Origin of the sequence: Aporhodopirellula rubra (assembly GCF_014192335.1) — a bacterium.
Classification (GTDB): Bacteria; Planctomycetota; Planctomycetia; order Pirellulales; family Pirellulaceae; genus Rhodopirellula; species Rhodopirellula rubra.
Map to the genome: position 1 here is coordinate 288,357 of NZ_JACHXU010000001.1, position 57,671 is coordinate 346,027.

A 57,671-nucleotide genomic window follows, 5' to 3' on the forward strand; every position below is an offset into this window, starting at 1 on the left:
CACGAACCCGACTTTGACGTCATCGGTAAGGCTCACGTTGGCTCCGTCAAGCAGGACTTGATCGCCAAAGCGTTTGTGCGCGTCGCGGAGTTGAATCAGAACGGCCATGAATCAGAAAAATGTAAAGGAAATTGAAAGCGTCAGGAAAACGAACTTGGGCCCAACAACGTAGCGAGAAAGACGAAAAAGTTCACCCAGTCTTGCCTACCCACTCAGGCGTTCGGTGCGTAAAGTATCCAGCCAACAAGAATGCGACAAAATAAATCGCCGCAATTCGCTTTGTGAATAGCCCCACTGGTCGTAAATCGTCTCGCCAACGTTCTGCTCAACCGTTGTTCGTGTTTCGCTGGGGGCGATTTGTCGCCGCGGAGCAAGGCTGGCGTTTGGCAGGGGTTTGCGTTCGGCGGGATATTGCGTTCGGCTGGATATTGCGTTCGGCTGGGGGTTTGCACTCGGCGGGAGTGAATTGCACCGGTCATTATTGAAACGCACCTGACGTTTATCCATCCATCGCCTTCAAAGCCACCTCGTCTTTGGAAGCTCTACCTCTCCCCTTCGAAGCCAACTCGTCGGTCGCCGCCTTGCGGCGAAGCCGCCGCCCTCGCTCATGAATAGTTATTCGTTGGATTACATCGACGATTTGTACGTGCAGTATGTGCGTGACCCGTCGAGTGTGTCAGAAACATGGCGTCAGTATTTCGAGCAGTTTCTAGTCGGAGCGGGGGCTCAGGTGCAGGACACGCCTCCTCCCGCCGGGGCAGGAACTTCCCGCACGCGGTCGGCCGGCCCCATCGGTGGATCGGCGAGAGTTGCGGGAGTGACTCAGCCTCGTAGTTCCGAGGACCATTCCGGTGCGAATGGTGACACGCCTGCGGGATCGACGGGAAATCAGAACGTTGACCAGGCGTTGTGGCTCGCCCGCATTCAGGATCGGATCGATCAGTTGGTCCGGGAATATCGTGTTCGCGGGCACTTGGTCGCCAAACTCGATCCGCTCGGTCTGTTCGAAAACGGATGTCCCGAGTTGTCGCCACAGAGTCACGGATTGAGCGATCAGGATTTGGCTCGACCGTTCGACAGCAGCGTTCTCGAGAACGTTACCGGCAGCACGCTCGACGTGATTCTCAAGAAACTGCAGCAAACCTACTGCCGCAGCATCGGCGCCCAGTTCATGCACATCGACAATCGCAATATTCGCGATTGGTTGCAGCGACGCATGGAAACGACCGAAAACCGCCTCGATCTGTCGTACGAGAGGCAGCGGCGGATTTACACCCGGTTGGCGGATGCGAGCATTTTTGAGGAATTCGTTCGTCGGAAATTCGTCGGTGCCAAAACGTTCTCGCTCGAAGGAGCCGAGAGTCTGATCCCGCTGTTGGATTTGGCGTTGGAGAAGGCGGGCCAGCACAAGGTGCAGGAAGTCGTGATGGGGATGGCCCACCGCGGTCGTCTGAACGTGATGGCGAACATCCTCAAGAAGCGGGCCATGAATATCTTCTGGTCGTTCGATGACCCGACGCCCGAGCTCAGCCGGGGCGGCGGTGACGTGCGTTATCACTTGGGATACAGCAGCGATTGGCGGACCGCGTCAGGTGATTCGCTGCATATCTCGCTGTGTTTCAACCCGAGCCACTTGGAATTCGTCAATACGGTCGCGCAGGGACGTTGTCGCTGCAAACAAGACAATCGTGGCGATGCCTCTCGCAAAGAAGTGATGACAATCCTCGTCCACGGTGACGCGGCGTTCGCCGGCGAAGGTATCGTCCAGGAAACGCTTAACCTTAGCGAACTGCCCGGTTATCGCACCGGCGGGACGCTGCACGTCGTTATCAATAACCAGGTCGGGTTCACGACCGAGCCGAATGACGGACGCAGCACGACGTACGCGACCGATGTCGCGAAAATGCTGCAAATTCCGATCTTCCACGTCAACGGCGAAGACCCCGAGGCGGTCGCTCAGGTCGTTTCGCTCGCGATGGATTTCCGGAAAGAATTCCAGCGGGACGTCGTTATCGATTTGTACGCCTACCGACGTTGGGGGCACAACGAGGGCGACGAGCCGCGTTTCACTCAACCACGCATGTATGCCGAAATTGACCGGCGTGCGGGAGTTCGACAGCAATACCTCAACCGGTTGCTCAAACTCGGCAAAATCACCGAGGAGGAAGCGGAGGAGATCAGCAAGGAGCGAACCGAGAAGCTGGAGCGTGAATTCGAAGCCAGCAAGAACGAGACGTTCGTTCCGGACACGCAAACGCTCGCGGCCAATTGGAGTGAGTATTTCGGTGGTCCTGAGCCGGATGAAATCGTTGATACGACCATCGACGTCAAGGAACTCAGTCGTTTGCTCGATTCGTTGACACGGCTGCCTGAGGGATTTGCGTCGCACAAGAAACTCAAACGCCCGATGGCACAGCGCCGCGAAATGGCCGCTGGAGAACGACCGTTGGACTGGGCGGCGGCGGAATTGGCTGCGTTCGCCTCGTTGCTCGACCAAGGGCATCCGATTCGGATGACGGGCCAGGATTGCCAGCGGGGGACGTTCAGTCACCGGCACGCGGTCTTGCACGACGTTCGTGACGGCAACACGTACACGCCGCTGGAACATATCAGCAAGGGCCAGGCCCGGTTGGAGCTGTATAATAGCCCGCTCAGCGAAGCCGGTGTGCTCGGATTCGAATACGGCTACTCGCTCGATTGCCCGACCGGGCTATGCGTTTGGGAGGCCCAGTTCGGTGACTTCTGGAATGTCGCCCAGGTGATCGTCGACCAGTTCATCGCCAGTGCCGAAGACAAGTGGGATCGTTTGTCGGGCTTGGTGATGTTGCTGCCACACGGTTTCGAGGGCCAGGGCCCTGAACACTGTAGCGCGCGGATCGAACGATGGCTCGCAATGGCGGCGGAGCACAATATTCAGATTTGCCAGCCGACTACCCCGTCGCAGTACTTCCATTTGTTGCGTCGCCAAGTGATTCGCAAATGGCGGAAGCCGTTGATCGTGTTGACGCCGAAGAGCCTGCTGCGTCACTCCGAGGTGACCAGCCCGCTGAAGATTGTTGCCAACGGCAGCTTTCAAAAGATCCTGCCCGATCGCAAGGTTCCGCTCGCGGAAGCACGGCGATTGTTGTTGTGCACGGGTAAAATCTACTACGACCTGTTGCAGGAACGTAGCGATCGAGAAATCGAAGGCGTGCCGATCATGCGTGTCGAACAGCTCTACCCGTTGGCAATCGACGAGTTGATGGCGTCCCTCGAAGGGCTTCCCGATGGCACCGAGATCCGTTGGATCCAGGACGAGCCGGAAAACATGGGGGCGTGGCCTTACATGAAATTCAAGTTCGGCGACGAGCTGTCGAAACGGTTCCGTTTGTCCAAAGCCACGAGAACGGAATCGGCGAGCCCGAGTACCGGAAGCATGGCGGCCCACAAACTGGAACAGGCGGATCTGTTGAAGTCCGCGTTCGAGGGACTTCAGTAGCGTTCGTGTCCTGCCGTCTGCGGATGTGCCGCGGCGGCGTGGCTGTGGTTAACCGAAGGCAGCTGCGCTCCCTGCAGGATTAATCAGGGGCGAGCGGAATGCAAGCCGCTGAGGTAAAACGGCTGTCCGTCGATCAGCGGCCTTCGCGGAGGCGGTAGCCCAAGAAGTTATCGAGGTCGCTTTCGGCCTCAATTGCTCGCACCGTGGATTCGATGTCGTATTCAACGCGACGGAATTCGAGCACGCCCGGTTCCGCAATTACATAGCAACTGCGGGGATCGCCGTCGCGGGGTTGCCCAACGCTGCCGACGTTAATCATCAGTTTGGCGTTGGGGTCGCCGAGCGAGTAACCGGTTCCGGTTTCGGCCGGTCGGATAAAACGATGGTCGGCGGTGAAGACGCCCGGCACGTGGGTGTGCCCTTGGAAGCACAGGCGTGGCACGAGGGAAAACAGCTTTTCCATCTTCTTGAGATTCTGGGTGTCTTCGGGGAAGACGTACTCATTTGTCGGCCCACGCGGCGACCCGTGAACGAAGAGCCAATCGTTTTCGCGGACCGTGCGCGGCAATTGGCAGAGATAGTCGATCCGGCGGCGGCTCGCTTCGGGATCGTCGCCAATTTTCTCGAGTTGGCTACGCGTCCAGAAAATCGCCTGCTCGGCGGCCACATTGAAACCTTCGGGGTCGAACAGCGAGCTGCTGTCGTGATTGCCGAGAACGCAGAACGCGAACTCCATCACTTTGTCCAGGCAGGCACACGGTTCGGGGCCGTAGCCAACGACGTCTCCTAGGCACACGATGCGATCGACTCTTTGCGAGGCGATATCTTCCAACACGGAGTTCAGGGCAGAGAGGTTGCCGTGAATGTCGCTCAAGATTGCTGTACGCGTCACCCGATCAGTGTCCCCGTTTGAGTCGATCGCCGAGCGCATTGTCGAGATCGGGTTCGTTGTAAATCTTAGATGCAGTCGCTTCGATGTCGTATTCAACCCGTCGATAAGTGATCGTGTTCGAATCGGTGTCGAGGATCAGGTAGCAAGAACGGTTGTTCTCGTCACGCGGTTGGCCGACGCTGCCGACGTTGATCAGCAATTTGGTCGAACCGAGCGTGTAGGTGTTGTCGCACTCTTCGGGCGAAATGAATTCGCAGGATGTCGTGAACACGCCGGGCAGGTGCGTGTGTCCCATGAAGCAATACTGGTCAATCTTGCTGAACAAGATTTCCATTTTGCGGGTGTCGTACACGTATTCAGGGAAAACGTATTCGTTCGTCGGGTCACGAGGGGATCCGTGCACGAATCGGTATGGCTCATCATTGATGAACCGAGGCAGTTCACCGAGGAAATCCCAACGTGCGTTGACTTGCGATTGGCTGCCGTTGCCCGCGTCGAGTTGATCGCGGGTCCAGTAGATCGCTCGCAGGGCCATCGGGTTGAAGCCGTCTGGATCGAACAACGCCGCCTGATCGTGGTTTCCCAAAATCGTGTGCTTGCACCGGCGCATTACTAGGTCGAGGCACTCGCACGGATTGGGGCCATAGCCGATGATGTCGCCGAGACAGTAGATTTCATCGACGCCGATTGCATCGATATCTGCCATCACGGCCTGCAAGGCCTCGAGGTTACCGTGGATATCGCTTATCAACGCTCGCTTCACGAAATCTCTCGAAAACCTAGTAAAACTCGGACCTAAAAACGCTTCTCTCCCGTTGCCATCGTAGGCTTCGGACCGCAGTCGGTCGATTCATTATCGTCCGCGGTGGCGTCGGATTGTAGCGTGTATGAATTTTGTGCAACAACCTATGCAGCAGGAATTATCTGACTCACCGGATCGAGCGACCGTTCTGGATTCGCTCGCGATCGAAGTCATCGGGCGTGACGGGTCGATCGCGCTGATGCGAGGCGACCGGCTGATCGCGGCCCGTCCGCTCGATTCGGCAGCGAGGGCAGCCTCGAGTTTAGCTCTGGAGATTTCAAATCTCGTCGAGGAATTTTTCCCCGGGCGAGCATTCGAGACGCTCGGCGGTATTTCCGTGGCGGTGGGGCCTGGCTCATTCACGGGTTTGAGAATCGCTGTCACGACCGCGAAAACATTGAGTTATGCACTGCAAATCCCGGTCGTTGCGGTCAATTCGCTCGCCGCGATCGCCGAGTTAGCATGTCCGAATCAGGCGACGCCGGAGCAACCGAGCCCAACTCGAGGATCCGTGCTCGTCGGATTGTCCGCCTACCGCGGGCAGGTTTACCGCGGTTTGTTTTCAAACGATCGGGTTCCTGAAATCGATCTCATTTCCGCCGATCAGTGGGCGGCCGAACTGCAGCGGTCCGTTGGTGAGGATGCGATCGAGGGAAGCGGGTGCGACGAGGCACCGCATCTGAGCGACGAAAAAAAAATGTTTTTAATGGGCGATCGTGTCGTTTTTGACCGGGTTGGGATCTCGCTCTCACCCAAACAGTGGTTCGGTGACGACGAAATCCGAGCGGTCGGCGTCGGACGCATCGGGGCAGCGATGCTGCAACGCGGTGAAACGACGCCCGCGATGGATCTCGTTCCTGATTATCTGCGGCCCAGTGCAGCGGAAGAAAAGGCGAGCGGCGCGATCGAATAGCTGCTGCTAGGCAACTCAAGAACGCGTTGGTCTTAGGACGAAACCAGCCCGCCGAAGCGACGGGTGCGCTCACCGAAGTCCGCCAAGGCTTCATGGAAGTCGGCGTCCTCAAACTCGGGCCAGCATTTCTGCGTGAACCACAATTCCGCGTAACTGATTTGCCAAAGCAGGAAATTGCTGATCCGCATGTCGCCGCCGGTGCGGATCATCAGGTCGACTTCCGCGAGTCCCTCGGTGTCGAGTTTGCCTGCAATCGCCGATTCATCGATCGATTCCGGCGAAACGTTGCCGTCCAGTGCATCCTGGACCAGTTTGCGAGTGGCGCGAGCGAGTTCGTCTCGTCCGCCGTAATCAACGGCGAGAACGAGTTCGGTGCCGGTGTTGTCGCGGCAAAGCTTTTGAGTCCGTTCGACCTCTCGCAACACCTTCGCGTCGAGCCGGTCGACACGTCCGATGAACCGCAGACGAAGGTTCTGTTCCAACAAAGTGCGTCGTTCTTCGATCAAATATTGACGCAGCAAGTGCATCAGGAAGTCGAGTTCCGTCTTGGGGCGTTTCCAGTTTTCGCTCGACAGACAATAGAGAGTCAGTGCGTCGAGTTTCAGCCGCGATGCGAGTTCGGTGGTCCGGCGAACCGTTGCGACGCCCCGCCGGTGCCCTTCGATTCGCGGCAAACCTCGGCTCTGAGCCCACCGCCCGTTGCCGTCCATGATGATCGCGACGTGGCGAGGTGCGGAGCCAGAGGATGCGGACTCGGCTGAGGCGGGCGACGTTGAGGGCGTCTCCGGGTTCAAGGGTTCGTCCGGGGTCGAAGGGCGTGAGATTGACATTGAAACGATCGAAAAGTCAGTGTGCGGTTTGAGCGAGGTCAGTCCAACGGGGCTTCCCACAAACCGAGTGCGGGGTTCTGAACGAAGTAGAATTCCGTCCCGTCGATGTCCTCATGGAAGCCATCCTGCAACGTGTTGATATCATATCGTTGCATCAGAGCATTCAAATCGCCTGGGATGAACCCGACCGAGCGGATTTCCTCGTCGGTGAGTTTTCCTGCCGCGTAAACCACATCGAAACGGTTTTCCGGTGACCCGTGGACGAGGTGTGCGGCGGCTGACGGGTCGCCGGCGAGGTCCTTGTTTTCGGCGACCAACTGCATGACTTCGCTCTTGGTGCGATATCCGTATTTGCGGATCAGTTGATCGATCCGTTTGTCTTCGCCGAACTCTTCGACGGCCGGTCCGAGTACGGTGAGACGCCCGCCGGTCGCAATCGCTTTGCGGGTCCGGTAGATCGCTTTATTGCCCAACCACGTGCTCTTGAATTCACTCGGGTCGAGATACGCCACAACGTGTTTCGGTGCCCGTGGCAGGTGCCTGATGTTGACTTGGCGTGACAGTTCGGCGGCCGCGTAAAAGGTTTCGTGGTCGTCGCCGATATAAAGACCCCGCATTAACTTCGTACCGTCCTTGAGCAATTCGATCACCGTCAAGGCATAGAGCAGCGGCATGTCCTGGCAGAAGTGATCCTGAGCGTAGTTGAGAATTTGGCGGAGAGGAGTGTCGGCGATTCCCAATGTTTGGTCGATGCCGACCATCGCGCTGAGGTAATGGCTTTCGTTGATCCCCGAAACGCCGCCGGTGCCCACGAATACATTTTTGTTGTAGTTGGCCATGCCGATGACCTCGTGGGGGACGACTTGGCCGATCGAAAAGATCAGGTCGTGGTTACCGTCACGCAGTAATTTATTGACCTCCGCGGGCCAACTCTTCGTGTAGATGCCGTCGGTGGCATTGGAAACGAAATCGGCGGGAACCTCGCCCAATTGCACGACGTCATCTCGCCATCGGTGTGGACGAAACAGATCGTGAGGGATGCCCGGGAACATGTGATCGAGCTGCGCCGGCGTCATCGCGGAATGGGTTCCGAGGGCCGGCATGATGTCGGTCACGCGATCGCCCAACAGTTCGTGAGACAGGACCGTCAGTTCGCCTGCTCGGCTGAACAAACGCGTCTGGTCGGGTGGCAACAGCAGCACCTTCTTCGGCGCCGAGATCGCTGCAAATGTCGTTTCCAACGCCGAACGAAGATCGTCCGTTGTCAGAGAGGTCGTGGGTGAACCGTTGGCGTAATAAATGGTCACGGGGATGATCCAGAAGTGTCGTTGTGAGCGAAAACGTCGAAAATTGGCGGCCGGGGGAGGTGGTGGCAGTCTACTGGCCCGGCGTTCAGCAAAGAGTTATTATCTTACCTTAGAGGCGTTTTGCGAGCAGTTCAGCAAGCGTTGTCCGTTTTGAACTGAACAAATCGGCACGCGTGAAATCTGTGGATTTCGGCCTGTTCCGAATGACTCGACTTTGTTCCAACTTGCCTGTTCTCACCAAAGGACGAACATCATGGCCAAGATCTTACTGGTAGAAGACAGTCCAACCCAGGCCGCCCAGATTTCGATGTTGCTCGAGGCGGCCGAGCATGAAGTCGTCCATGCACTCAATGGGCAGTTGGGGCTCGATGAATTACGTCGTCAATCCTTGGATATTGTCGTCACCGACTTGGAAATGCCCGAGGTGAACGGGTTGCAATTGGTCGAAATGATGCGTGACGATTTTTCGCATATCCCCAGCATTCTAGTGACCGGTCACGGGAGCGAGGAGTTGGCCGCCGAAGCCCTGCAATTGGGGGCGGCCGGCTACGTTCCGAAGAACCGAATGAGCGAATTGCTCAACAACACCATCATCGATGTTCTCGGCGTGATCCGCACCGACGCGAGTTACGCGAAGCTGATCTCGACGTTACGGAAAAACGTATTCGTTTTCGATTTGCCTAACGATCCGCTGCTGATCAGTCCCCTGGTGGGGCTGTTGATGCAGGTCAGTTCCGGCATGGAGCTGTTGCCGAGCATCGACATGGTGCGACTCGGTGTGGCCGTGGAGCACGCTTTGGCCAACGCGATGTTGCATGGCAACTTGGAATTGTCGTCGGATGAGTGCCCGAGCCATCATGATTTAGCGAGAGACGGCCGATTCAGTGAGGCGATGCAAGAGCGAATCCAGCAGTCGCCGTATCGCGAACGAACGATTCGCGTCGAGGCGATTGCCGCGACGGAAGAAATTCGAATCATCATCACGGATGAAGGAAACGGTTTTGATACGTCGACGGTGCCCCGGAAAGGGCAATTGGATCCCAAGGCAATGTCCGAAGACGAAAACGCGCCGCGCGGGCAAGGGTTGGTGTTGATGGCCAGCTTCGTTGACGAATTGGTTTACAATGACAAAGGTAACCAGGTTACTTTGGTAAAACGTTGTCGAACCTGACTTACGATGACTGACATGTTCTCATGGCGGTCTGCGATTGCTCCGACGATCCCCAGCGGCGTGTAGAAAGATGTCCGAAACCGACTCACCGTCGAACGAACGTGACTTGCAGACCTCGGCAACGTACCGGGCGCTGGCCAACAGTCTTCCGCTCAGTGTGTTGATCAAGTCATGTGACGGGCGACGCATGTTCGCCAACGAGGCCTATCTGAGGTGGCGCAATCTTCGGTGGGAAGACGTCGCGGGCAAATTGGATTCGGATCTTTTCGACGAAGAAATCGCTCGTCGATACAGCGACGACGATCGGCACGTTATCCAAAGTGGTCAGGCCCAACATGCCGTCGAGCAGGCACCCATCTCCGATGGCAGTCTCGGGTGGATCGAGCGGGTCAAGAGTCCGATCTACGACTCCAGCGGCAAATTGTTGGGGATTCAAGTTCTCTTCTGGGACGTCACGGCGAGGATTCAAGCGGAGCAGAAAAGCCGGTTTGAGCAGTCGTTGTTGCATACGCTGCTGAAGAACATTCCCGATTCGATCTATTTCAAAGATCTGCAGAGTCGGTTCATCCGCGTCAGCCAGGCGATGGCGGAAAAGTTCGGGTATCAAAACGTTGACGAGATCATCGCCAAAACGGATGCCGACATCTTCACGCCCGAGCACGCGGAGCAGGCCCGCAAGGACGAGCTCGAAATTATCGAAACCCACGTTCCCCTGGTCGATCGGGTCGAACGTGAAACGTGGCCCGATCACGAAGACACGTGGTGCATGACCACCAAAATGCCGTTGGTCGATGAAGAGGGCAAACCGATCGGAACATTCGGGATTTCTCGCGACATCACGGCACTCAAACGCAGCGAAGCGGCGCTGCAGGAAGCCGTCCGGATGGCGGACGCGGCGAACCGAGCTAAGAGCGAATTCTTGGCCAATATGAGTCATGAAATTCGGACCCCGATGAACGCGCTCGTCGGCATGGCGGACTTGCTCGCGCAGACCGATCTCAATGAAGTCCAAAGTGAATACGTCGATACGATTCGTCGATCGTCTGATTCATTGCTTCGTCTCTTAAACGACATTCTCGATTTCTCGAAGATCGAAGCACGTAAACTCGAACTCGAGTCCGTGCCTTTCTCGCTCGTGTATGAAATCCAGGCGGCGATTTCCACGTTGCGATATCAAGGTGCCAAGAAGAATTTGCAACTGCGTCTTGAGTACGAGGACGAATTACCGCAACACTTCATTGGTGATCCCGGACGCATTCGGCAGATATTGATCAACTTGATCGGAAACGCGGTCAAATTTACCGATCGTGGTGGTGTGACGGTGAAGGTGCAGCGTCAATCCGGCAGACCGGATATGGCGAACGACGAGATCGGTAGTGATCGTGCCGCAAACATCGTCGATGGCGAAAACGCGATAGACACAGGGACGACAACACTCCGAGTCAGTATCGTCGATACCGGAATCGGTATCTCACCGGAACAGCAGGCGACTGTGTTGGCGCCCTTCACGCAAGCCGACGCGTCGATGACTCGTCGATTTGGCGGTACCGGTTTGGGACTCAGTATCAGTCGCCAACTCGTCGAATTGATGGGTGGCACCTTACAGTTGACGAGTGAGGTCGGTAGCGGCACCACGTTCTTTTTCGATCTGGGATTAATGGTCGCCAATGACGTTGATCTGGAACGTAACGACGATGATCTTGAAGAAGATCTTGGTGGTGATGATTATGTCGCGACGAATCCTTTGCGGGTATTGGTCGCTGAGGATGGTGTGACGAATCAACACGTCATTGCCGGTTTGTTGCGTTCGCTCGGACACGAGTGCTCGATCGCCAGTGACGGACGCGAGACGCTCTCGAAATGGCGCAACGAGCAGTTTGATGTCGTGTTGATGGACATGCACATGCCGGTGATGGACGGGCTCGAGGCGACCGAAGCCATTCGGCAGCAAGAAATGGGGACAGACCAGCATATTCCGATCATCGCCCTCACCGCAGCCGCGATGGCGGAGGACGCGAGACTTTGTCGCGATGCCGGAATGGACGATTATCTGACCAAACCGATTCGCCGGCGCAAATTGCAGCGGGTGCTGGAGGTGATTCATCCGGGGCCCGCGCACAACCGGCCGGCGTCAACCGGCGAGCGTTCCGGCACCGCGACGGATAGTTCGAAAACTGTCGACAACAGTTCGCGTGTCACCGTGGAGGGGACCGGGCGATTTGTCCGATCGCCGGATTCCTCCGATCGATTGGTGTTGGCGAATCAGCATGCCGGCTGTTTGGACTTGGATTCCGCCCGATCACGGATCCCCGGTGGCGTATCGGGGGTCCTGCGTTTGGCGGCGGTATTTCGAGAGGAGTGTCAGTCTCTCGTGGAACACCTGGAAGCCGACCTCGCCGCCGGGGACAACGATTCGGCCCGGCGAAATGCACACACTCTCAAAGGCGCCTGCGGGTTGCTCGGTGCGAAACGGCTCCAAGAGGCCGCGGGAGAGATCGAAACCGCGGGGCGAGAGATGCAGCTGACCAACCCGGATGAGTCCGTTTCGCTGCTGCAATCGTTACAAACCGAATCACGACGGGTGCTCGCGGCCGTAGACGAGTTGCTGCAGTAAGATCAGAGGGGAAAACCAATCGCGGCTCGTGATCGTCCGATTAGAATGCGGCTGGCGCCCGCCCCCTGACTGATCCTCCTATTGACCGTCTTCCATGAGTGCTCCCATCGTCCGGTTCACCCCGATCGCTATTCTCGCGATCTCGATCCTGCCCATTTGGGCACCGGTATCCGCCCCCGCTCAGGGGCTTCAGCAAACGATCGAAGAGCTGAGTGTTGTGCCTCCCGACCCCGCTGTTGAGCAAACGATGCTCCGGGCTCAACGTGGCCCCGTGGAGCTCGGCCGGGCGATCTCGGCGCTGACTCGTATGGGCGAGTTCGAAAAACTCAATGAATTGGTCGGACTGATCGAGAGCCGTGGATACAAAGACCAGCAAAAGGTTTCGATCGCGGCTCAGATCACCGCTGCTGAGCGGCTTCGCATTGTCACTCATCCTGAAGTCTCTCCCGAAACGATTAACGCTATCGATGCGCTGTTTGCGTTGCGTCAGGAGAGTTTGGCGTCGCCCGATCGGCTCGCGAAAGCGATTCAGGCGTTGACCATACCGGACGTAGATCAGTCTTTGCCCGCTATCCGAGTTCTCTTTGAGGGCGGCGAGGCATCGACCGCAGCGTTGGTTCAGACCATCGTCACCACGCGTGATTCGGCCAAACGGGATACCTGGTTGCGTGCGATGATTCGGATCGATGAGCCGTCTGGTACCACTGCTCTCAGGCGGATCGCGTTGTACGGAAACGAGCAATCTCGAACAGGTGCACTGTCGGCACTCGTCCGTTTGGCAGGAAACGATTTGGCGCAAAACGAAGCGTTCTTGATCGAGATGGTGACGGCGTTGTACCGAGTCAGCGACGATCCTAATGGGACCGGCACCGATCCTGCAGCGAACATTGCCTCGCAAGCCATCACGGCGACCGGTGCGGCATTGCCATCGAGAGCCAGCGTCGTCGAGAAACTTCGTTCACGCCTCGACGAAGCCGCACGAAACGCGAACAACAGTTTGCGAGATTTTGGACGCGCCTCCACGTGGGTCATGAATGCCAAACGCGACGGTGTGAAGGCTCAGCGAATCCCTGAATGGGTGTTGACGTTCCGTGATGCAGCCGACGCGGCGGCTCGACTGATCGCGATTGGCGACAACGAAGCCAGTAGTGTCGTGCGGCAACTCACGGCGATTATGGGGCATAACGTCGCGAACAATCCCGATTGGGGTTTGGGGGAACAGGTGACGACGTTTCGGTCCAGTGAATTGGCACCTGCTGCCGCAGCGGCAGGGCTTTCTGAAATTGAGTTCATTCTCAGTTCACTAACGGTGGCGAGTGAATCTGAAAATGAACCCGCGATGGTCGGGTGGTTGCGGATGATTGAGCCCAGCGTGGACGTATCGCCGGCACCCTGGTTCGTCAGTGCCGGACATCACGTTTCGGCTTTAGTGGAAGCCATCGATCATCCCAATGCGATCGTTCGATATGAGGCCGCCGCAGCGATTGCGAGGTTGAACCCCACGCATGCTTACGCGGGCAGTCATCGCGTTGCCGAGCGATGGCGTCAGATGAGTTTACTGAGTGATCGGGCAACCGCGATCGTATTGGAAAATCGTCCGGAAGTCATTTCGGATATCGAGACATTGATTAACCAAGCGGGACTGGAACCGCGTTTCGCCACTTCTCTGCGTCAGCTCGAAGTCTATGCATCTCTCGGCGAAGACTTGCGATTGATCCTCTGCAAACGGGAACCCGTCGATGCCTCGGCGGTGGAGTTGATCGATAGAGTACGCCGCATCCGAGCCGCTCGTGACACGCCATTGGTGGTTTATTCCGATCCACCGAATGTCTATGTAGAACGCGATGAAGAGGAGGAGGAAGATCTTTCGGAATTGAACGAAGTCGAATTGCAAGCCATCGCTGATGAGGCTGCCGTGACACCAGATCGATTTGGGGTGATTGGTGGGATCGACAACATCGAAGGTATCGTGCATCGTGATCTGCTCTACGGCGATTTGGATGTTGATTCGTCACAGCGTAGGTCTATCGATTTGCAGTGGGCGGGTTCGAGCCGCTGGGGCGATACGTCTCTGCGGGCAGGGTTGATTCGAGATATGGAGCGTCCTCGTTCGGTGGCGGGTTTGTATGAACTGCTGCTCGAGAGTCGTCGACGCCAACACTTGCCACCGCTCAGTCCTATTGATCGGTCACGTTATCGCCGTATCGCCGCCGACGCGCTTGCGGACATCGCTCGATAGTCGATGCTGCTCGAGAGTTGGCATCACTTGCTTCACCTCAACTTACGATCGCATCCATGACGTCAACGCTCCATCGGAATGAACGGTTTCTTTGCTTGTGCATTGCCTTGCTGGCAGTCTTCTTTGTCACCGGTGAGGTCGCGGTAGCAGCCGGCCCGTTGGCGAAATCCGCCGCGACGACGACAGTCGATTTGCCCGCCCGCGTCGACGGTGCGATCCCCGAAAGAGGCAGTTGGAGCGAGCGGCCGGCAACGATTTGGCAGGAGGCTTTTGTCACCGGCAACGGAACACTCGGTGCAATGGTCTTCGGCGATCCCGCTCACGAACGGATCGTGCTGAATCACGAAAGACTTTACGAACCACTGCTGGATTCACCGTGCCCTGTTCCCGACATTGCTTCGTCATTGCCTGAAGTTCGCAGGTTGATGCGAGAGGGCAAATACGCGGAGGCCTATGCGCATTCGTACCAGGCCGCTCTCGACGCGGGGTTTCCGGGAATTCAATGGACCGATCCGTATCATCCCGCCTGTGCATTAACGATCGACCAAAGCGCGAACGTCGACGGGCAGGTTCCATCCATCCGCACGGTTGATTTTCAATCTGGAGAAGTCAGCGTTCACTGGAAATCTGCCGACAAACCTTTTGTGCGACAAACGTTTGTCTCTCGACCCGATGGCGTGATCGTGATGCGAATCACCGGCGGCGACGGTGAACGTGTGAAGGGACGGATGGGTTTGGTGAATCAGGATTCCCGTCCGAAAAGCAAACGCACCGACGAGAAAGGCGGCGGGTATCACGATCCTGAAATCGCGGCCGATGACGAGTGGTTGACCTATCACTGCAAGTACGAACGATCGCCTCGCGGTTACGCGGTCGCGGCACGCTTCGTTCCCGTTGGTGGCAACTGTGTGGCAAACCGAGCGTCTGTCGAATTTGATGCGGAACAGTTGGTGATGTTGATCGGAATCGAGTCCGTTGAGATTGATGACGGTTCTGGTGAGTCGATGCGTCAGTTGCAACAGCGTCTCTCGAAGATTGACGCTGACTACGACGCGTTGCTCGAGCGGCATGCTGCGGTTCATCGTGAAATGTTCGATCGTGTCGATTTTCGATTAGCGGGATCACAGTCGCGGGAAATGAGTAATGAAGCTTTGATCGAGCTTCAAAAGCAAACCGCCGACGAGAGCATGCAGCCCGCGCTGCTCGAGAAAATGTTCGACATGGGGCGGTACACTTTGATCTGTTCCTCCGGTGAATGGCCACCGAATTTGATGGGCCTGTGGAACGGTGAGTGGAGGCCCGAATGGTCGGGCGACTTCACTCTCGATGCGAACGTCAATTTGCAGATTTCGGGCGCGAATTTGGGAGCCCTTCCCGAAGCGATCGCTAGCTACGATCGATTGGTAACGGGAGTCGCCGGCGACTGGCGTACCAACGCGAGAAATCTGTTCGGGTGCCGAGGGATTCTCGCGGGCTCTCGAACCGATGGTCGGCACAACCTGCATACGCACTTTTCGCCGACCTTCCCCGGACACCTTTGGCTATCCGGTGCCCAGTGGATGTTGTTGCCGATGGTCGAACACTACCAAACAACTGGTGACGAGGTGTATTTAAAAAAACGGTTGTTGCCGTTGATGAAAGATGTCGCGTTGTTCTACGAAGATTTTTTAAAAGAACGCGACGACAACGGTGACCGCATGTTTGTGCCATCTTATTCACCGGAGAATCACCCGGGCAACAGTAAGTCACCCGCCGCGATCAATGCGGCGATGGACATCGCGTGTTGCAAGGAGGTTTTGACTCAGTTGGTTTCACTCCGCGAGAATGCCGAGTTGTCGGACGATGAGGTTCAACGCTATACGAGCCTACTCAAAGAAATGCCTGACTATTTGATCAATGAAGATGGAGCGTTGAAGGAGTGGGCGTATCCCGATTTGGACGACAACTACAACCATCGCCATGTCTCACATCTGTATCCGGTCTGGCCTGGGCACGAAATCAATCCCGATGACACGCCCGAGTGGTTTGACGCTGCCGCAGAGGCGGCTCGCCGTCGTGGTCGGGGGAACGGTTCGGCGCACGGGCTTTCGCATATGGCGTTGATCGGAACGCGTTTGAAAGACGCCGATCTCGTCGAAGGCAACCTGCGATTCATGTTGTCGCGTGGCTACGTCTTGCCGAGTCTGTTCACGTATCACAACCCGGGGCGGATTTATAACGCGGACATGCTGCACAGCCTGCCGGCGGTGGTGATGGAGATGCTCGTCTATTCCAAGCCCGCGACGCCCACGCGAGCGGGCGAAATTGAACTGATTCCGGCATTGAAGAACACGCCGGCATTCGCGGTGGGCGAGATCCACGGCGTTCAGTGCCGAAACCAGGCCTCGATCAGGACCCTCGCGTGGGACCTCAATCAATCTCAACTCAAACTCGAGTTGGTATCGGCGATTTCGCAGACGCTCAATATTCGCGTTCGTCGCGGTGTCGCGTCGGCGACCAAGGAAGACGGGAAAACGCTTCCGCTTGCGGAAAATGACCGTTTTTCAGTTGATTTGGAGCCGAACCAGCCGGTTCAGTTGTTGATCCGCCTGCGTTAGATCTCCGTTGAGAATTCACTTGTTGATGCGTTGATTTAACCTAGACTATAAGTCCCTCACTTGGGGGCGAGGGTTTGCATACGCCTTTTCTCAGCTAATTCACACGACCGGCCGAATTGTTGTCCGGTGTGGGGGGCTTTTCCCCATATATCTAACGGACTGCCCCGGTCGAGTAAGGACGAACCTTGCTTTTGTGAAATGCTGCCAAACAGATGATCAACATGAAATCAACGAGCTACAGCCTGCTGCCGAGTCGTACGCTTCATGCCGTCGGAGCGGCATTGGTGATCGTCGCGTCGGTTTCGGCGACGACGCACGCGAAGGAGAGCGATGCCTCTTCATCGGAGTCTCGCGACACGGAATCGACGCAGCGGGACGATTCTTCTGACGCTCTCGATCCGTCCGAACTCGCCAACGCGGCATTGGACATCCTGCGTCAGAACTGCCACCGCTGTCATGGTGTGGAGTTCAAGATCGACAAGATGAATGTGCTCGATCGAGACACGCTCGTTGGAGATGTCCGCCCGAATGCGGGAGGAGACCGCGAAGTTTATGTCGTTCCTGGTGACGCCGATGCTTCGCTGTTGTGGAACGTGATCAACGACGATCACATGCCGCCGAAGAAACCGCTCGGCGACAACGACAAACAATTGATTCGCAAATGGATCGACGCGGGCGTTCCCTGGGAGACCAATTTGTCGCGAGAGTTCATCGATGATGTCGATGTTCTCAAACAAATCGCGCGGCATCTCTTTGATATTCGTAAAGAGGAGCGCAAGTTCCAGCGTTATCTGACAATCACTCACATTCACAATAACCGGTCGGTTACTGATCGTGATTTGCGAATCTATCGCGCCGCACTGTCAAAAGCGGTCAATAGCATGTCGGACCAAGCCACGATCAAACCGCCAACACCGATCGACGACGAAAGAACGATTTACAACATTGACCTGCGTCACTACGGATGGCAGGAGTTTGGAACCTGGGAGGCGGTACTCGAAAAGTATCCGTTCGGTCTGAAGCCTCAATCGAGCATCGAGGCACTGGAGATCTACGAGAAGATTGAAGAACTCTATGGTTCGGCGAACTTCGATGGCATCACATCCATTCGCGCTGATTGGTTTGTTGCCAACGCGACCCGCCCGCCGTTGTATCACACGCTCACCGGGATTCCCGAACAACTCTCCACGCTGCTCGATCGGGTCGGCGTGGATATCGAGAAGAACTTTCGCCTCAACACCTCTCGCCGCGCTGGTTTGTTTGAAAGCGGAGTTTCAGGGCAAAACCGTTTGATCGAATATCACTCTTCGACCAATGGGACGTTTTGGATCAGCTATGACTTCGACCGCAACGCAGGCCGCGGCAACCTTGCACGGTTCCCGTTGGGGCCCAAGTTCGAGAACAATGAATTCGAGGCCGAGGCGTTCGAGCATGCCGGAGGTGAGATTATTTTCAATCTGCCCAACGGTCTGCACGCCTACATGTTGGTCGATGGTAAGGGGAACCGCATCGACGAAGGGCCGGTGAACATCGTGTGGGATTCACTCAACATTTCCGGCAGTCCCCTGATCGTTAACGGTCTGTCCTGCATCAGTTGCCACAAGCATGGCATGCTCGACTTCACTGATTTCGTCCGTGAAGGGACCGCAGTGCAGAACCCACAGGCGCGTCGAAAGGTTCAGGAATTGTTTCCCGAGCAGAGCGAACTCGATCAGGCCCGCGAATCGACGAAGCAAAATTATTTGCAACATTTGTGGCGTGCTGTCGCTGGGGAATTGGAGTTGTCGGGTGGCGACCGTGATGCGTTGCTCGACTATGAAGAGCCGATCAGTCGTGTCACTCAGCTTTACGCAAAGAACTTGAATCTCGATGCAGCGGCCTGCGAATTGGGCTTCGAAGACAAAGACCTGCTTCGCAACCAAGTGTTCTCAGGACGACTCGTGGAACTCGGTTTGGGGCCGCTCGCCTTGGAAGGTGGCACGATCAAACGGGCGTTTTGGGATTCCGCCGAAACGTCTTCTTCGGTCTTCCAGGAAGCCGCCAGTTCGCTGCGAATCGGGACTCCGATTTCAAACTAAAACCATTCATCCTTTCAAACATCACCTGCCGCTCATTACGTCAAGAACAAGGAACCCAACGATGATCACGCGACGATCATGCTTCCCCGTCATCGCATGCACGCTGGTGCTCTCCGCGCTGAGCCTCATTTTTACCCCGTCGGCTCAGGCGGCATCACTCGACGATGCGATTATTAATCTCGCCGAAAATATCTCGGAGTACCTCGAGGAAAAGGGACAGCGACAAATTATGCTCGGGACGTTCGATGGTCCCGGAGCTGCGACAGCAGGCCGCGCGATTCGAGCTTCGCTGAAGGATGAGTTGGCTAAGAAAGACACCCAGGTCGTTCCGCTCGGGGCAAGTTGGACGGTACGTGGTGCGTTCAGTTTTGAACAAACCGGTTCGGCCGCAATCGTCTTGATTAAAGCAAACCTGTTCGACAAATCCGGTAAAGAAATCTCGGGCTTTCGCGAAAAGGTGAAAGTCGAAGAGGTGCGAAGTATCGAAGACATCAGCCGACTGCTCGGTTTGACGGTCGATCTGGATAAGGAACAGGACGCCGTTGCGGAAGCGGCAACCGATAGTACCGCGAGCAAGAGCGACACGGCCAAGCAACTCATTAGCAAACAAGCGGATGTCACCGACAAACTCGTGTCGAGTGTGACCGAGCCGATCTTCGCATTTCGCAACGGTGACAATACGGTTGTCTCGCCCGATGCGGGTAGCAAGTTTCGTGTTGAAATTCTGGTCGCCAACCGGTCTTCAAACGTTTTCAATCCGTTGTCGATCGAGAATGCGGGTGGGTTTCCGTTTGCCCCGTTGCAGGCCAATGATATTTACAAAATTCGACTCTACAACGACTCCGATCATGCGGTCGGCGTGAAACTGTCGATCGACGGCATCAACTCGTTTTGCTTGTCCGAGGACGAATCGCTCCGCGGTCGCGGAACATGGTTCTTCCCGGCGAGGAGCGTGGGGGTGATTTCGGGGTGGTACGTTTCTCCGACCTTGCTTAAAGAGTTCGTCGTGACGGCCAACGGGGAATCGCTCGGGTTGCCTCACGGTGCCGACATCGGAACCGTGACGGCTCAGTTCTTTCACGCGTGGACTGAAAATGAACAGCCACCCGCCGTCGAACTGTTGGCAAAAAACAAGGGCCAATTGCGAACAGGAATCGGTCGCGACATCACGCGCAAAGCCGGTTTCCAAAAGTGCTTCTTTGGTGAAACGTTGCTGAGTTCGGTGAGCATTCGTTACAGCAATCCCGACGACCTGCCACTCGAGTAAGTCATGAGTCGATCGATCCACCACGTGAGGAATGTGAAGTGCGTCTGTCAGTTTTTGACGGCGTTCGTGATTCTCGGACAGGTGGTCATTTCGGCCGGCCCCGTTCGGGCTCAGACTCCGCCACCGCGAGTCGTTCTCGACACCGGCGGTCCAGCGGGCCAGATTCGCCAACTTCAATTCTCGTCGGATTCGCAGCGGCTCTACGCGGCCGGACTCGACAAGAGCGTGCATGTTTATGAAGTCGGATGGAATCGCGGTGATAACAAACCGCTCGAACTAACACGTGTTCCTTCCATGTACTGGGAACAGGCACGAGGCAATCGCGGCAGCATCTATTCGCTCGCCGTGCATGCGCGTCTGCCTGAAATGGTTGTCGGCGGCGTTGGGGCTCGGCAACAGACTGGGGATATCGCGGTCTTTGATCTCGCGCGTGGAGCCGTTTCAGGTTGTTTGCCCTCGCCTTTGGAGAGAACGGCCGAGGCAGAGGCGAAACAAATCGGTACGCTCGGACATCGATATTCGGTGATGTCGCTGGACTATTCACCAGATGGAAATCAAATCATCTCACGCGACGAACGCGGTGGCATGTTTCTGTGGCAGCGAGGACAAGGCGGCGGGTTGAGTCCCACGCGGTTGCGTCCGCCGAACCGGCAAGCCTCACGATTTGCACCACTGGCGGTTTTTACCGACGACCAAAACGTCGTTTACTCGCGTCAGGATCCTGACGGTCGTGTGCGACTCATCACCCGGTCGCTTCGCACCGGCAATGAGGCTACGTTCACTGAAGACTATCACGGACGAGTTGCCGCTCTGACACGGGACCACCGTGGCGTGCATTGGGCGTCCGCAGATGGATTGGGGAACGTCTATCTCTCCGATCTTCGTGACCCCGCCAACCGACATCGAGTCAGCGCCGCGTTGCCTCACATTACCGCGATCGCCATGGGTGGCGCGAAGACGTTCGCTGTGTTGAGTAACGAATACATCGACGGACGGGCGGGGAAATCGATCGTCGAATTGTTTGACCTCGAATCGAGGCAGCGGTTGGACGCCTTGACGGTATCCACGACCGAAAATTCACTCGCTCTCGCGATCTCTCCCGACGGCCGGTATCTCGCGGTGTCGAAGGAAGACCCACGTGAAATCCACCTCTTCCCGATGGCGGGTGATCAAAACGAGCCGATCTCGCGACCGCTCACTGGGCAACCGCCGATCACGACGGGAGCGAATGTCCTGTCGACCAACCAAGTCGCGTTGTCTCCCGATGGAACGCAGTTGGGGTTTGGTAGGAGTGAGGGTTTGATCACTTCGGTCTTGGATCTCAAGCACGGTGAAATACGAAATGACCAACCACCGCGGGACGACTGGACATTTCCTGTCATCGATCCGCCGGGGTGGCAGGTGATCCGAATTGATCGACCGACCACGCAACTGCGCGTCATTGATCCTCAGGGTAGGAATTGGCTGATCAGACTCGATCCGGCATTTCAGGGCACCTATTCGAGCCACTGTTTCTTGTTCAGCCCCGACCGAGACGAACCTGTCGGGATCGCGGTCGGTACCGAAAATGTCAACAGTATTTTCGTCTACGGGTTTAGCGGTAACGTCCCCGCGAGTTCGGACGCCTTGGCTCCATCAATGGTTCGCTGGTTTCGCGACCATACGGGAACCATCACTTCGTTGATTCCATCGATTGACGGTCGAACCCTGTTCAGCGGGTCGCACGACCAGACGATCAAAATGTGGCGTATCGCTGGTTTGTTCTCCGGTGCAATGGATGGCGAATTTGAGCAAGCTTCGTTCTGGGGTTGCGATTTTGAAATCGTCAACGGTGACGTGGTTGTGCGGCGAGTCGATCCTGAGGGGATCGCGTTTGCGCGTTCATTGCGCGACGGCGACCGCATCACGCGGATCCAGGGTTACGACCGTCGGGATCTAAACACGATCCTCGACGCTCAGGCCGGAACCGCATCAGCCAATGAGATTCTCCGAACGTTGGGTCAGGTTTCTGTGCTACGGCAGAATCTGATTTACGCGGAATCGATTGGTGCCGATGGGCAAACCGAAACGAAACGATTCATCATTCGTCCGTCGTGGGAACCCTTTCTTACCGCGTTCGCGAACGAATTCGGCCAATGGGCGATCTGGCATCCTAGCGGATTTTTTAACGCTTCGGCGGCTGAGGGCGGTGGACTATTTGAATGGATGATTCTTCGCGGCGCCGACCAACCTCCGCGAATGGTCGAAGGTGGCTTTCTGGCGAAGGAGTTCGAACGCCCCGAAACGATTCAGAAATTGATTTCCGGAGTCAGCATTGTGGACGCGGTCGCCGGGGGGCCGCCAGTCGATGGGCACCTCGCGAGTGTGATCGACTCAACCCCGGATGTTACGATTCTGTTACCCGAAATCGGACGAACCCTCTCGGCGGAAACACCGAACACGATCACGGCTCGCATCGATTTTGGATCCGCGAACCCGCAGGCGTATGACATTCGGGCGAACATTGACGCGGTGCGTTTGCCCGATCCGAATATCGAACAGCTTCCCAACAATCAGATTCTGTGTACGTGGAATGTCAGTTCATCCGGTCGACTCAATCAGATCGAAGTCATCGCGAAGGAACGAGGAGGGGCGTTGGCGAGTTTGTACGCTTCTGACGTGGCGTACCGACGAGGCGATACGGATCCCGAGACGCCCTATCAATTGCATCTGCTCTCGCTCGCGTCTGAGAACTACAGCGGACCGTTGGCGAATCAACGCAACGGATTCGGACGTTTGGAGTTTCCGATCGACGATGTCGACGCGATCATCAAGACTCTCCGTGACAAACAACTCGCCGGGCTAGGACGCTATAAGTTGGGGAACGTTCGCGAGCTTCACGACAACGAAATCACAACTCAATCAGTTGCCGATGAGATTCGTAATCTGAACGATCAATTGCGTGGTACCGGTGGCAGACAGATCCTGATCGTTTACCTTTCGGGACACGGGACCACCATTGACGGTGAATACCATTACGTGACTACGACGAGTCGATCGGCCGAGGAAGCCGAACTGCGACGCAGTTCATTGCCCTGGTCGTTGCTGGATAAAGCAGGAGAACCGGGAACGGAGGTCATCTACATGATCGACACGTGTCACAGTGGTTCGGTCGTCGATGCCAAAAGCAGTATTCGCGATCCGTTGCAAAGTGGCGGTGTGGTGATCGCGGCTGCGAGTGGACGTGAATCGGCGAAGGAACTCGCACCCTTAGAACATGGGTGCTTTACTTTTTCCGTTCTCGCCGCCCTCGACGGAGATGCCGATGGCGTTCACCAAAGTCGACGTGGATCGGCGGGCGAGGGGCAGGTTTCCCAGGGTGCCGATGGCGTCGTGGATCTCGAAGAACTCGCGACGTTCGTTCGTGATTTCGTAGGGCAACTGACCGCCGGAGAACAGAAGCCCACGGTCAGCCCGCTGCGTTTGGCGGAAACGTCGCGTTTGGAACTTGTTCGAACCGCGAAATAGATCGCCGGTTCATGGCGGACAATTGTTTGATGTCTATGTGTAGCATTGCTGTGTAATGCTGGGTTTGATGTTTCCACGATGATGTTCGGCTCACTGTTCTCTCATCGTTGCCGCGAGCCGATTGATTTCAACGCTGGCGATAAAGTGCGCGGCGACCGATCCCATCATGAAAAAGCACGCCGATTGGACGGACACGACGCCCATCAAAAATCCCACCAGCATGCTGGCGCCGGCAATGAGTGCGGATTGAAAGAGGTTGCGATGCGATATGGCCCGCTGTTCAACGAGCCTTAGATTTGAATCGTCGGTGAGGTGCGAACTCTTGGCAGCTTTCGACAAGAGCGATCTTCGGGCCCGTTTGGTCGAGCGAGATGGGCTTGTCGTGGTCACGATGACAGAGGGCGTTGACTCAAACGCTGACGAAGATGAGAGAATTGTCGACATGTCGAAACCTCAATGTGGGTCCAAGGAACTACCTTTGAATTCGCCGTGTCTGCCAGCGGCACGCGGCGGGGACATGGAAGAAGGCATTTCGTTGGGGTGAGCTGTCAGGAAATGAGAAGAAAATTTTTCTCTCGAATTTCGTGCGGTAGTTTACGTGGTTTTGTGACGTGTACCGGTGCCGATCCTTTCTAACGTCCGTCGATGCCGGGCGGCGATGCGATCGAGACTCACTCGGCGGTGTTCTCGTTTGAATCGGAACTCGAGCGATCGGGAGTGGCGTTGTCTACGGCCGACGTTGCGTCGTCGGATGACAAAAACGAACGTAGTTTGATCAGGAAGGCATCGTCGGGAACCTCCATCGCCAAACGTGCCGCGTCCGGGTTGGCTTCCAAAATTCCGTACAACGTCAACGAATCCCGCTGGTCGTGTAATCCGAGTATTCCGTCGTGAAGGAGTGATTTATTCATCAATGAGCCCCGCCGCTTCCTCTCGCATCCGACGGAGAACACGCGATTTCGCCAGTAGCACCGAATTGAGCGAGATGTTTAATTCCGCGGCGACCTCGGCCGGCGGTCTTTTTTCGATCGCATACCGTTGAAATGCTGTCCAAGTTGTTTCCTTGAAGTCGGCACGAACGACCTTGACGATTCTTTTGAGGACCATTGCGTCGTGTTCTTCATCCCATTTCTTTGCCGCGATACTCGCTGGATTTGCCAGTTCATCGAGTTCCGCTTCCATCTCGATTCCGGGTGAGTCGGTTTGCTGGAACTTTTTCGATTTGCGAAGTGCGATGCGAAGCTGATTGACCGTAATTCCACGCAGCCACGACCGAAACGAACCGGTTCGTTGTCTCCGAAATGCCGGTAGCTCTCGCATCAAGATTATGATCACCTCCTGAGTGATGTCGTCCGACTGCGATACCAACGCGGGATATCGATTGACGACGCTCGCCACGAAGGGGCGGTAGATCGAAAACAATTTCGCCCAATCGCTGTTTTCTCCATCGTTCGCAATGCGATCGAGCAGACTCACTGAGGTGGTTTCCAATATTCGGCTCAATCTGGTGGGAGGACGATACAACACGGGACGCCAATTTTAGCCGGTCTTGCACGACGAGTATCGATCGGGACAGGGAACGTTGAGACGCGAACATGCTTTCTATCAGAACTCATTTTCAAAGGGTGTCGCGTGGGCCTGCGCGAATCGGGCTACCGTGACTTCGGGCACGTCCTCTTTTGAAACACTGCAGTAGCGCGTTCTGTGCCTTTTTCGGCTCGAGGCATGTCCGCCATTTTGGTGGTCTCAACAAGAAGGCGGTGACGCGGGATGTTCTGTCACGAAAATTGGGAGCGAATTCGAATCAGATCATTGAGATCACCCACTGCGGGAAAAGCCAAGGAAGGAAGACGAATGGGTCCGGCGTCCTGCTCTTGATTTTCGGCTCCGGGGTTGCGACGTGCTAGGATCTTGGCAAGAACACGGGGATTCGCTTCTCTATCTATTTCGGATGACGAGGACAGTTTCCGGCACATTACCGCACCGCGGGACGCATTCATGACCCATCGAACTGACCAAACCGACGTCCGCGAGCGGTTACGTCGCCGTGGAACGTTTCAATGGTTTCACGCGATCGTCGTGTTGCTTTCGATTGGATTGACGTTGTTTGCGTGGAGCTATTCACGGCAGCAACTGGATTCGAAAATCCAAATCCAATTTGATCGTGAGTCCGATCGAATTGTCGGTTTGGTCCTCGAAAGGATGCAAAAGTACGAAGAGGCGTTGTTGGCGGCAGCGGCGTTTATGGAGGTTGATGAGCGGCCCATTGAGCGAGACCGGTGGAGGCATTACGTCGACCAAATTAACATTGCCGAACGTTACCCGGGCATCAATGGACTCGGAGTTGTCTTGGCGTTGCCTCGCGAGGAGCGAGACGAGTTTATTGCTCGGCAGCGTCGTATGCACCCGGATTTTGAAATCTATCCGGACCATGATGAAGCGACGTTGTGGCCGATCACTCAAGTCGTGCCGGAAGGACCCAATGCCGCGGCGCTCGGATTGGACATGGCCCACGAAACGAACCGCCGTGCCGCGGCGCACAAGGCACGCGATAGTGGGTTGAGCCAAGTGACGGGCCCGATCACGTTGGTTCAAGACGAACAACGAACTCCGGGTTTCTTGTTCTTTACCCCTTTCTATACGCTCGATTTTGCGGGTGACACGAAACTGCAGGAAGTCGAAGAGCGTCGCGAGCGATTTCAAGGATTGGTGTACGCACCCTTCCTCGTGCGAAATTTGATGCGAGGCACGATGGAGAAACAGAAACGCTCGCTCGGGTTACGGATTAAGGATGGCGGTGAAGTTCTTTTTGATGAGCACGTCGAATCGGCACCTGGGTACGATCCTAATCCGATGCTGACTAAACAGGTGACTGTCCCCATTTTTGGACGGCTCTGGACCTTTGATATTTGGTCGGATTTATCTTTCCGACGCAATGCATCGTCGTCGCAACCGCAGACCATTTTATGGGCCGGCCTGCTGATCGACTCCTTGTTGATCGGGATGTTTTTGTCGATCTCTCGCGCCAGTCGCAAGTCGTTGAAAATGGCTGACGCGATGACCGAGAATTTGCAGAGCGTCTCGCTGGCAACGAACGCGAACCGAATCGGGATTTGGGATTTTGACCCGGTCACGGGGCGGTTGGATTGGGACGACGCGATGTTCGAACTCTATGGTTGCCAACGAGAGGATTTCAGTGGGGCGTTTGATGCGTGGAACGATTGTGTGCATCCCGACGATCGTGCGCAGGCCAACAAGGCGGTCGAGGATGCGCTGCGAGGTGACTCCGATCTCGACATCTTATTCCGAGTGATTCATCCCGATGGATCCATTCGATACTTGGGTGGGCAGGCGGTCGTGTTCCGCAACGAAGAGGGCGAGGCGATCCGGATGCTCGGTGCAAACACCGACCTGACCGAGCGAATGAAAATGCTCGATGAACGGAAGCATCACCTTCGTGAGATTGCTCGCGCGAACGTTGAACTGCAACGCAGCAACGACGAACTCGCTCAATTCGCCTACGTGGCTTCCCACGATTTGCAGGCACCGCTGCGGCGGATCGTCTCGTTGTCACAGTTGCTGCATGAAGAACTCGATGATTCTCTTTCGGGCGACGCCGAGGTTTTTATGAATCAAATCGAATCGAGTGCTTTGAGCATGCGGGATCTGATTCTCGATCTATTGAGTTACTCACAAATCGAATCGGAAAAACGAAGCCTCGTTCGTTGTGACGTTAAGGAGATCGTCGACTCGGCCATCGAAAATCTATCCGAGGTCATCGCGGAATGTGACGGCGTCGTGCAATGTGATGAATTACCAAGTGTACATGCGGATTCTAAGCAGTTAATGCAGTTGTTCCAAAACCTCATCGGCAATTCATTAAAGTATCGGGGCGATAAACCGCCTCGCGTACGGGTGTCGGGGAAGCAGTCGGCAATCGAGACCGAGTACGTTGTCGCCGATAACGGAATCGGGATTGCGCCCGAGTATCGTGAACGAGTGTTCGGTGTGTTCAAACGTCTCCACGCCGAATCGACCTATCAGGGAAATGGGATCGGGCTGGCAATCTGCAAAAGGATTGTTGATCGTTTGGGGGGGCGAATCTGGATCGATGATTCGGAATTCGGTGGGACTGCATTTCACATTTCAATTCCAAATAATGTAGACTCCGACTCGCCACAGACTCGATGAAATGATGTCGGAATGATCGATCTAATGAGTAGCTTGCTTGGAAAACCTAGATGAAAAAGCCGATTCAGTTGGTGATGTTGATCGACGACAGCAGTCTCGACAACATGATTCACACTCGCATTCTTAAGAAGTCAGGCTTGGTCGAGAACATCATCGCATTTGAGTACGCCGACGAGGCGTTGGAGCATCTGCGGAAAGAGGATCACGGGGTCGATGTAATCTTTCTCGATCTCAATATGCCGCGAATGGATGGGTATGAGTTCCTTGAGCGTTATCATGCGCTGACTCAATTACAACGAGCGAAATCGCTGGTGATGATGTTGTCGACGTCGAGTCGTCCGGGTGACGCGGAACGAGCGAAGGAGTTTCCGCAGGTGATCGATTATCAATCCAAACCGCTCGAACTCGAAACGATTGAGAAAATCGCACGCACATACTTTGGCGGTGATTGCTAGTGGACACCGGTGCGAGGTTATCGCGCCATCACTGTTCAACGCGTCTTTATTTGAAGACTGGTTCGCCGATCATTCGTTCGTCGCAGCGAGCGTGACCAGGACACTGCGATGATCCGATCCACAATCTTCACCGATGGAGTATTCGGTGCACGTGAGGTCGTCGCTGATCAGAATGTGATCGATTAGTAATCCCAGGGCAAACCAGGGGCGTGCGAACCAGGTCGGATGAAATTCCCAGCGACCCGCTGCCCGTTTCAAGCCTGACGTTGTCAATAGATCGGTGAAATTCGCGTTCCATGGAGTGAGGTTGAAATCTCCCAATAGGACGGTTCCCCTGTTTTTATCCCTGGTGTTCCGAATGTGCTCGGAAAGCTGCGTGAGTTGTCGGTTGCGAGAGTGAAAGTTAGCCTGACCGATCGGCGGATACGGATGTGTCGCGATCAATCGAACGTCGCCTAGGTTTGCTTCGAGGCTGATCGGGGTGCCGGGCCAACGCAGGGTTTCGGTGGAGAGGATTGGTAAACGAGAGAGAATTCCGATTCCGAAATTATTGTCGTCGCGGTCGTGGAAAGTTTGGTACGGGTGGGTGGTTGCGAAGGTCGCCCGCAATCGTCTGGCGAGTTGGGGTGTTAGTTCGATGACCGCGATCACATCGGCATCGAGAGTTCGTAGTTCCTCAATGATCGCGTCGTGGTTTGCATTGAGTGCAAGGACGTTCGTTGTCACCACTCGGATCGATTTTTGGATCACGGCGTTTGTTGAATCGCCGGCGAGATGATTGACCGGTTGGGTCGTCGTCCCAAGGTTCATGCCGTTTAGGTTCAGCAGCAGCAAGAGCGAGAGAACCAACGTGATCCTCCATCGTCGTAACATTGCGGAAACCACGAGGATGCTGGCGACTGCGATTAGTCCTTGGATACGCAGGTTGGCCAGGGTATCGCAGATCCAGTGGACACGAGCGAAGAACGCCGCGACGGTTGCGAGCACAAGAATCACTGCGATCGCGGCGAGAACAACGTCGGCAAATTTGTTGAGGGAAGGCATGGGGTTAGCGTAACGTTACGATGTTCATTCACCTACCCGATTTGCGCTCGCCCCACGGGCTGTGGATTCACCTCTATCGTGACTATCCGTTTCGTCGTCCGGGTGGCGGATGATGGTGGCAATTCGAACGCGCATGAAAAAAACGTCGGTCTCCATTGGGAAACCGACGTTTCAATGTTTAATCGATTCGGTGGGCTGGAGGCCCGCCGAATGATTCATTCAGATTAGCTTCCGCAACCACAGCCAGCGACAGGAGCGGCGACAGGTGCTGAACCGCATCCGCAACCGGCCGAGCCAGCAGCTCCGGCAGCCGATGCACCCGAGCAACCGCCCGAGACAGGAACTTCAACTGTTTGTGGGACCATGACGGTCTTGGTCACTTGAACTTCTTTTTGAACCTGAACAGGAACGCAGACGGTGTAGTCTTCGGTCTTGGCTTCGGTAACTTGTTCCATGACGGTTACTTCGTAAGGAACTTCTTCGCTAACGGTGTCAAACTCGGTGACGGTGTACTCGCGAGTCTTTTCTTCGGGCACCATGACGGTGATGGTGCGTTGACGCGTTTCGGTCGTCATCGAAGTTTTAGGAACCATGCGGGTGCGTGTTTCAGCAACCATGGTTGTCACGTTCTTGTTGCGTGTGCGAGTTTCGGTTTGGCAGCTCGTTTTGTTGACAAGGCGTGTGCGTTGTTCAGTACGAGTCTTGCGAACTTGATACTCTTGAGTGCGTTGTTCTTGACGGCAACGACGAACGGCAATTTGACGCGTGCGAGCTTCCATGCGAGTGCGAGTCACAGGAACCATGCGGGTGCGTGTTTCGGTACGGCAACGGTTTACGTTGACCATGCGAGTGCGAGTTTCGCAACGGTACTTCGTGACCGAAACAGGACGCGTGCGAGTTTCGCTACGGCACTTGGTCACGTTGTATGTGTAAGGTTGCTCAACCTTCTGAGTGGTGTAGGTCGTGTAAGGAACTTGTTCGCAAACGACGTTAGGAACCCAAACCTTACGAGTGACGGTGGTGGTGCATCCGCCGCCACATCCGCCACAGCTGTCGCCGCAACCACATGAGCTGCTGCAGCCACCACATGAACCGCAACCGCCGCACGATGACGATCCGCAACCGCTAGCGGCAGGGACTTCTTCGGTGACGCACTGGTAGCTGCCCATGTCTTTGCTGACGGAGCGGTACTTGGTCACTGGGACGCGTTGGCACACGGTGCGAGTGCCGGTCATTGTTTCGGTGTAAGGAACGCTAACGGTGTAGCTGACTTCGCTGGTTTCGGTGTAAGGAACGCGAACGGTGTACGATTGCGAGACCTGCTCGGTGTAAGGAACCTTGACCGAGTAGGTTTGTTCAACGTTCTCGGTGTAAGGAACGCAAACGCTGTAGCTCTTTTCAACCATTTCGGTGTAAGGAACGTTCACGCTGTAAGTGCGAGTCGCCGTTTCGGTGTAAGGAACACAAACGGTGTAAGGCACTTCGACTTGAGTCGTGACAGGAACTTGAACCGAGTAGGTTTCTTGAACCACTTCGGTCTTAGGAACCATCACCGTGTACGTTTCTTCGACTTCAGTCGTGACAGGAACTTGAACGGTGTAGTCTTGAGTTTGTTGCGTCGGGACCATGACGGTGTACGTTTCCGACTTGGTGACTTCGCGTGGAACTTGTTTGTTCACGGTGCGAGTGCGTGTTTCAGTGCGAGGAACACACTTCACGACGTTGTACGAACGCTGACGCGTTTCTTGCTTCATTTCCGTTACCGTAACCGTTTGGGTTTCGGTGACTTGTTGTGGAACCATGACGGTTTGAGTCGTCATGACGGGGCCACAACCGCCGTCTTGGACGATTGCAGGACCGGCGGATTCGCCAGCGAGCGTGTCGGAGCATCCGCCGCATGCGGGTGCAGGGGCTGGTGCGGCCGAACCGCAGCACTGGGCGTTGGCGACGGGACCGTACGATACAGCAGTCAATGCGACTGCAAGGGTCAGAGACAATTTCTTCACGAGGGTTTCCTTGGAGGGACAAACAGTCGGATCGTCTACTGACGTCCGAGCAAACTAGAAGGTGTATCGAAAGCTAGTTTGGGGGGCATGTTTGTCCACTTCTGGCTCACAAGGAGGGCCGAAATACCGAAGGAGATCTCAAGTTTTTCCGCTGATGACGACTATGCGGATTGGGGGCGAGAAAACGCCCTTCTCAGCCGATCGCGGCGGCCAGTAGTTCGTGTTCGGTCCAACAATCGGTGTCGCGGAGGTCTGTCATTTCTCCGTTTGCGAACACACCGATGCGATCGCAAACGCCCAGCAGCTCAGGCAAATAGCTGCTGACGAGAATGATCGCCTTGCCCGTCGCGGCCAGTTCGCCGATTTGTCGGTAGATCACTTCTTTGCTGCCGATATCGATTCCCCGGGTGGGTTCATCGAGCAATAGAATCGCGCAGTCGTGATGGAGGAGCCTTGCTAACGCGATCTTCTGCTGGTTCCCGCCGGAAAGTTCGCCGATGGATTGGTAGGGTGAGGCGGCTTTGACGTCGAGCGTTTGCATCCACTGCTGAGTCGATTGAGACATCGCTGAGGACGAGAGCAGACCGCGTTTGCGGTACGTGTCCATGCGGGTGATCGTAAGGTTGTCGGTCAAACTGCGATCGAGAAACAGCCCCTCGTTCTTGCGGTCTTCGGAAACCAGTCCCATCGAGTCGCGTGTCCAACTGAGGTCGGGGCGTCGGCAGGCGGTTGGTTTTCCGGCGATCGAGACCACGCCGCCGGTAAGAGTGTCGAGCCCGAAGATGGTCCGGAGGGTTTCGGTTCGACCGGCACCGATTAACCCGGCGATGCCTAGGATTTCGCCGCGGTGCACTTCGAAGCTGACCGATTGGGGCCCGTCGGCGGATTGAATCTGTTTGACTTCGAGTGCGACGTCGCCGCGTGTGTGGGTGAACTTGGGATACAGGTCGGACATGTCTCGACCGACCATAGAACGGATGATCTCGTCCATTGGCGTTGGCGGTTCGTTGTCGGCAGCGTTCGGGTTGGACGCGTCCGATTGGGTTTGGGGTGACGTGCCCGGCATGCGTCCTGTTGCCACCGTGCGGCCGTCACGAAGAACAGTGAACCGGTCCGCGATGCGTTCGCATTCTTCGAGGAAATGGCTGATGTACAGAATGCTGACGCCGTCGTTGCTGAGGCGTTCGATTACGTCGAAGAGGCGTTCGGTGTCGACCTGAGTAAGACTGCTGGTTGGTTCATCCAGTATCAGCAGTTTTAGCGAACCGGACGAGTCATGGGATGATGTCACGACCGCTCTCGCGATTTCGACCATTTGTTGTTCGGCGATCGACAGTTCGCCAGCGGGACGATCGAGCGAGAGATGGTCGCAGTTCAATTTTGCGAGGGCTTCGGACGCCCATCGCCGCTGCGTCTCTTGGTCGACCCATCCGATGCAGCGCGCGAGGTGCGCGAACACGGATCCGGTCGGCTGCGGCTCGCGACCGAGTGTGATGTTTTGACACACCGATAGATCCGGTGCGAGGTTGAGTTCTTGGTAGATCATCGCGATGCCGGCGGATTGCGAATCACGCGGTCCGGCGAAATGAAGGGGCTTTCCGTCAAACCGGATTTCCCCGGCATCCGGACGGTGAGCACCACTGAGGACCCGCATCAACGTGCTCTTGCCTGCACCGTTTTCGCCGATAATCGCGTGGACTTCGCCGGGACGAACGCTCAGATCGACACCGTCGAGGGCGCGGGTGGCGCCGAACGATTTGCGGATACCGTTGAGGGAGAGTCTGGGGATCATCTGAAAACCGATCGGAAAAACTCAATTGACATATCGTGACCTTCCGATATGTTGACAAGCCGGGAGGATGTATTGTAAGAAAACCACTCCAATCCAAAAGTCACTCACGCTGAATCATGAAAAAAGGTACTACGAAAACGACCGCCACGGCGAAGCCGAAAGGGAGCGTTCGGGAACTCGGCGATGCGGCCGAATGTCTCAAAACGCTCGCTCATCCGGTGCGTTTGCGGATGGTCCAATTGCTGTTGCATGGGCGTTACACCGTTGGCGAGTTGGCCGCGGACTGTGAAGTACCTGACAATGTGGCCTCGGAGCATTTGCGTCTGCTGCAGCGGTGCGGTTTTTTTACCAGTGAACGCGAGGGGCGACGCGTATTCTACCAAGTCGCTGAACCGCACTTAGAAAAACTCATGGCGTGCATCGAAGGTCGCTTTTTGTCGTAAGGGAGCCACATTCAATCGGTGATTGTTACGGCGCACGGAGCAGGAAACCGGACGCCGATTCGCTGGCCAAGTCGCTCGCGTGCGTGACGCTTTGTTTCGTGTGCCTCGCCGCTCGACAGTCGAACTGAAATTTCACCGCAACGCGTTCACATTTATTATCTCGTCATCTCACTATCTAACGATTTTAAGCGTTCCAATGAAAACCATTTCCGTCCATGAACTTTCCCGTCAACATGCCGAACACGGTGTGAGTTTGATCGATGTCCGGATGCCTACCGAGTTTCGTGAGGTTCACGCGGAGTGTGCCCATAACGTTCCGTTGGACTCGTTGAATCCGGGCGATGCGTTCGAGAAGTTTGGGCAGAAGAATCGGCCGCTGTACGTGATTTGCAAAAGCGGTGGTCGGTCGGCGATGGCGTGCAAGCAATTTTCAGAAGCCGGTTACGATAACGTCGTAAGCGTTGACGGCGGGACCGAGGCGTGGGATCGAGCGGGATTGCCGGTCATCCGAGGGAAGAAGGCGGTCTCGTTGGAACGTCAGGTTCGGATCGTTGCGGGGGCGTTGGTTTTGGTCGGGGCTGTTTTGGCGATGGTGGTCAATCCGATGTACGCGGGGTTGTCGGCGTTCATCGGGGCGGGATTGATCTTCGCCGGCGTGACGGACACCTGTGGCATGGGCATGATGCTCGCGAGAATGCCGTGGAACCGTTGTCAAACGCACGCCTGTCAAGTGAAGTAGCGTTCGTTCTCCTTATTAACTCATTTTGGATTCGTCATGAAGATTGTGATCATTGGGGCTGTTGCGGGTGGTGCGTCGGCGGCGGCGCGGGCACGAAGGTTGAGCGAAGATGCTGAAATCATTTTGCTCGAACGAGGGCCCGAACCTTCGTTTGCGAATTGTGGATTGCCGTATTACGTCGGTGGGAAGATTCAGTCTCGCGACAAACTGCTGGTTGCACCCGCTGAGCGACTTCGCCAGCGATACCGACTCGACGTTCGTACGCTCAGTGAAGTGACCCAGATCAATCGCGATGAGAAAACGGTAACCGTTCGCGATTTGCAAACGGGCAAAACCTACGATGAGTCTTACGACAAGTTGATCTACGCGACCGGTGCGGCCGCTTTCAAACCGCCGATTCCCGGGATCGACGGGGAGCGAATCATGAGTTTGCGAGATCTGCCCGATGCGGATCGATTGCTCGCTCAGGTCGTGATGAAGAGCGATTCGAGTCAGCCGCCGCGGCGTTGCGTGGTCGTCGGTGCGGGATTCATCGGGATCGAGGTTGTCGAAAACATGATCGAGCGAGGGATTGAAACCACGCTCGTTGAACTGTCCGATCAGATCTTGCCACCGTGGGATCGCGAAATGATCGAACCGTTTCATTCGCTGCTGAGTGATCGGGGAGTGAAACTGCATTTGAGCGATTCGGCGGTGCGTTTTGAGGATGACGGCACCGAGCTCACCGTGCACCTGAAATCTGGCGCGGTCTTGCATGCCGACTTTGCTGTGGTGAGCATCGGCGTGCGGCCCGAGAACACGCTCGCGTTGGAGGCTGGGTTGTTGTGTGGTGATCGCGGTGGTGTCGTCACCAACGAGCACATGCAGACCAGCGATTCGAACATTTACGCCGTCGGTGATGTTGCGGAGGTGCGTTGTTCGATCACCGGCGACACCACGCAAATCCCACTGGCCGGACCCGCGAACCGGCAGGGACGTATTGCGGCCGACCATCTCTTCGGTCGAGATTCGAAATATCGTGGCACCCAGGGCACCGCGATCGTCGGCGTTTTCGGGCGCGCCGCGGCGATGACGGGACTGAGTGAAAAGGTGTTGCAGCGGATGCGGCGAGCCTACGAGAAGGTTTACGTGCACCCGGCGGATCACGCGGGCTACTATCCCGGCGCGACCGCGATGAGTTTGAAACTGCTCTTCGATCCTGAGAACGGCAAGATTCTCGGTGCCCAAGCCGTTGGGACTAACGGCGTGGACAAGCGGATCGATGTGATCGCGATGGCGATTCAAGCCGAGATGACGGTTTACGATCTCGAAGAAGCGGAGCTGTGTTACGCCCCGCAATTTGGATCAGCAAAAGATCCCGTCAACATGGCGGGGTTTGTCGCCGCTGGTGTTCTGCGGGGTGACCAACCCGTCGTGCACGCGGCAGACGTCCTCGATGTGGCAACGGCGATTCCCGCCGATGAGAGTGTTTTCTTGCTCGATGTCCGGACTCCATCGGAGTTTTCCGCGGGCCATGTCGACGGCGCGGCGAATTATCCGCTTGAGCAGCTCCGCGAACATCTCCATGAGTTGCCGCGGGATCGCGAGATATTTGTTTACTGCAAAGTCGGTCAACGAGGGTACATGGCGACGCGATTGCTCGCCCAAAAAGGATTCAACGTGAAGAATCTCAGCGGTGGTTACACCACGTATCGTCACGTCGAGATTCCCAGGCCGGTGCTCCAGTGAGTTGCATCGGGCGGGGGGCTCGAGTCGTGTCCGTCACTTGATAGGGAACGATTGGGGTAACGGTTCAAAGCACGACTCGGGGAGGAATGTGACACGGTCGCAGCCCCGTGGTCAGTGTTGGGGATGCAACGTATATTTTCCGGCTGCGTCATTGAACCTCACTCCCCCCTGACCCGACCTGCGGGATTCGTCCTGATGAAAATTCACGAGTATCAAGGAAAAGAACTCTTCCGCGCCGCTGGCGTCCCCGTGCTCGAGGGGCACATGGTGACAACGCCTGAAGAAGCAGAGGCTGCGTATGAGAAACTCGGCGGGAAAATCGCCGTCGTCAAAGCCCAGATTCATGCCGGCGGGCGTGGGAAAGGCAATATCATCGACAACCCGGACCAGAAGGGTGTCGTGTTGTGCAAATCTGCTGACGAGGCCAAGGCGGCCGCCGCAGGATTGCTCGGCAAGAAACTGGTCACGATTCAAACGGGCCCAGAAGGTCAAACGGTCGGGAAGGTCTTTGTCGAAGCCGGTTGCGATATCGCTCGCGAACTGTATCTCGGGATTGTCGTCGATCGCGTTACCTGCAAACCGGTTTTGATGGTCAGCACCGAGGGCGGTGTTGAGATCGAAAAGGTTGCCGAGGAAACTCCGGAACTGATCCACAAGGAAGCGTTCGATCCTGCGATCGGATTGGAAGCTTTCCAGGTTCGCAAGCTCTGCAAGAAGCTCGGCATTGAAGGGCCAGCGGCCAAGAGTGCGTTCAAATTCATGACCGCCATGTGCCGATTCTTCATCGATTATGATTGTGCCCTCGCCGAAGTTAACCCGTTGGTGATTACGGGATCGGGCGAGATGATCGCCCTGGACGCCAAGATCACCTTCGACGAGAACGCGATGTTCCGTCACACAGACCTCGAATCACTGCGTGACCTCAGCGAAGAAGAAGAGAGTGAGATTCGGGCAGGCAAGGCGGGGCTGAGCTACGTCAAACTCGAAGGTAACATCGCTTGCCTCGTCAACGGTGCTGGTTTGGCAATGTCGACGATGGACATTATCAAGTATCACGGTGGCGAGCCTGCCAACTTCCTGGATGTCGGTGGCGGTGCCAACGCGGCTCAGGTTACCGAAGCGTTCCGGATCTTGTTGTCCGACAAAAACTGCAAAGGCGTGCTCGTGAACATCTTTGGCGGGATCGCACGTTGCACGACCATTGCCTCGGCGTTGATCGAAGCGAGCAAAGAGGTTGGGTTCACTGTCCCACTCGTCGTGCGACTCGAAGGTACCGAAGTCGAAGAGGGCCGGAAGATGCTCGAAGAGAGCGATGTCGACGTGATCACGGCCGTCGACCTTACTGACGCGGCTAAGAAAATTGTCGCGGCAACCGCCTAGGCTTTTCGTACGGTCAGCCGAGAGTCATTGATTCTCGGCGGCTAGCTTTCACACCCATTCATCTCACTCCTCCTGTTGCGTGACAGTCAGAAACGCTGGTCGCGGGCAGCAAAAAGCTAAAAGCTATCCTCATGAGTATTCTGGTCGATAAAAATACGAAAGTGATTTGCCAAGGAATCACGGGCAACGCTGGCAAATTCCACGCGATGGGTTGCCGCGATTACGGCACCCAACTCGTCGGCGGTGTGACCCCCGGCAAGGGCGGGCAGAACGTCGAAGGCATGCCTGTTTTCGATACCGTTGAAGAAGCGGTACAGCAAACCGGTGCCGATGCGACGATGATTTTCGTCCCACCTCCGTTCACTGCCGATGCCATTCTCGAAGCGGTTGACGCGGGAATTCGAATCATCGCGGCAATCACCGAAGGCGTGCCCGTCATCGACATGGTTCGCGTCTATGAAAAAGTGAAGGCGAGCAATTCGATTCTGATCGGTCCAAACTGTCCTGGTCTGATCACACCGGGTGAATGCAAGATCGGGATCATGCCCGGTTACATTCACACGCCCGGTAAGATTGGCGTGATGAGCCGCTCGGGAACGTTGACTTACGAAGCGGTTTGGCAGACCAGTAATTTGAAGTTGGGCCAAAGCACGTGCGTCGGTCTCGGCGGCGACCCCATCGTGGGAACGAACTACATCGACCTGTTCAAGCTGTATCAGGAAGACGATCAGACCGAAGCGATCTTGATGATCGGTGAAATCGGAGGCAGTGCCGAAGAGGAAGCCGCCGCATATGTCAAAGAGCACGTGACCAAACCGGTTGCCGCGTTTATCGCCGGTCGCACCGCACCTCCGGGCAAACGCATGGGCCACGCAGGTGCGATCATCAGTGGCGGTAAAGGAACGGCGGAAGAAAAGGTCGCCGCTCTCGAAGACGCCGGAATCGTCGTCGCGCCGAGTCCCGCTGAAATGGGCGAAGCCGTCCTCAAGGCGATCAAGCAAGCCTAAGGCGAGCTTCACGATACGCAGGGGCCGGTTCGCCGGCCCTTTCTTGGTCGAGAGATTTTCTCTCAGTGCCCTCGCGCTCAGTGGCTCTGCATTGCATGTCCACGTGCTCCGTGTCCATTGACTTAGTGACCGGATTTGGCACTCGTGCAGCGAAGCCCGTCACGGGTTTCGTCGGTGGCCACGGCAAATCGGCCGGCATGAGGCGGTGGTTTTGCCTCCAGGGAAGACGGAAGTTTTAGCGACGTCCGCTATAGGGAGGCGACGCCTTGGTTGGTCAGCTGCGGTGGATGACCATCACCGCGGTGTCGGCGTTCAGGTTGGGGTTGTCGTCCGCGTCGATGTGGCGAGATTGGCTGACGTCCCAATAGATCTCTTGGTCGATTTTGACGTTCATCTGAATGAGTAGGTCGTGAACGTCTGCGATGGTGGGAAATCGTCGGTTCGGCGTGTCATGCCAATCGAAGTCGAATTCGCCGGGGGCCCGAGGCGAACGTCCCCGTGTGACGTAGTCCTCTCGCAGGGCTTTGTAAGCAAAGTTTGGAAAGCTGATGATCGCACGCTTCCCAACCCGCAGCATTTCGTCGAGCAAGGCGACGACGTTGTCGACCGCCTGCAAGGTTGCGTTGAGCACGACCACGTCAAACTGATCGTCGATGAATGCGGGCAGGCCGTTGTTGAGGTCGTAGTCGATGACATCGATCCCGCGCATTGCCGTCGCGAGGATGTTTTCTTGAGCGACTTCCACACCCATCAATCGCATGGGGATTCCCGAGTGCTGGTCGCGAATCGCGGCGAGTAACTCGCCTGTGCCGCAGCCAAGGTCCAAAACGCTGTCGCCTGCCGGAATGAATCCGAGAATTGATTCTTCGGCAACCGTCAGTTGCACCGGGGTTTCGGAGTTAGCACGTTGGCTGGAGGTGTCCTGTGGTTTTTCGGATGATTGCCACAGTCGTTCTTGCACGAGCGGGCCGTAGGTCGCCATGTCGCGTGCGATGAGGAACGCATCGTGTCCCGCGTCGGTGGTGATTTCCGCGTAGGTAACTCGTTTGTCGAGCGCCGTCAGTGCGTTCACGATCTCGCGAGATTGTGCGGGCGGGAATAGCCAATCGCTGCTGAAACTGACTAGCAGGAAGTCGCACGTGCAGTCGTCGAATGTCTCCATCAATCGCAGGCGGGTTCCGCCGAGGTCGAAGAGATCCATCGCCATCGAGAGCGTGATGTAGCTGTTCGCGTCAAACCGTGTCGTGAATTTTTGTCCCTGGTGGGCGAGGTACGAACCGATGCTGAATCGTTGTTCGAATTGCGATGCGATTTGGCGTGGATCGTGTCGATCGGGATCGAATTTCGCCTCCATCGCTTCGACGCTCAGGTACGTGATGTGTCCGAGCATGCGGGCGATGGCGAGTCCCGTATCGGGGCGTTTGGATGTGCCGTAGTATTGACCGCCTTGGAAGTGCGGGTCGGTCTGGATCGCGTTGCGTGCGATGACGTCGAACCCGAGTGCTTGGCTGGTCAGACGCGGTGAAGTCGCGATCGCAATGCAGGTGTCGGTGCAATCGGGATACCGGGCGACCCACTGCAGGGCTTGATGGCCGCCGAGGGAACCGCCGACAATCGCTCGCCACTTACGGATCCCGAGATGGTCGGCGAGGCGTCGTTGGACCTCGACCATGTCCCCGATCGTGATGCGTGGAAAGTCCGCGCCGTAGGGGATTTGGGGCGTCGATTGTTCGGGTGTGGACTTGGCGTCGTTTGTGTTCCCGGTGTTACGCTCAGGCGGGATTTCGCGGAGGTCGCCGGGGCCTGTCGTTCCACGGCATCCGCCGAGGACATTGGGGCAGACGACAAAGAATCGGTTCGTGTCGATCGGGAGGCCGGGGCCGACCAAACCGTCCCACCATCCCGGTTGATCATCGGCATCGTGACGGGCCGCGTGCGAGTCACCGGAGACGGCGTGACAGACGAGCACGGCGTTGGAGGCGTCCGCGTTCAGGGTGCCCCAGGTCTCGTAGCAGCATCGGATTTTCGGCAGTTCACCGCCACGTTCGAGCGCCAGCGGTTCATCGAACCAAACCGTTTGGGCGTGCGTGAGTGGTTGATCACTACGGATGTCATCGGTGCTAGAGCAATCGTTGGTGGTCGCCATGCCTTGCATTGGTAGTCGCTTCGACTCGGTTGGGCTCGAAGCGGTTCGTTCAAGCGTGGAGTGTTCGGCGGCAGCGAACGTGCGTTGCCGTAATTGGATCAGGTCTCGTTCATTTCGCGATCACGCGTCAGAGCCGAATCGACTACGACGCGTTGAGTTGAAAGGGACGAATCTGCTCGCGTTCCGGCTATGCGGACGCTGTCGCGAGGGCTTGTTTCAAGTCGTCGATGATGTCATCGGCGTCTTCGATCCCGACCGACATGCGAATGTACTCGGGGCTGACACCGGCGCGACGTTGCTCCTCGGCACTGAGTTGTTGGTGCGTGGTGCTGGCCGGGTGGATGACGAGTGTTTTGGCATCGCCGATGTTGGCCAAGTGCGAGCAGAGTTTGCAGGCGTTGATGAACTTTTTGCCCGCTTCCATTCCGCCCTTGATGCCGAAGCCGAGGATCGCGCCTTTGCCGTTGGGTAGGTACTTGGCCGCGTTGGCTTGGTGGGTGTGGTTGGGCAGTCCGGGGTAGTTCACCCATTCCACGGCGTCGTGCGATTCCAGGAACTCGGCAATCTTGAGAGCGTTTTCGCAGTGGCGTGGCATCCGCAGGTGGAGCGTTTCGATTCCCATCAGGAACAGGAATGCCGCGAACGGGCTCATCGCGGCACCGGTGTCGCGGAGCCAGTGGGTGCGGATGTGGATGTTGTAGGCGATGTTGCCCATTCCACGCAGGTGCTCTTCGAAAACGGCACCATGATAGGAAGGCGACGGGGCGCAGAACTCAGGCCATTTCTCAGGCTGGTCCGCCCACTTGAAGTTACCGCTGTCGATGATCGCACCGCCGATGTGCACACCGTGGCCACCCAAGAATTTGGTCGTGCTGTAGATCACGATGTCGACACCGTGGTCGATCGGACGCAACAACATCGGAGTCATCACGGTATTGTCGCAGAGAACCGGCAACGCACCGTGTGGCGCCGTGTGGGCGGCGTCGGTGATGGCCTTGAAGTCAGGCACATCGTTGCGAGGGTTTCCGATGCTCTCCATGTAGACCAGGCGAGTGTTCTCGTCGACGAGTCCGTGGATGTCTTCGGGTTTGTCCGGATCGAAGAAGCGAACTTCGATGCCGAGGTTTTTCAGCGTTTGGGTGAACAGGGTCCACGTTCCGCCATACAGCGATGTGCTGCTGACGATGTTTTGTCCGCTGTGCGCGATTGTCAAAATGGCTGCCGTGATGGCGGCTTGACCCGATGCAAAGCACAGGCCCGTGACGCCACCGTCCATCGCTGCGAGTCGTTTTTCCAGAACGTCCACGGTCGGGTTCATCAGCCGGCTGTAGATGTTCCCGAATTCCGTTAGGCCGAACAGAGCCGCCGCGTGATCAGTGCTGTCAAATTGGTAGCTCGTCGTGGCGTAGATCGGTACCGCCCGCGACTTGGTCGTCGGGTCGGCAACCTGTCCGGCATGGAGAGCTTGGGTAGCGATGCGATGGTTAGCGGTTGCGTCTTCTGACATCGTTTGTTCGCAGGGTTATATGGGGAGAAAGGAGAGGCACGGAATCGGATTCGCAGACGATTCGCCGTCGAGTGTCCATGGAGCCGATCCCAAGAATCGAGCATTTTGGTCGATCTTGGCATCGAAAACGAGGGGCAAACTAGCAGATTTGCCTCCTTGATGGGATAGGCCCGCAGTCCCAGGCCCGGGCTTTCGCAAAGACGAGGGCCTGACGCCTAAGCTGGCGTCCCGACCAAGCATTGGATCGAGCCGTCCGGTGCGGGGGCGGAGCCCGGGTGTTGGCCCGGGATGGATCGACGAAGGACGGCTTTCGCGGTTCGGCTCCTACTGTCGTCAGGGTAGCGTTTGCCCTAGATTGCTACCCAAATGAAACTCGCGATCATGCTTTTCCTGGACCGATCCGATGACGCCCAACCAAGTCTTCATTCTCGACCACCCGCTGGTCTCTCACCACTTGGCGGCTCTCCGCAGTCGTGACACTCGGCCGAGTGAGTTTCGTGCCGGTGTGGCGCGATTGGCGATGTTGATCGGTGTGCATGCTACCGAGGACATCCCACTCAAAGAGGTCGAGATTGAGACGCCGATCACGACGACCACGTGCGAACGTTTGGATGCGGAAATCGGAATTGTGCCGGTCCTACGTGCCGGGCTCGGGATGGTCGACCCGCTGCTGGAGCTGATTCCGGACGCCTCGGTGTGGCACCTCGGTTTGTATCGCAACGAAGAAACCGCGGAGCCTGTTGGGTACTATGATAAGTTGCCTCGCAGCAACGCGTCCGACGTTGCCCTCGTGCTCGATCCGATGTTGGCGACCGGTGGCAGTATCGAGTTGGTCGTTCGGCGATTGCAGCGTTGGGGCGTTTCCGACATTCGCGTCTTGAGCATCATCGCCGCTCAACCGGGGCTCGATCGCGTCGCGAGGGATTTCCCGGACGTTAAGATTTACGTGGCTGCGGTCGACCCGTCGCTAAACGAGAACGCCTTCATCGTTCCTGGATTGGGTGATGCGGGAGATCGAATCTTCGACACGCCGCAAACGGACTAATCCGAGCGATCTGTTTTTATGAAAACGCCTGACACGGACCGAGACGAACACGAACAGCGTCTCGCCGATGTTCTGGCGGAGATGACCGACCGGGTCTGCGGAGGTGAGATCGCGGATTTGGAAACGGTCTGTCGTCAGCATCCCGAACTCGCATCGGATTTGCGGCATCTGTGGGGCGCGGTGCTCGTGACAGATACAGCCGGTGCCGTACGTGACGAAACACCCGGTCGGCGAACGCCAGTGATTGGTCCGTCTAAGTCGTCGTCGCCAATTTCTCCTACCGATGAAACGCTATCGAGTTCGGACGGTGAATTCGTCGATGGGGATCGGTTGGACGAGGACGATCCATCGTTGCCGTCGCGTGGAATGCGGTTGCCGACGACGATCGGTGATTATGACCTGATCGAGGAGATCGGCCGTGGCGGTATGGGCGTCGTGTTCCGTGCCCGACAACGATCGCTCGACCGTGAAGTCGCGATCAAGATGATCTTGCGTGGGCGATTAGCCAGCGACGCGGACTTGCAACGTTTTCTCGCCGAGGCGTCCGCGACCGCTTCGTTGGAACATCCCGGAATCGTTCCCGTCTACGAAGTCGGTAACGTCGACGGGCGGCCGTTCTTCAGCATGAAGTTGATTGAAGGCGAAACACTGGCACAGAAGGTTGCCGAAGGCCCGATGAACGCACGAGAAGCGTGCGAGATGATCATCGCGGTCGCCGAAGCCGTCGCGGTTGCTCATGCGGCGGGGATTTTGCACCGGGATATCAAGCCGAGCAATATTCTGTTTGGTCGCCAAGGTTATCCCATGCTGACCGATTTCGGTTTGGCCAAACACATCGGCACCAAAGCGGATCTAACCCGCAGCGGCATGTTGGTCGGCACGCCGGCGTACATGTCTCCCGAACAGGCCTCGGGTAGTCGGCGCGATGTCGGTGTGGCCAGCGACGTGTATTCGCTCGGTTGTGTTTTGTACTACGCGTTGACGGGGCGGGCGCCGTTTGTCGGTGACTCGGCGATGGAGCTCGTGATGCAGGTGATCGAGCAAGACCCGACTCCGCCGCGTGCGCTGCGGCCGGGATTGGATCGTGATTTGGAAATGGTCGTCACGCGTTGTCTGCAGAAACCCGCCGACTTGCGTTACCAAACGACCGACGAATTGATTAAGGATTTAAAAGCCTACTTAGCCGACGAGCGAGTCTCCGCTCGCAGCGGGCATTTTAACCAAGTCGTTGCTCGGATGTTTCGTGACACCCATCATGCCGCCGTCCTTGAAAAGTGGGGGCTGTTGTGGATGTGGCATTCGTTGGTGCTGTTGGTGGCGAGTCTCTTAACGTGGCAGATGTCATTGGCGGGAATCGAACGTCGATCGATCTACGTCGGCGTGTGGGTGCTCGGTGTGGGGGCTTGGGCAGCCGTGTTTTGGAAGCTGCGTCAACGAATGGGGCCAGTCACTTTTATCGAGCGGCAGGTCGCGCACGTGTGGGGGTCGAGCATGATCGCGATCGCGATGCTGTTTCCGCTGGAGTGGTGGTTGGACCTTGAGGTGCTCAGTCTCGCGCCGATGCTCGGCGTGATCAGTGGCATGGTCTTTATTGTGAAGGCTGGCATGCTAACCGGCGCGTTTTATCTGCAGGCGATCTCGCTGCTCACGGCCAGCGTCGCGATGGCGGTCTTCCCGCGGCACGCGCACCTGATCTTCGGAATCGTTGCCGCAGGGTGCTTCTTCTTTCCCGGATTGAAGTACAAGCGACAACGCAGCGTTACCGAAGACTGAGCCGTTGGTCTGCATCGGCTAACGTGCGCCATCTATGCCAGCGAAGCACGAACGGAGTGCATTGCCTCGTCCTGGAATGTTGGGGGGGCGTGGCCAAAAGTGTTTTTGCTTGGCCTTTTGTTCATGTTCACAAGCAGGGCCAGTCTTTTGGCGTAAAAAATAAAAAATATGGTCTAGTGTAAAGGTTTGGACCCTTGGGTTCGCTTAATGAAGGCAGGGGAGCTATTTCCATTGTCTCCTCTAAGTCAATCTTTTCATCATAGGAGTCCAACCTTGTCTCAACTTCCTCGTTCGCCATACCGGCCCCGCGGTTTTACCCTCGTCGAGTTACTCGTCGTCATTGCCATCATCGGCGTACTCGTCGGTCTGCTACTTCCTGCTGTGCAGGCTGCTCGTGAAGCGGCACGCCGGATGAGCTGCAGCAACAATTTCAAGCAAATCGGACTTGGTATTCACAATTACCATTCCGCATACAACAAGATGCCCAAACACGGCACAGGCCCCCAAGCTGTTCGAGCGATTGGCAGCAACTGGCCTCAGGAACGTGATTTTCAACATGAACGGTTGAGTGCTCAGGTTGGGCTTTTGCCTTTCGTGGAACAACAAGCTTTGTGGGAGCAAATCAGCAACCCCCTCATCGTCACCAGCGGTGGCACGACCGAAACTTACCCAGCTTGGGGGGCGGTTCCTTGGGGTGTTGTTGCCCAAACAAACAATTACTCCACTGACTGGACGCCGTGCTTTACCGATGTGAACACCTTTCGGTGCCCCAGTGACCCAGGGTTCGGCTTGCCGCTTGGTGGGCGAAGCAACTACGGCGTTTGTTATGGGGACGCGATCGATTACATGAGTTTTGGTCCCTACACGAACTGGGCCCGCAACGTTCGGGCAGACGCTGAGTACAACGCGTCCGCTCGCGGCTGTTTTGGTATTTACACTCAAACCGCGTTCCGTGACGTTTTGGACGGATTGTCGAACACCATTTGCATGGGCGAGAACAACACGGACTTGGGTGACGAGCACATCACAACTTCGCCGCGTCACGGTGGCAATGTCGAAAACAATCCGACCAACTGCTCAGGTCAAATCGAGGTCAGTCGCCCCACGTTTTGGCGAACGAGTCCCCACAACAACAATTTCGTCGAGACAAAGCGTGGTTCCTGCTGGGCGGGCGTGACGATGGGCTGGACGATGTGCAACACAATCCTTCCACCTAATCGGGAAGTTTGTAGTACCGGCCAAAACACCGCTGGAGGCGGTACTTGGACCGTCAGCAGTCGTCACCAAGGTGGTGCCCACGTCTTGATGGCCGATGGGGCAGTCAGGTTTATCACCGATTCGATCGAGGCAGGTGACAGCAAAGTGGGGCCTGTCTCATTTGGTCAATCAGGGGTTCGTGCTCCAGGATCGGCGAGCCCATACGGGCTTTGGGGATCGCTCGGAACCCGTGCTTCCAAAGAAGTGATCGACGAAGAGTTCTAAAGATCTCTTCGTGCTTCCCGCTCGCCGCACCGCTTTGCGGTGCGGCATTTTCGAGCCTTCGTTCTAGAGCATTTCGATTTTTGGTTGTAGCCACCGTTGCCCGACGGTGGACCAGGTTCGGGTGAACGTAGCTACGTTTGAAAACCTACGTCATCTACAAAAACGCTCTATTGGGCTTTCGTTCTGGTGGTTCGCGAAATAGATGCGAATCACTTCGCCGCTACGTCTTTCATGAATTTATGTTGTTGAGAAATCTAATGTTGCTCCGTTGTTTGATCTGTGTGTGCCTTTTTACTCCTTTTGTTGTGGGGTGTTCGGGCAACTCAGAGACTCGTGTGATCGATACATCCGAACGTCGTAGGTTGACTCCTGAAGAAAAACAAGCGCGGATGGGCGCGATGGACAACGAGGCGACTGATGTAGTTGCGCCCGACGAAACAGAATAACACCACGACAGGTACATTCGGTTTGCATGAGCTGCGTTTCTCGCTGTCGAGCGAACCCGTTTATTGAATTTCGCCGCATGGTTAACGCTGCGGCAGGCTGAGCTTTGCATTGAGTTGGACGCCTGTTCTGCAAAGTCGTTTTGTTCTCGTTGTCGGTGAGATCAAAATGTGGCCGAACGCTTCGGGATCTGCGGACTAGGCCTCCGGCCGCGGAGCATTCGGCCACATTCGTTCGGGCTACTGGAGTTAACCGTGGGTTTGAACGAGGCGAGGCTGAGGATGCAACCGGTCTGACGAGCAAGGCTGACGTTCCGAAAGCAAGTCGTTGGATTGACGTCTGTGCCATTCGAGCCTGCCTCTTTTTCGATCCGAGGCCAAGCCGACAGATGTATCCGGCTCACAGATCTCGTGGAGTCAGCACGATGGCTTGGCCTCCGTTGGATGCCATGTCGGCCGTCAAGATGGACTTCGAGGTCACCTCTTTCCGCATGACGTCCACTTTCGTTTCAGCGGTGCCATCGGGGGCTTTGTCCGAACAGATTAACGCTTCGTAGGTGAGTCTTGGATCGAGAAAGTCGAGTGGGATTTCCAATTGCCGACGTTCTCCCGCATTCATGCTGCCGACTAACCATCGATCATTCGGTGTTCCAGCGTCGGCTCGGCGAGCGATGGTAATGTAGCTGCCCATTTCGCCGTTGATGACTTTGGTGTCATCCCACGTCGTCGACAATTCTTTGAAGACCTCGAGTTCGGGTTCGCTTCGATACATTTCGGGCCTGTCGTACCAAAACAGATGCTGCAGCGGGCTGAAGTAAACGATCGAAGCGGCCAATTGATGAGCACGCGTCGTTTGAATTCGACCGTTGTAGTAGCAAACCGTGTAGTCACCAGGGCCGCAGAGAAAACGGATGAAGGGAAGCGTTACGTTGTGCTTCGCGGTCGGCATCTGTTCATTGCCGCCAATTCCTTCTTGCGTCAACAAGTTGGGGTACGTGCGGCTCCATCCGGTCGGCAGATAGTGGTCATGGATGTTGACCATGATTTCGTGGTCCGCACACTTCTTCACGGATTCATGAACCCATTGGGTCCATTTTTGATCGCCAACTCGTACAAACCCAAACTTGATACCGGCAATTCCCCATTCCTTGAACAAGGGCAGCAGCGTATCGAGTTGTGTTTCGAGATGGCGACGGTTGACGTACAGAATCACTCCCACGTTTCGCTCGCGACCGTAGGCAACGACCTCCTTCAAGTCCAAGGGACCGTCGTATCGCTTCGGGTCAACTGTCACGGTCGTTGCGTCTGACTCTTCTGAGAATTCGGAGCCATACCAACCCGCATCCAGCAAAATGTGTTGCATGTTCAGTTTGACAGCGACATCGATCGCGGCTTTGGAACCGCGTGTTGAAAGTGTCGAACGAAAGACTTTTCCTGGGCGGATCCAGGAAGGATCTTCAATCTCGCAAGGGTCGTTTAAGTTCAGCACGAGATCATTTTTCTCGATCAGCGAACTCGCAGAATCCGCCATTATCAGGTAACGCCACGGTGTCTTGTATGGTGCATTCGCAACGACCGAGCTCCCTAAGACCGGACGAATCGTGAGCTCATGTTCTGAATCTCGAGCAAGCTCCATTCGAGAAAAGTCGACCAGTCGAGCTTCGCCGATCGCCAGTTGTGGTCCGTCTTCGACTTCCACCACCATCGGCCGTCCGCGAGTCCCTTCAAGCTCGGAAAGATGAATGTGATCGTACTCGCCTTCCACCTTTTGCGAGCTCCAGCACATGTGGTCAGCGGTGAAGCGAAACCGCGTGCTCTCGTCGGCGATTTCGAACGAATCCACGCCCTCTTGTTCGGGAATGATGTAGCAAAACGCAATCCCTGAATCATAGGCACGAAACTCAATGTCAAGTTGACGTGGCGATGAGTTATCTTGCTTTGATGTCGACGAAGACCTCTTCAAGTGAACGGTCAAGGAATTGTATTCGTCCTTGATCGTGCTGCGTTCGCCTACCAGAGGTTTCCAGCTACTTCGTCGCGAGTCGCTCGATGAGCCTGAAAGTTGAAGTCCTTGGTCAAGCTGAACGCCGTCTTGGAACGTCAGTCCCAAAGCGGACGGGGCGGTGACCCGTTTGCCTCGGTAAAAAACGGAATACTGCGGTTCACCTTGTTCGGTGATTGAAAATTCCACGCTTGCCACACCGCCGGGCGAAACTGCGGTCAGTGGCGGCGCACTCGCGTCGGACGCGTTTGCCAAACCGTGCTGAATCAGTAGCCCACACGCTAAGGAAAGAAGAGAAAGCCCGATTTGTCTTTGCTGTCGTAACATGGAAATAGTTGTTTCGAATAAAATGAAATTAGCCGCGTTGTCTAACGACACCGCATAAGAGGTTGGTGTTTGCGATGCCGATTCTTGCATCGGTATCTGGTTGAATCAGCGAGTGCATCGCTGCGAACCGAAATAAGCACTGCGTCGGAGTTGGCAGAAACATCGTTGCCTACGGGGTCACTTCGCGGTCACGCGAAGTGTATCCATGGTGCCGGACTCGTTCGTATCTACAAATTCGAATGACCAAACGTCCGAGTCGACGGTTGGTGCGAACTGAAGACCCTCATCGTTGAGGTCTCCTTTCCAGGTCATCACATCCCAAGATCCGGGCTGTGACTCACCAAGGAATTCAACGTTCAATAGCGAGCCAGCGCAGAACGTGACATTCGCGCCGTCGCTGCCATCGCCATCAGCTTCATTGATTCGGATAGGAGTGATTCCCCCGTCGTCGATTCTCACGTCCAGCATAGAACCAGAACTTTGGTACCACTCACCGTCTTTGCTTCCAAACGATCCGATCGCAATCGCGTCCGCCTGGGAGCCAATCACTTGAAACACTCCTTGTCCTTCGCTTCGTCCGAGGATCACTCCCTGGCGAGTCGTTAATGTTCCATTGGATATGGAGAAGACACCTTCACCATCGTTTTCACCAACGCTCAGGCTGTATCGCTTTTCCAGTGGCGCTCGTGAAAGCAAAAGTCGTCCGCCTTGCAGCAAGTAGTGACCTTCGGACCCGTCGTCCAGACCAATCTGCAATGTGTTGATTCGAACGTCACCATCACGGTGGATTAGTTTGCCTTCGCCGCCTGATGCCCCGACTCGTGACATGAAAGTGGGGTTGCGATCGACGTTCAGAACGCCTCCTTCGACGATCAAGTCACCAACTTGGCCGGAGAAGTTGCCTACGTGAATGGCACCGTAATTTGCTTTCGCGTAAGCCCTATATCTTGCTCGCTCATCTCCTGGGCGATTGATGTATAGGTCATCGCCCGGGTTGGGTGAGATTCCGCCCGACCAATTGTTTGCATCTTCCCAGTCACCGTCACGTCCATTGTTGGTCCAATAGGAGCGCCCGAGGTTGTGAAACGCTTGGACTTCATGTGGGGCTAACTCGCGGTCAAAGAGCATGAATTCGTCGATTCGACCGCACAGATTACTTGCCCGCGTGTCGGCTTCCATGACGGTTGGGCTGCCGTTGCCGATTTGCAAGTCGCTCAGATCCAACTCGCCTGTTGATGAATCGATACTAGTCCTGTCCCACTGGGTGTCGACGCTCTTTCCGTCAACGAACTGTTGCAATTGCCCCTTACTGGAATTCCAGATAAAGGCGAGTTGGATCCATGTGCCCATTTGCTCGCCACGCAGGATTGGTGGCGTGGAAAATTCGAGTGGTAAAGATGTGTTTGAATCGCCATTTCGACGCCACACGAGCCGGGCTAAGCTTGAATTTTCGAGGTCAGTTTCGATAGACCAATGCAATCCACGAGGCAGCAAACTGCGTGACGTCAGAATCGGCGTCGTGCCTCCTTTGAGTGCATCCACTCGGATTTTGACCATGCAGGTCACTTTCTCGTGCTGTCCTTCGACGGACAATAGAATCCGATCGAACACGCTCTTGAAATCCAATGCATGCTTGCCTTTCCATCGCCCGTCCGTCCAATCACAACCGATGATCGTTCCGTGCGAGTTTTCGGTAGCGGCTTTAGCTCGGTTGGGAAGAATCAGTTCGTTAGCTTGCGTTGCTGGCTCGCGAACGAAATCGTAGTAGACCAGGCAGCTTGGGTCTTGCATGATTTCCGATCGACGATGGTGCCACAATCGGCGATAGACCTCATCGAAGCTATTCGCGATTGATTGGGTTCGTGACTTAGAATTCGTAAGGCGATCGGATACTTCAATGTCTCGATAGTTGCCTGGGCTCTCCACCTCGACTGACTCGCCTTTGCTGAGTCGTCTCGTGGTGGCGCTGACCAAACCACTCGCGCCGGCGTCCGACGGCGAAACTAAGTCCACCTCTCCTTCAATAACGTGGATTCGAGCGTCGTCATTGACATCGACCTGCATCGAAAAGGCGGTTCCCAAATCGACCACATCGACGGACTCTGTTCGAACGAGGAAACCTTGTGCAGGTGGGGGAACATTCACCGTGAGTTGGCCTTCTCGACAGCGGATTTCCATGTCGTCTACAAGGTCCAAATCGGCTGGCCCTTCGACAACAACGACCGCGCCGCGGTTGGTCTGAAATTCAATCAAACCACTTTTAAGAGTCAGGCGTCCTGCCCCGAGTGAGTCGCCGACTCGACGGGCCGTTCCGCGATCTCCCCATTGGGCATCGATGGAATTGCGTAAAAAGGCAACCCACGGTTTTCGGGGGCTGAGGTTTGGATCGTCCTCGCGTGAGTTATCTGAATTTTCGGAGGTGATGTTCGGATTGATTGCCTTGCCAGAGTCGCTGGACGCGGTTTTTCGTGTCGTTCCCATCTGCGACTGGTTAAGAGTGATCGCCCAATGAATGCCCACGGACAGCAACAGACACGCGGCGATCGCAGCAACCGTGAACAGCCACCGACGACCACGATTCCGAGATGCGTCCACCGCAGGTTCGGCCATTTGGTCGTCATCACTGCGGTTTGGAACGGGCTCGCTTCCCAATCGCTCTTGTTTATGTTGACGCAGCAATCCATGCAGCCTCGCTCGTTTCCAGAACTCAGCTCTCGCCTCTTCAGACGTCTGGATCATCTGGTCGAGTTCGAGATTGGTGGATTCAGTGAGTCCTTGATCGAAATAAAGATCAAGTAATTTTTGAGACGTTTGAGGTCCATCAGGTTGTCACCCCTTTCGAGCGGAGACCTTCGTCAATGCACTTCGCCAACAGTGAACGTGCTCGCGAGAGAGCGACGTACACCGAGTCGACCGTCCATCCCATGACCGTTGCGATTTCGGCTGCAGGATGCTCGCGGGCGTAACGCAATTCGATTGCTTGCCGCGACTTCGGCGACAATCTTGTTAAACAGTCTTGCAACGCTTCCATGCGTTCTTCTTGCTGGTCGTCCAATAGATTTGGATCTGCGGCGAGGAGGGATTCGATTGAGGCGATGGAGAGCTGTTCAGTGGTTTTTCCGGAACGCCTACGATCCTCGAGCACCTTGTACCGAGCGATCTGGTACACCCAAGACATGAAGTCGGTCCCAAATTCAAATTGGTCGGATTTCACGGAAACGGTCAGGAACGTTTCCTGCAATATGTCATCGGCCCGCGCGAAGTCCGGTTGCATGCTGAGGATGATCCCTCGAATACGCGAAGAGTGCTTCAAAAATAACGCAGCGACTTCCGCTTCGTGGGTTCGCGTTCGGCTGATTGTTGGGTCCGTCATGAAGGCGCCAGGTGAAATGCGCTGAGGAATTGGACAAACACATCCGTAGTGTTATGCGGGTAGATAATGAAACCTTAGCAGGTTGCCCCCTGTTTTTCGGGCGTCCTGTTTGCGATCGGCGACGGCGCGTTTGTCGGTCGTTTTGAAAAGCGATGTGGCGTATTGATGGAGTGTCACTGTTGCCGAGGACGAGTTTGAGGAATGGGGGAAAATTCATCGCTAATTTCTGCTAAGAACGCGATCACGCACCGCATTTCTCTATACGCCAGTTGTTTTGCTCAGGATTTTCTTCGTCATTGCCCCGCAATCATTCGAGGAAGCATTGGAAATAACTGACCGGCTGATCACCGGTGAGACGAGCGTCCTGGCGTGAATTGGGATGTTGATACAGCAACATCAAACGCTCTTTTAATCCACCGTTTTTTGGAAAAATCACCATGAATCAAAATCAGAGGAATCGGGGTTTCACCCTGGTCGAGTTACTTGTTGTGATCGCAATCATTGGGGTGTTGGTTGGGCTGCTGCTACCCGCCGTTCAGGCCGCTCGCGAGGCAGCACGACGGATGAGTTGCAGTAACAATTTCAAGCAAATTGGCTTGGCGATGCATAACTATCATTCCGCGTACGATCGCCTTCCGGTGGTTAACGGTGGTAGCCAGAGCGTCACTGTGCCAGTGAACACTCGGAACAGTCCTGAGTACTATCGCGGAGTGACGGCCAACAACCGACTATTGCTGAACTGGCTCGTTCCGCTGACGCCTTTTTTCGAACAACAGGCCATTTGGGAACAAGTGTCGAATCCTTATCAGACACCCAACGGGATCGTTCCGAGCATGGGCCCCTCGCCCATTATGGATCTCGCCGCTCATGCCAGCGACGAGTATCCACCGTGGTTGACTGACATCCCGTCACTCCGTTGCCCGAGTGATCCAGGTGTTGGACTCCCTTCGCAAGGCCGCACGAACTACGGATGGTGTGGTGGCGACAGTGTTCACCACGGCGATCTCGGTGCCATCACTGATTACGGGGATGATGTTAGCACCGGTGAGCGGCAAAACGCACGTGCGTCGCAGCGTGGCATGTTCATTCCGCGTCAACAAACTCGGTTCCGCGATGTGCTTGATGGGCTGTCCAACACGATCGCGGCCGGTGAGATTGTTACTGATCTAGGCGATGGTGATAAACGCACCTCTTTCAACACTAGTATCGGAAACAATCGCGACGGAAGGTATTTCTCGCCTGCCGACCGGGCAAATCAGTGTGAAAGGTTGTACGTCGACGCGGAGCGTCCGCAGTTTTGGCAAACCGGAACGTTCGATACCAATGCCGAACGAAAACGTGGCTATCGTTGGGCAGTGGGATGCATTGCCTACAGCGGCATGAACACGATCCTGCCTCCCAACCGCGGGCAGTGCATGGCGAGTGACAACTTTGGTTCGGGGGTTTGCCCTCCCGGTAGCCGTCACCAGGGCGGATGCCATGTCTTGATGGGAGATGGAGCGATTCGGTTTGTCACCGATTCCATCGAAGCGGGGAATTCCGGTAGCAAGTTGGTAACCAATCGTGGTGACGGACTGCCTCCCGGATCGCAAAGCCCCTTTGGGCTCTGGGGAAGTCTCGGAACTCGGGCTTCGAAAGAAGTCATCGACTCCGAATTCTAGTTCCCCTCCCGACCGCTCGCTCGGGCATTTCGCCTGAGCGGTTTCGGTTGGTGGTTTGTCAACGTTTTAGTTTCGCATGTGACTAGGCGGATGGCGCAGTCTCGCTTCGCCGTAAGGCGAAGCGTGCGAAAGCGGCCTATTGGTCTTGTCATAACTCTCGTTTCCATCGCGTTATGAAAAGCCCGACTCGCAAGTGAGCGGATCGCGAAATCCGTTGCTGACGCGGCGGGCTAGCAAGGCGATAGCGTGAATGCCTTTCGGACGAGGTTCGCACGTTTTTACTCTTATTTACTCTGAGCCGATTGCCTGTAGGGCAAACGGCTCGCTTCTTTTGCTAATAGGAACACTCATATCATGTTAAGTCGTTGTTGCTCCCTTCCTCTTTTGCTTACCCTTCTTTGCGTTGCCGCGTTTGCCGGTTGCGAAAAGAAGCCGCAAACCATCAAGGGCGACGAAGTCAATGACTACCTCGCCGATCATCCAGAGCTCATCGAAGCGTCTGAAAATCGGGACTATTGATGCCATCTGGGTTTGCGTTTTTGCAGACTTGTTCGTGGCTAGTAGCAAGAAACGAGACACATTTGAAAGTCGCTTGGCCAGTTCAGCCTGTTTGTGACATCAAATGAAAACGCGTCTCGCAGGTCGTTCATTCTCGTTGGGATTGAACCACCGAGACGCGCCCCGTGGGGCGACCGGTAATTGCGGGGTCGTGCCGTCTCGGGGGCTTCAGGACGGGCGGCTGGTACAATTCTTCGCCGGGCAATCGCGACTCGGCTAAGTGTTCCATTGGTAGCTGGCTTGACGCACGAAGCCTTTGATTTTGATCGTGCCATCCGGCTGAATGTCCAAGACAGAGTAGCCGTTGCTTTCTGGTCCAGAGCCTTCGACCATGGCGGCCAAAGTGCAGTAGTGAATTCCGCCAATCTCTTTGAGGTCATTTTGGTGGCTGTGCCCTTGGAAGACAGCCAGGACATCTCCTGACTCTTCGAAGGCCTTTCGCACCTCGGCATTGTTCTTGACGCCATGGTGGTTGCTAACATCGAGACGTTGATGGGCGAACACGACCGTTGGTTTGCTGTTGGACTGCAAATCGCCCCGTAACCATTCCAGTTCCTCCGCGGAAACGTTCGCATCGGTCCAGTGAAAGTTCCGCCGGCCGTACGGTTCTCCATCGCTGCGGAAACACGAGTCCAAGGCGATGAAGTGGATGCCCTCGCGATCGAAAGAATAGTACGAGTGTTCCTTTTCAACGCCCGCGAGAAACTCTTGCTTTGTTAGAGTGTCGACGCAGTGATTGCCAAGGACATAGTGTCGCTCGTCGCAGATCGCCGCGAATTTTGTATTGATGGTTTTGAGGTATTGCTGCTCAACCTCAACGGAGTCAGCGGCGTCAATCAGATCGCCGAGTTCGACAAGGAAGTCCGGTTCGTCGTTGGTGAATTGCTGGCGGGCGGTTTCCAATTTGTCGATCGACTCACGGTAGTGGCGTGTCCCCGCGGGAGACTTGTCCGCGTAGTGCAGGTCAGTGACCAACCCGACGCGCACCGCTCTGGCCGAATCGTCTGCGAACGCTTTCTGTGACATCAACAGTGATGGTGTCATCGCAGTCGCTGCCAGCACCAAGGAGCCGTCACGGAGCAAGGCTCTTCGTCCAGTGTTATGGGAATCCACAGTGTCGGTTCCATACGAAATGGGGCTGATGTGATGGTCTTTTATGATTCTTTGTTTTCAATCTACCGATTCGGGCTCTGCGGGAAAGGGAAGTCAGTCCTCTCAAACGGATCAAATCTGAAATCGTCTTGGATGTCGAAGATTGGATGAAGAACAGGTGGTCAAATCATTCAGAAGTCACTCGCCGCCGGGCATGCTGGACCGGCCGCAATTGACTCTTCCCTGTCGTGGACCAATGGGCTGGTGTCGGGGGATGCCTGATTCGCTGCGACGTGAATCGTAAACGCTCGATGAACCGACAAGGTCTGTTGGGTGTCGGGGTGGAGAGATGAGGACGGGTTGCGGCAACTTCGTTGCCTTGCGACTCTGACGCCACTCCGCCCGATTTTTTGTCCACCTGAGTCCTTTCGTGAACACGGATTCCACCGCTACTGATTTCGCGTCCACGCCTGACTCGGTCCCCGTGCAGTTTTCATGGGGAGTGACGTTGGCGATTGTGGGCACGTTTCTGTTTGCGTTGAAGTCGATCTTTATCAAGCTGGCTTTTGCCGCGGGGGCGGACGCCACGTTGTTGTTGGCCATACGGATGGTGTTGGCTCTTCCGTTTTATGTTGTTGTGTTCGCAACGCTCTTGTGGCGGAAGCGAACGGGGGGCGCGAATTCTGCCTCGCCCGCCTTCCCGATGCCGATCGTGGTTCGGTCTTTGTTGTTGGGGTTCTTGGGGTATTATCTCGCGTCGTACCTGGATTTGTCGGGCTTGGAGTTTATCTCTGCCCAACTCGAACGGTTGACCTTGTTCACGTATCCGGCGATGGTTGCCGCGTTGGCATGGATGTTTCTGGGCGAACAAGTCAACGCGAGAATTTTGATCGCGATCGGTTTGTCGTACGCGGGTGTTTGGTTGATGTACGGGCAAGAGCGAACGTTCATGCCTGATGCGAATACGGGCAAAGGTGTGTTCTTGGTATTCCTGGCGGCGCTCAGCTATTCGCTGTATGTGTTGTTCGCCAAGCCGGTAATGCAAAAAATCGGCAGTCGTGAATTCACCAGTTTGGCGATGATCGGATCCACGTTCTTTGTGGCCGTTCATTTTCTCTGCACACACTCGGTCCGAGACTTTTTTGAGGCTGCGCCGGTCGTTTACGTCTATGGGCTGGTGTTGGCGTTCGTTTGCACCGTGATCCCGAGCTTCATGATCAACGAAGCGATCCTGAAGATCGGCGCCACTCGAACGACCGTGATCGGTTCCGTCGGCCCCGTGCTGACCATGTTGCTCGCGGTGGTGATCCTCGGCGAGCCTTCGTCTTGGCAGCACATCGTCGGCATGGCAATCGCCATCATCGGGGTGAGTTTGGTCGCGAAGAAGTGATTCGGTGAGCCGCACCGTGGTTTGGGGAAATGCAATCGCGGGGGACGCTGCTTTCGATCGCGTTTGTTTGCCATCTGAGGACGGGAGATCGCAGCATTCGCCGGCCGGATGAATCACGGCAACGTGAAACTGCCAGAATCAAGGCCGGAATGGAGCTTGTCTTGGGCGGGCTTGGTTTGCTACGCCAGGGAGGATCGATGGTTCTGCCATCAGTCACCGTCGAGTGAATTCCTCTCTGGATTGAAAGTCATGATTCTCTGCCGCGCGAACATTACGTACCCCGGTCTCTTGATCGGTGGGATCCTGATCGGTTCGACGTGGGTGATGGCGAATACGGCGTCAGCGCAACAGAAATGGGACGCTTATTTTCCTCAACCGGTGCATGTGGCGCA

General features: G+C 56.0%; 41 protein-coding genes (2 of these 41 cut by a window edge). 23 read left to right on the forward strand and 18 right to left on the reverse strand.

The annotated features are described in order from the left end of the window. A protein-coding gene (locus FHS27_RS00940) for an ABC-F family ATP-binding cassette domain-containing protein (protein WP_184300472.1) crosses the window boundary here: on the reverse strand, window positions 1-108 show its 5' end (the start). 1,674 nt of this gene lie to the left of the window's left edge; the window shows 108 of its 1,782 coding nt (coding positions 1-108); the start codon lies at window positions 106-108; the stop codon falls past the left edge of the window. A 499-nt stretch (window positions 109-607) separates the two neighbouring features. On the opposite strand from FHS27_RS00940, the gene FHS27_RS00945 reads away from it, so the two are divergent. Beyond that, window positions 608-3,478, forward strand: a complete 2,871-nt coding sequence (locus FHS27_RS00945) for a 2-oxoglutarate dehydrogenase E1 component (protein WP_184300474.1) — start codon at window positions 608-610, stop codon at window positions 3,476-3,478. 133 nt (window positions 3,479-3,611) lie between these two features. On the opposite strand, the gene FHS27_RS00950 is transcribed toward FHS27_RS00945, so the two are convergent. After that, the gene (locus tag FHS27_RS00950) at window positions 3,612-4,370 is read right to left on the reverse strand and encodes a metallophosphoesterase family protein (protein ID WP_083904904.1); all 759 of its coding nucleotides are present in this window, start codon (window positions 4,368-4,370) and stop codon (window positions 3,612-3,614) included. A 4-nt stretch (window positions 4,371-4,374) separates the two neighbouring features. After that, window positions 4,375-5,133 carry a metallophosphoesterase family protein gene (locus FHS27_RS00955; protein WP_184300477.1) on the reverse strand — a complete coding sequence of 253 codons (759 nt, stop codon included), beginning with the start codon at window positions 5,131-5,133 and terminating at the stop codon, window positions 4,375-4,377. A 124-nt stretch (window positions 5,134-5,257) separates the two neighbouring features. Between FHS27_RS00955 and tsaB the strand changes: the two genes are divergently transcribed. Continuing rightward, on the forward strand, window positions 5,258-6,085 hold the full coding sequence (tsaB, locus tag FHS27_RS00960) for a tRNA (adenosine(37)-N6)-threonylcarbamoyltransferase complex dimerization subunit type 1 TsaB (protein ID WP_246418968.1): 828 nt from the start codon (window positions 5,258-5,260) through the stop codon (window positions 6,083-6,085). Between the two features lie 32 nt (window positions 6,086-6,117). Here tsaB and uppS read toward each other — a convergent pair whose 3' ends face one another. Continuing rightward, the gene (uppS, locus tag FHS27_RS00965; RefSeq protein ID WP_009101432.1) at window positions 6,118-6,915 is read right to left on the reverse strand and encodes a polyprenyl diphosphate synthase; all 798 of its coding nucleotides are present in this window, start codon (window positions 6,913-6,915) and stop codon (window positions 6,118-6,120) included. 38 nt (window positions 6,916-6,953) lie between these two features. Next, window positions 6,954-8,222, reverse strand: coding sequence for a lactate racemase domain-containing protein (locus tag FHS27_RS00970; protein WP_184300480.1), 1,269 nt, complete (start codon window positions 8,220-8,222; stop codon window positions 6,954-6,956). A gap of 253 nt (window positions 8,223-8,475) precedes the next feature. On the opposite strand from FHS27_RS00970, the gene FHS27_RS00975 reads away from it, so the two are divergent. The 7 genes from FHS27_RS00975 (at window position 8,476) to FHS27_RS01005 (ending at window position 23,695) form a co-directional block, all read left to right on the forward strand. After that, entirely contained in the window at window positions 8,476-9,393 is a 918-nt protein-coding gene (locus FHS27_RS00975) for an ATP-binding response regulator (protein ID WP_184300484.1), read from the forward strand. Between the two features lie 70 nt (window positions 9,394-9,463). Then, a complete protein-coding gene (locus FHS27_RS00980) occupies window positions 9,464-12,007 on the forward strand; it encodes a PAS domain-containing hybrid sensor histidine kinase/response regulator (protein WP_184300489.1) in 2,544 nt (847 codons plus the stop codon). Window positions 12,008-12,101: 94 nt separating this feature from the next. After that, window positions 12,102-14,246 (forward strand): hypothetical protein, encoded by a 2,145-nt coding sequence (locus FHS27_RS00985; RefSeq protein WP_184300492.1) that lies wholly within the window; start codon window positions 12,102-12,104, stop codon window positions 14,244-14,246. Between the two features lie 56 nt (window positions 14,247-14,302). After that, window positions 14,303-16,843: a glycosyl hydrolase family 95 catalytic domain-containing protein gene (locus FHS27_RS00990; RefSeq protein WP_184300495.1), complete on the forward strand. Its 2,541-nt coding sequence runs from the start codon at window positions 14,303-14,305 to the stop codon at window positions 16,841-16,843. Between the two features lie 221 nt (window positions 16,844-17,064). After that, window positions 17,065-18,921 carry a c-type cytochrome domain-containing protein gene (locus tag FHS27_RS00995; RefSeq protein WP_246418969.1) on the forward strand — a complete coding sequence of 619 codons (1,857 nt, stop codon included), beginning with the start codon at window positions 17,065-17,067 and terminating at the stop codon, window positions 18,919-18,921. Window positions 18,922-18,982: 61 nt separating this feature from the next. After that, a complete protein-coding gene (locus FHS27_RS01000; protein WP_184300501.1) occupies window positions 18,983-20,188 on the forward strand; it encodes a hypothetical protein in 1,206 nt (401 codons plus the stop codon). A 3-nt stretch (window positions 20,189-20,191) separates the two neighbouring features. Next, on the forward strand, window positions 20,192-23,695 hold the full coding sequence (locus FHS27_RS01005; RefSeq protein WP_184300505.1) for a caspase family protein: 3,504 nt from the start codon (window positions 20,192-20,194) through the stop codon (window positions 23,693-23,695). A gap of 90 nt (window positions 23,696-23,785) precedes the next feature. Here the strand turns inward: FHS27_RS01005 and FHS27_RS01010 are convergent, their stop codons facing one another. From FHS27_RS01010 to FHS27_RS01020, 3 genes are all read right to left on the reverse strand, one after another. Beyond that, window positions 23,786-24,139, reverse strand: coding sequence for a hypothetical protein (locus FHS27_RS01010; protein ID WP_184300508.1), 354 nt, complete (start codon window positions 24,137-24,139; stop codon window positions 23,786-23,788). A gap of 227 nt (window positions 24,140-24,366) precedes the next feature. Next, the gene (locus FHS27_RS01015) at window positions 24,367-24,606 is read right to left on the reverse strand and encodes a hypothetical protein (RefSeq protein WP_184300511.1); all 240 of its coding nucleotides are present in this window, start codon (window positions 24,604-24,606) and stop codon (window positions 24,367-24,369) included. After that, complete coding sequence (locus tag FHS27_RS01020; protein WP_184300515.1) at window positions 24,599-25,186, reverse strand: RNA polymerase sigma factor; 588 nt, start codon at window positions 25,184-25,186, stop codon at window positions 24,599-24,601. The genes FHS27_RS01015 and FHS27_RS01020 overlap by 8 nt, the downstream gene beginning before the upstream one ends. Before the next feature lie 507 nt (window positions 25,187-25,693). Here FHS27_RS01020 and FHS27_RS01025 point away from each other — a divergent pair. Together FHS27_RS01025 and FHS27_RS01030 are read left to right on the forward strand one after the other, a co-directional pair. Then, a complete protein-coding gene (locus FHS27_RS01025) occupies window positions 25,694-27,886 on the forward strand; it encodes a CHASE domain-containing protein (protein ID WP_184300518.1) in 2,193 nt (730 codons plus the stop codon). A gap of 50 nt (window positions 27,887-27,936) precedes the next feature. Continuing rightward, window positions 27,937-28,341: a response regulator gene (locus FHS27_RS01030; RefSeq protein WP_184300521.1), complete on the forward strand. Its 405-nt coding sequence runs from the start codon at window positions 27,937-27,939 to the stop codon at window positions 28,339-28,341. Window positions 28,342-28,410: 69 nt separating this feature from the next. On the opposite strand, the gene FHS27_RS01035 is transcribed toward FHS27_RS01030, so the two are convergent. The 3 genes from FHS27_RS01035 to FHS27_RS01045 form a co-directional block, all read right to left on the reverse strand. Beyond that, the gene (locus FHS27_RS01035; protein WP_184300524.1) at window positions 28,411-29,385 is read right to left on the reverse strand and encodes an endonuclease/exonuclease/phosphatase family protein; all 975 of its coding nucleotides are present in this window, start codon (window positions 29,383-29,385) and stop codon (window positions 28,411-28,413) included. 224 nt (window positions 29,386-29,609) lie between these two features. Continuing rightward, window positions 29,610-31,391, reverse strand: coding sequence for a hypothetical protein (locus FHS27_RS01040; protein ID WP_184300527.1), 1,782 nt, complete (start codon window positions 31,389-31,391; stop codon window positions 29,610-29,612). A 193-nt stretch (window positions 31,392-31,584) separates the two neighbouring features. Further along, window positions 31,585-33,183, reverse strand: a complete 1,599-nt coding sequence (locus FHS27_RS01045) for a sugar ABC transporter ATP-binding protein (protein ID WP_184300530.1) — start codon at window positions 33,181-33,183, stop codon at window positions 31,585-31,587. A 116-nt stretch (window positions 33,184-33,299) separates the two neighbouring features. On the opposite strand from FHS27_RS01045, the gene FHS27_RS01050 reads away from it, so the two are divergent. From FHS27_RS01050 to sucD, 5 genes are all read left to right on the forward strand, one after another. Next, entirely contained in the window at window positions 33,300-33,626 is a 327-nt protein-coding gene (locus FHS27_RS01050) for an ArsR/SmtB family transcription factor (RefSeq protein ID WP_184300533.1), read from the forward strand. 196 nt (window positions 33,627-33,822) lie between these two features. After that, a complete protein-coding gene (locus tag FHS27_RS01055) occupies window positions 33,823-34,365 on the forward strand; it encodes a rhodanese-like domain-containing protein (protein ID WP_184300536.1) in 543 nt (180 codons plus the stop codon). A 36-nt stretch (window positions 34,366-34,401) separates the two neighbouring features. Further along, window positions 34,402-36,093: an FAD-dependent oxidoreductase gene (locus tag FHS27_RS01060; RefSeq protein WP_184300539.1), complete on the forward strand. Its 1,692-nt coding sequence runs from the start codon at window positions 34,402-34,404 to the stop codon at window positions 36,091-36,093. 195 nt (window positions 36,094-36,288) lie between these two features. Next, window positions 36,289-37,473 (forward strand): ADP-forming succinate--CoA ligase subunit beta, encoded by a 1,185-nt coding sequence (gene sucC / locus FHS27_RS01065; RefSeq protein WP_184300542.1) that lies wholly within the window; start codon window positions 36,289-36,291, stop codon window positions 37,471-37,473. A 131-nt stretch (window positions 37,474-37,604) separates the two neighbouring features. Beyond that, entirely contained in the window at window positions 37,605-38,480 is an 876-nt protein-coding gene (sucD, locus tag FHS27_RS01070) for a succinate--CoA ligase subunit alpha (RefSeq protein WP_009101386.1), read from the forward strand. Window positions 38,481-38,754: 274 nt separating this feature from the next. Here sucD and metX read toward each other — a convergent pair whose 3' ends face one another. Next, complete coding sequence (gene metX, locus FHS27_RS01075; protein ID WP_184300545.1) at window positions 38,755-40,635, reverse strand: homoserine O-acetyltransferase MetX; 1,881 nt, start codon at window positions 40,633-40,635, stop codon at window positions 38,755-38,757. A 178-nt stretch (window positions 40,636-40,813) separates the two neighbouring features. After that, window positions 40,814-42,133: an O-acetylhomoserine aminocarboxypropyltransferase/cysteine synthase family protein gene (locus FHS27_RS01080; protein ID WP_184300548.1), complete on the reverse strand. Its 1,320-nt coding sequence runs from the start codon at window positions 42,131-42,133 to the stop codon at window positions 40,814-40,816. Window positions 42,134-42,536: 403 nt separating this feature from the next. Here FHS27_RS01080 and upp point away from each other — a divergent pair, with 403 nt between their 5' ends. The 3 genes from upp to FHS27_RS01095 all read left to right on the forward strand — a co-directional run bounded on the left by upp (window position 42,537) and on the right by FHS27_RS01095 (window position 46,433). Then, window positions 42,537-43,178 carry a uracil phosphoribosyltransferase gene (gene upp / locus FHS27_RS01085; RefSeq protein WP_009101377.1) on the forward strand — a complete coding sequence of 214 codons (642 nt, stop codon included), beginning with the start codon at window positions 42,537-42,539 and terminating at the stop codon, window positions 43,176-43,178. An 18-nt stretch (window positions 43,179-43,196) separates the two neighbouring features. After that, window positions 43,197-44,951: a serine/threonine-protein kinase gene (locus FHS27_RS01090; RefSeq protein WP_184300551.1), complete on the forward strand. Its 1,755-nt coding sequence runs from the start codon at window positions 43,197-43,199 to the stop codon at window positions 44,949-44,951. A 273-nt stretch (window positions 44,952-45,224) separates the two neighbouring features. Next, the gene (locus FHS27_RS01095; protein WP_246418971.1) at window positions 45,225-46,433 is read left to right on the forward strand and encodes a DUF1559 domain-containing protein; all 1,209 of its coding nucleotides are present in this window, start codon (window positions 45,225-45,227) and stop codon (window positions 46,431-46,433) included. Window positions 46,434-47,276: 843 nt separating this feature from the next. Here the strand turns inward: FHS27_RS01095 and FHS27_RS01100 are convergent. The 4 genes from FHS27_RS01100 to FHS27_RS31335 form a co-directional block, all read right to left on the reverse strand. Further along, a complete protein-coding gene (locus FHS27_RS01100) occupies window positions 47,277-49,205 on the reverse strand; it encodes a glycoside hydrolase family 97 protein (protein ID WP_184300557.1) in 1,929 nt (642 codons plus the stop codon). Between the two features lie 177 nt (window positions 49,206-49,382). Next, window positions 49,383-51,944, reverse strand: coding sequence for a LamG-like jellyroll fold domain-containing protein (locus FHS27_RS01105; RefSeq protein ID WP_184300562.1), 2,562 nt, complete (start codon window positions 51,942-51,944; stop codon window positions 49,383-49,385). A gap of 82 nt (window positions 51,945-52,026) precedes the next feature. Further along, window positions 52,027-52,578: a sigma-70 family RNA polymerase sigma factor gene (locus tag FHS27_RS01110; RefSeq protein ID WP_184300565.1), complete on the reverse strand. Its 552-nt coding sequence runs from the start codon at window positions 52,576-52,578 to the stop codon at window positions 52,027-52,029. 307 nt (window positions 52,579-52,885) lie between these two features. Continuing rightward, window positions 52,886-53,017: a hypothetical protein gene (locus FHS27_RS31335; protein WP_261363901.1), complete on the reverse strand. Its 132-nt coding sequence runs from the start codon at window positions 53,015-53,017 to the stop codon at window positions 52,886-52,888. On the opposite strand from FHS27_RS31335, the gene FHS27_RS01115 reads away from it, so the two are divergent. Together FHS27_RS01115 and FHS27_RS31340 are read left to right on the forward strand one after the other, a co-directional pair. After that, window positions 53,016-54,239 (forward strand): DUF1559 domain-containing protein, encoded by a 1,224-nt coding sequence (locus FHS27_RS01115; RefSeq protein WP_009101360.1) that lies wholly within the window; start codon window positions 53,016-53,018, stop codon window positions 54,237-54,239. The genes FHS27_RS31335 and FHS27_RS01115 overlap by 2 nt on opposite strands. 384 nt (window positions 54,240-54,623) lie before the next feature. Beyond that, the gene (locus tag FHS27_RS31340) at window positions 54,624-54,758 is read left to right on the forward strand and encodes a hypothetical protein (RefSeq protein ID WP_261363902.1); all 135 of its coding nucleotides are present in this window, start codon (window positions 54,624-54,626) and stop codon (window positions 54,756-54,758) included. Window positions 54,759-55,013: 255 nt separating this feature from the next. Here FHS27_RS31340 and FHS27_RS01120 read toward each other — a convergent pair whose 3' ends face one another. Then, window positions 55,014-55,880 (reverse strand): metallophosphoesterase family protein, encoded by an 867-nt coding sequence (locus tag FHS27_RS01120; protein WP_184300568.1) that lies wholly within the window; start codon window positions 55,878-55,880, stop codon window positions 55,014-55,016. Between the two features lie 439 nt (window positions 55,881-56,319). On the opposite strand from FHS27_RS01120, the gene FHS27_RS01125 reads away from it, so the two are divergent. Together FHS27_RS01125 and FHS27_RS01130 are read left to right on the forward strand one after the other, a co-directional pair. Continuing rightward, complete coding sequence (locus FHS27_RS01125; RefSeq protein ID WP_184300571.1) at window positions 56,320-57,279, forward strand: DMT family transporter; 960 nt, start codon at window positions 56,320-56,322, stop codon at window positions 57,277-57,279. Between the two features lie 249 nt (window positions 57,280-57,528). Continuing rightward, on the forward strand, window positions 57,529-57,671 hold the beginning of the coding sequence (locus tag FHS27_RS01130) for a hypothetical protein (protein ID WP_184300574.1). It continues 748 nt past the right edge of the window; only the first 143 of its 891 coding nucleotides appear in the window; it begins with the start codon at window positions 57,529-57,531; the stop codon falls past the right edge of the window.

What these genes read in the sequence shown, in the direction of transcription:
- FHS27_RS00945 (WP_184300474.1), top strand. Translation starts at nt 608, where the DNA reads ATGAATAGTTATTCGTTGGATTACATCGACGATTTGTACGTGCAGTAT.
- tsaB (WP_246418968.1), top strand. Translation starts at nt 5,258, where the DNA reads ATGAATTTTGTGCAACAACCTATGCAGCAGGAATTATCTGACTCACCG.
- uppS (WP_009101432.1), bottom strand. Translation starts at nt 6,915, where the DNA reads ATGTCAATCTCACGCCCTTCGACCCCGGACGAACCCTTGAACCCGGAG.
- FHS27_RS00975 (WP_184300484.1), top strand. Translation starts at nt 8,476, where the DNA reads ATGGCCAAGATCTTACTGGTAGAAGACAGTCCAACCCAGGCCGCCCAG.
- FHS27_RS00980 (WP_184300489.1), top strand. Translation starts at nt 9,464, where the DNA reads ATGTCCGAAACCGACTCACCGTCGAACGAACGTGACTTGCAGACCTCG.
- FHS27_RS00985 (WP_184300492.1), top strand. Translation starts at nt 12,102, where the DNA reads ATGAGTGCTCCCATCGTCCGGTTCACCCCGATCGCTATTCTCGCGATC.
- FHS27_RS00990 (WP_184300495.1), top strand. Translation starts at nt 14,303, where the DNA reads ATGACGTCAACGCTCCATCGGAATGAACGGTTTCTTTGCTTGTGCATT.
- FHS27_RS00995 (WP_246418969.1), top strand. Translation starts at nt 17,065, where the DNA reads ATGAAATCAACGAGCTACAGCCTGCTGCCGAGTCGTACGCTTCATGCC.
- FHS27_RS01000 (WP_184300501.1), top strand. Translation starts at nt 18,983, where the DNA reads ATGATCACGCGACGATCATGCTTCCCCGTCATCGCATGCACGCTGGTG.
- FHS27_RS01005 (WP_184300505.1), top strand. Translation starts at nt 20,192, where the DNA reads ATGAGTCGATCGATCCACCACGTGAGGAATGTGAAGTGCGTCTGTCAG.
- FHS27_RS01010 (WP_184300508.1), bottom strand. Translation starts at nt 24,139, where the DNA reads ATGTCGACAATTCTCTCATCTTCGTCAGCGTTTGAGTCAACGCCCTCT.
- FHS27_RS01015 (WP_184300511.1), bottom strand. Translation starts at nt 24,606, where the DNA reads ATGAATAAATCACTCCTTCACGACGGAATACTCGGATTACACGACCAG.
- FHS27_RS01025 (WP_184300518.1), top strand. Translation starts at nt 25,694, where the DNA reads ATGACCCATCGAACTGACCAAACCGACGTCCGCGAGCGGTTACGTCGC.
- FHS27_RS01030 (WP_184300521.1), top strand. Translation starts at nt 27,937, where the DNA reads ATGAAAAAGCCGATTCAGTTGGTGATGTTGATCGACGACAGCAGTCTC.
- FHS27_RS01035 (WP_184300524.1), bottom strand. Translation starts at nt 29,385, where the DNA reads ATGCCTTCCCTCAACAAATTTGCCGACGTTGTTCTCGCCGCGATCGCA.
- FHS27_RS01045 (WP_184300530.1), bottom strand. Translation starts at nt 33,183, where the DNA reads ATGATCCCCAGACTCTCCCTCAACGGTATCCGCAAATCGTTCGGCGCC.
- FHS27_RS01050 (WP_184300533.1), top strand. Translation starts at nt 33,300, where the DNA reads ATGAAAAAAGGTACTACGAAAACGACCGCCACGGCGAAGCCGAAAGGG.
- FHS27_RS01055 (WP_184300536.1), top strand. Translation starts at nt 33,823, where the DNA reads ATGAAAACCATTTCCGTCCATGAACTTTCCCGTCAACATGCCGAACAC.
- FHS27_RS01060 (WP_184300539.1), top strand. Translation starts at nt 34,402, where the DNA reads ATGAAGATTGTGATCATTGGGGCTGTTGCGGGTGGTGCGTCGGCGGCG.
- sucC (WP_184300542.1), top strand. Translation starts at nt 36,289, where the DNA reads ATGAAAATTCACGAGTATCAAGGAAAAGAACTCTTCCGCGCCGCTGGC.
- sucD (WP_009101386.1), top strand. Translation starts at nt 37,605, where the DNA reads ATGAGTATTCTGGTCGATAAAAATACGAAAGTGATTTGCCAAGGAATC.
- metX (WP_184300545.1), bottom strand. Translation starts at nt 40,635, where the DNA reads ATGCAAGGCATGGCGACCACCAACGATTGCTCTAGCACCGATGACATC.
- FHS27_RS01080 (WP_184300548.1), bottom strand. Translation starts at nt 42,133, where the DNA reads ATGTCAGAAGACGCAACCGCTAACCATCGCATCGCTACCCAAGCTCTC.
- upp (WP_009101377.1), top strand. Translation starts at nt 42,537, where the DNA reads ATGACGCCCAACCAAGTCTTCATTCTCGACCACCCGCTGGTCTCTCAC.
- FHS27_RS01090 (WP_184300551.1), top strand. Translation starts at nt 43,197, where the DNA reads ATGAAAACGCCTGACACGGACCGAGACGAACACGAACAGCGTCTCGCC.
- FHS27_RS01100 (WP_184300557.1), bottom strand. Translation starts at nt 49,205, where the DNA reads ATGTTACGACAGCAAAGACAAATCGGGCTTTCTCTTCTTTCCTTAGCG.
- FHS27_RS01105 (WP_184300562.1), bottom strand. Translation starts at nt 51,944, where the DNA reads ATGATCCAGACGTCTGAAGAGGCGAGAGCTGAGTTCTGGAAACGAGCG.
- FHS27_RS01110 (WP_184300565.1), bottom strand. Translation starts at nt 52,578, where the DNA reads ATGACGGACCCAACAATCAGCCGAACGCGAACCCACGAAGCGGAAGTC.
- FHS27_RS01115 (WP_009101360.1), top strand. Translation starts at nt 53,016, where the DNA reads ATGAATCAAAATCAGAGGAATCGGGGTTTCACCCTGGTCGAGTTACTT.
- FHS27_RS31335 (WP_261363901.1), bottom strand. Translation starts at nt 53,017, where the DNA reads ATGGTGATTTTTCCAAAAAACGGTGGATTAAAAGAGCGTTTGATGTTG.